This is a genomic window from Mesorhizobium sp. M0018 (assembly GCF_040323955.1).
Taxonomy (GTDB): Bacteria; Pseudomonadota; Alphaproteobacteria; order Rhizobiales; family Rhizobiaceae; genus Mesorhizobium.
The window spans coordinates 1-41,095 of record NZ_JAMYVL010000034.1 but is presented as its reverse complement, the minus strand read 5'-3'; the positions used below and the strand labels follow the sequence as shown (position 1 = coordinate 41,095).

Sequence of the window (41,095 nt, the reverse complement as noted above, 5' to 3'; positions counted from 1 at the left end):
ACCCAACCCGAATACCCTCGTCCCGGCTTGGGGGGGGGCGTGTTTTTTTTTTATATAACACGGCCCAAAAAACCGGCAACGGCCCTGGCGGCGGGGAAAATATCCGGGGGCCGCCGCTAGCCAAGCCAAGGAGACGAACCATGCCCCGCATCGTCAAGCATTCCCGCCGCGTCATGGCGGCACTCGCCCTGGTCCTGGTCCCGGCCGGCGCGCTGGCGACCATGGCCACCGCCGACCAGTCCGTTGGGCCGGTGCGCTGCGAGATCCGCGCCACGCCGGAAGGGGGCATGGTCTTGCTTGAGGCGCTTGCCTATGCCGACAGAAACGTGAGTGGCACCTATTCCTTCCATGTCGAAAGCACCGGTCGCACCGGCGGCACCAGCATCGAGCAGGGCGGCGCCTTCAGCGCTGCGCCCGGCAAGCCAGCTACGCTCGGCGCTGTCACGCTCGACGCAAAGGCCGGCGTTTACGACGCCAAGCTCGAAGTTGCGGTCGATGGCAAGAGCATCGGCTGCGCCGCGCGGGTCGGCGGCGCGACCTGATCGCACCGGCCAGTTCACGAAAAAGGGCGTCGGCGTTCGGCGCCTTTTCTATGTGTGCCGAGCCGGGAAAAATGACTGAACGACAGCTGAACGACGGGTTCCGGGATGGTTCAGCCGCAATTCGGGAAGGTTGGCCATAGGCTGAGGCAGCCGGAAATGAAGACCAAGATGACCCGCAATATGTTCATAACCCTTACTGCCGCTCTCGTTGCCGGCAGCATCGGCCAGGTGGCGCTGTCCGCACCGGCCTACGCAGGAGGCTGGGTGTCGGTGACATTTGCTCCTGCCAACGCCCGCGGCGCCCTGGCGACCGGCCTGCGCGTCTATTCGAAGTATCGCGGCCTGCACGGCGCCAGAATCCGTCAGTCCGGACACGGTAATGCTGCTGGCCTCGGCCGGAACGGCCGCGGCAATCTGGGCATCATCCATCAGGAGGGCAACGGCCATTCCGCCATCCTGAGGCAGAACGGCAACGACAACGCCTACGGTATTTTCCAGTTCGGAAGGAACACCGAGGCCAATGTCGTGCAGAACGGCGACGGTGGTGGCGGCGCCATCTTCAGCTACGGCTGGTAACGGCCGATAATCGGGGCGCGAGCGGGACTCGATCCCCTTGCGCGCGACCCAATCATTCGGGCCGAACATCTCGGCAGAGCCGAAGATGACCCCGCGGCGTCCTCCTTGGGAGGTTTTTCAACGCGGGCCGATGTCGACCCAGCCCGCACCCCTCGCGCTGCGGCCCACATCGAAAAACCTTCACCGATGCGGACCTTCTGCAGCGGCTTTTCCACGCATAGCAGACGTTCGACGGAACGGGTGATCCTGCCCCGGCAAACACCGATGATGTCAGATAAAGTGCGGCAGACAATGTCACGAGGAAGCGAGGCGACATTTCACGCTCCGCGACAGCCGGAAGTGATCGACAACTTTCCAACGTTTTCCTTCGCGATTGACCCATCCTGGTCAAACACCCCAAACCGGCGGCTGCATCACCGTTCCTCCGGCGGCTTGAGGTGCCGAAACTGCATCAGCAGCAGCAGATCGTAAGCGATCTTCAGTGCACCGCAGATGATCAGGGGCCAAGCCCGGAACGAGGCAGCGAACAGAGCGCCCGCCAGGGCGGGACTGGCTGCGGCAGCCAAACTGCGCGGTACCGATGTGAAGCTCGCGGCGGCTGCCCGCTCCGCCTCCGTGACGACCGCCATGACGTAAGATGAGCGCGTCGGGACGTCCATCTGTGAAAGTGCGGCACGGATCAGCAGCAGGGCGAGCGCCAGAGGGAGCGTCGGCGCAAGCGCCGCCAGCATCAGGGCGATGCTGGACGGAATGTGTGTGAACACCATCGTGTTGATGAGTCCGATGTGCCGCGACAGCCAGGCGGCAACGGGGAATGAGAACGCCGAAAGCACGCCGGACCAGAAGAAGAAAAAGCCCGCTTCCGAAAGCGACAGGTCGAATTTTTCGAAAAGCCACAGGGCAAGCAGCGACTGGACGAGGAAGCCGCCGGCAAAGGCATCAAGGCTAAAAAGGGCCGCAAGCCTGAAAACGATATTCCGCGAGGGGCCAAGCGCGGACGTGCTGCCGGAGTCCGACGTTGGACGGCGCCGCGGGATCTGCGCGTAAAGCAGACCGCCGAGCAGGCCCAGCAACGCATAGAGCACGAACATCGCCTTGATGCCGGTGAGTTGGTCGAGGCCGGCTGGAGCCAGAAGGTCAGGGGTTGCCGAAGCGAGCGCGCCAACCGCGGCTGCGAGCGCACCCACAAGGCTGTAGCGCGCGAACATCTTGGTCCGCGCGGCGTCGGTGACTTCGCGTGTGAGGACGGCATGCTCTAAGGGCACGAACACGCTGACGCTGCCGGCCGACGGGTTGATGGTGCCTGCGAAGGCGATCACCAAAAGCAGCGCGTAGTCGTGGACCACAGCAAAGGCCACACCCGTGGCGACCATCAGACTGGCGGCGGCAAGCAGGAGTTGGCGGTGATCGTGTCGGGCACCAAGGAGTCCGACGGCGATGGTCAAGAGCGCTGAACCGAGCAGCGATCCGGTTGCAATGATGCCGACCTGCAGAGGCGCGAAGCCTAATGCGAGGAGATAGACCGGCAACAGAACGGCCACGAAGCCATCGCCCATGTCGCGCAGGGCTCCGGCCGCAAAAAGAAAAGTCGCCGGGCGGATCTGCTGCACTGGTCTAGCCTGCCCTCATCACCTGCGTTGGCGTCAACGGCTTTGGCAGCGTCGCTCGACAGGGCTGGGACATCATGACGGAGTCGCGTTAGACATTCCAGCGAGACGAAGGCCATGAAGTTCGGGACGTGGGTCAGAATTCCCCGTGGTCTTGCTTTGGTAATGTCCAGGAAGGGGCGCATTGCTGCCCGCCAGCCTTGGGGCCGCTGACGACCCGCGACGAGACCTGGCATAAGCAGCGCCTGCCCATGGTCGAGGATCGCATCCGTGGCCGGCTCGGCGAACTTTCCGATCGCCTGGGCAATGCCGACCTGGCTCGATGGTGCGTTCAGCGCCGGTGACCTTCTGATGGTGGCGTGCTGCGCAGGTTGAACGGATCGGGTATACTGGACGAATATCCGAACCTCTCCGCTTATGTAGCCCGCGGCGAAGTGCGGCCAGCCGTCAAGCGTGCTTTCGATGCTTAATTGGCGGTTTTCACGCCGCATCGACCGGCTGATGACATTCTGGTTACTTGACCCTCTAGCTTTGGTTGCGGTCTACTTTCTCTTCATTGGCCAGATACTGGTGGACGAAGGCGATGGCCATGCTGCCCTCGCCGACCGCCGAGGCAACGCGTTTGACCGGGCTCAGGCGTACGTCGCCGCAGGCGAAGATGCCGGGCGCGCTGGTCTCGAGCAGGTAGGGGTCGCGGCCATGCGACCAGAGCCCGGCCTTCTTCACGTCGTCGCCGGTCAGCACATAACCGCGTGCATCGCGCGCTACGTCGGCCGGCAGCCACTCGGTCTCGGCGTTGGCGCCGATGAACACGAACAGCCCGCCGCATTGGTGCCGGCTCACCTCGTTGCCGGTCTTGTCGAGAATGTCGATCGCCGTCAGGTGCGTCTCGCCGTGCACGGCCTGGACTTCGGAGTGAAGCTGGACCTTTACGTTGCATTTCGCCCTGAGCTGCTCGATCAGATAGTGAGACATGCTGTCGGCAAGCGAGGGGCCGCGCACCAGCAGCGTCACGCTGCGCGCATGGCCGGAAAAATGCATCGCCGCCTGGCCGGCCGAATTGCCGGCGCCGATCAGGTAGACATCCTGCCCATGCGTGCTGCTCGCCTCGCTGCGCGCGGCGCCATAATAAACGCCTTTGCCGATCAACCGGTCGAACCCGTCGATGGCAAGACGGCGCCAGGCGACGCCGGTTGCCAGGATGAGGCTGCGGGCGCGCACGACATCGGTGCCGTCGAGCACCACCTCGTGCGTCGTCGGGTCGATGCCGGCGACCGAACGGGTGACCAGGATTTCGGCGCCGAGCCGCTTTGCCTGCTGCAGCGCGCGGCTGGCAAGCTCGTCGCCGGAAATGCCGCTTGGAAAGCCGAGATAGTTCTCGATGCGCGAGGATGTTCCCGCCTGCCCGCCGGGCGCCTCGCGTTCGACGACGATGGTGCGCAGCCCCTCGGAGGCGCCATAGACCGCAGCCGCAAGACCGGCCGGTCCGCCGCCGATGATCGCGACGTCGTACTCGGCGCCGCGCGGGCGCGTCTGCAGCCCGAGGCGGATGGCAAGATCGCGCACGGCGGGTGCTTCGATAATCTCCCCGTCCGCCAGCCGGGCAACGGGACCATCGAGAGCCGGCCTGCTGAGGGCAGACCAGAAAGCCTCGGCATCCGACGTGTCGGGCAACAGCCAGGTGAACGAAATCTGGTTGCGGGCCAGAAACCGGCGCAGTTCGCCGCACGCCGTGTCCCAGCGATGGCCGACCAATGTGACGCGCGGCCTCTGCGGCTCGGCAGTGACGCTTTGCAGCCCGCCCATCCGCTCGCGGGCAAGCGCGCTGACCTTTTGGGCCACGTCCTTTGACACCGCGGCGATGGAATAATACTGCTGAACGTCGATGCGCATGACGCGGGAAAATTCGGCGGCGCGATAGCCACCGGGAAAACCCGAGCCAAGCGCAATCGGCACCTCGCCGAAGATCGTTCCCGGCAGACGCCAACCCAGCGTTCGCTCGATGCCGTCGAAGGTCTTTACGACTTCGATCTTGCCGGCGAGAACCGCAAACAGCGCGGCCTCTCCACCCTCGTGAATCGCGAACTCTCCGGGGCTGAGGTGAAGATCGGCCGCTGTCCGCGCCAGCCGCTCCAGCTCTGCCGCCGGCAAACCCGAAAACAACGGGATTGCTCCCACTTCATCACTTGTCAGCATGGCCCCTCGCGGGAGCCAGTTAGCGTTGTTTTTTTGCCGTGATCAATAAAAAAGCGAGGCGGAGCCGCGTTTTGGGAGAGAGCGCAACTTCCCCGTTGTTGTACCGTTGTTGTGGGGGAGATCGGCAGCCTCGACGCCATGTCACGCATGCTCGTAGCTCGCTCAATCCGGACGGCAGGTGGATGATCGTCGAGCCGTTCGCGCACGATCATCTGGCTGTCAACCCCGTCGGGCGCGCCTATTATGCCGCCTCCGCCTCCCCGGCCATAGCGCCAATGCCAAGCATGCACTAACATTCCAGCTTGCCCCTTTGGGGCTGGCGAGTGATCTGTTCAAAGGGAAGTACCCATGACCAATCATTGCTGTGGACCGGGCTATGCTTCTCCAGCCGAGGCGATGACGGCACCTCGCGAAAAGCTGCTCTATACGATTGCCATCTACACCGGCACGGGCATTCAGAAGCCGGACTATCTGTGCACGATTGATGTCGACCCGGAGAGTTCGACCTACAGCCAGGTGATTTCGCGTTTGCAAATGCCGGGTATTGGCGATGAGCTTCATCACTCGGGCTGGAATGCCTGTTCGTCGTGCCATGGCGATGCGAGCATGGAGCGGAAATATCTGATCGTGCCGGGTGTGCGCTCGTCAAATCTGCATATTGTCGATTGCGGTACCGATCCGCGCAGCCCGACACTGTTCAAGGTGATAGACGGCGCTGAAATCAAAGCCAGGACTAACCTGTCGGCGCCACACACGGTGCATTGCCTGGGCTCGGACATCATCGTTTCCATGCTTGGTGACGCCCAGGGCAATGCCCCCGGCGGCTATTTGCAACTCAGCAAGGAGTTCGAGATTGTCGGCCGCTGGGAAAATTCCATGGGCAGGATCAAGTTTGGTTATGATTTCTGGTACCAGCCGCGACACAACGTAATGGTCAGCTCGGAATGGGCCGCGCCCAATACCTTCATGCCTGGCTTTGACCTGGAAGAGGTTGGTCATCTGAAATATGGCCGAGAGATCCATTTCTGGGATTTTGAAAAGAAGGAGCCAAAGCAAACATTCTATCTCGGTGAAGATGGCTTGATCCCACTGGAAGTGCGATTCCATCATAACCCCGACAGCAGTCACGGCTTTGTTGGCGCGGCCCTTTCTGCAAATATCATCCATTGGTGGAAGAACGCGGCGGGTGACTGGCAATGGGAAAAAATTGTCGATGTCGGCAATGAGCCGCATCCCGCATGGCCGATACCAATACCGGGCGTGATCTCGGTCATTCTGCTCAGCATGGACGATAGATACCTCTATCTGTGCAACTGGTTGCATGGCGACATTCGTCAGTACGACATCTCGGACCCTCACAACGCCAAGCTTACCGGACAAGTGTGGATGGGCGGACTTCTCGGCCGTGCGCCTGAGGTCAATGGCGTGAAAGTGACTGGCGGGCCTCAGATGATACAGCTCAGCCTCGACGGCAAGCGCCTTTATGTGACGACCTCACTCTTCTCGACGTGGGATAATCAGTTCTATCCGGAAATCCGCACCAATGGCGGATGCATGCTGATGGTCAATTGCGATACGGAAAACGGCGGCATGGAAATCGATCCGCTATTCGTTGTTGATTTTGGTAAGGAACCAAATGGACCAAGCCGCTGCCACGAAACCCGTTATCCCGGGGGTGATTGCACGAGTGACATCTGGGTATGACCTGCTTCACCATCATTCTCGCCAATCAAGGCGGTGCGGCCTTTGACGTCGATCACCGCAAGCCCCTCTTGCAAAGCTTGCGCGAGCAGGGCGTGGATCTGCCGTATGGGTGCAAGTATGGCGGCTGCATAACCTGTGCGGCCAAAATAATCAGCGGCAAAGTCGATCAAAAAGCGCAGCGGGCGCTGAACAACCGCCAGATCAACAATGGCTATATAATCCTCTGCGTCGCCCGCCCTTTGAGCGACTGCACGCTGGAGGTCGGCGTTGAGAGCCACGACAAGCTCTATCGCAACCCCTTCCTTGACCCGCTGGCCGCTCATGAATTGAAAGCCGATATTGCGACCCCGTTGGAAGCAAAGAAATGACCCATATGAATCATGATGAGCCCTATTCGGAGGCTTATCTGCAAGACATTCTGAATTCGGTCAAAACCATCGCGATGGTTGGGGCCAGCCCCGATAAAACTAAATTTTCCTATGGGGTACTCAGGGTGCTGCACGAAATCGGCTACGACATGATCCCGGTCAACCCCAGTCCCGGTCTGGATGAGATTCGAGGGCTTAAGGTGTACGCGTCACTAGCGGCCATCGACCGGCCTGTGGATATGGTTGAGGTTTTTCGCCGCTCCGAAGATCTGTTGGAAGTTGCACAGGAGGCCATCGCAATTAATGCCAAGGTTCTGTGGGGTCAGATTGGGGTGCGCGATGACGCTGCCGCCCAGTTGGCGGAGGAAGCGGGCTTGAAAGTGGTGATGAACCGCTGTCCCAAGATTGAGTTGTTCCGCCCCTTCTGGAAGCCAAAGCTGCATTTGGGAATATGACTGCAGGGGCGCAGAATTCGGGGGTGTCGCGGCAACCAACCTGTTCCCTCTGGAGTCTCAGACGTTGATTCTGCTATCAGATTGAATTTTGCCCGAGGTACGATGCCAGATGATCGCTGAGATCCCGCGCGTCGTCGCCAGCGCCGTCGATCAGAGCAGACTTGCGGCGGCGCAGAAACTGCGTCCCCATCAGGTACAGGCCCGGATGTTCCGCTACACCGCCGTCGTGACGGACGTGGCCCTTGCGGTCGAGGACCGGCAGTTCCAGCCAGGAGTAGTCCGGCCGGTAGCCGGTGGCCCAGATGATCGTCCTGATAGCGCCCCCGGCAAGATCGAGGCCGAGCGGCGGGTTGTCCTCGACACGGGTCGGCGGCGGGCGATCCGGCGGCCCGACCGTAGCGTCCAGGCCGTTGGCGCGCGCCCATTCGTCGATGAGGTCGAGCAGCCGGGCCATCTTGAGATCGGAAAGCGCGCACATGTTGCGCAACGACCCCGCAAACTGGGCCTTGCCGTCTTCGGTGATGCCGGCAAGACGACCAATGAGCCGGACGCCGAGGTCGTCGAGCGCATTGAGGTCGAGGGTGATGCGGTCGGGCGTGCCGGCAAGCTGTAGCGAAGGAACCCGTCGCGCCCGCCTGATGTCGTCCACCTCGTCGTAACGCTCGTCGAGCACGCCGGCGGCGTCCATCCACCATTCCAGGTCCTTGCCGCGATAGACGCGGGGCGCCCGGATGTGCTCGCCCACCGACAGGGTCACTTGACGCCCCGAACGCTGCAGCTCCTGTGCGATCTGGGTGCCGCTCGACGACGCGCCCACCACCATCACGCCACCGTCGGCGACCTGACCCGGATTGCGGTAGGACTGTGCCGTCAGCATGGCGACCGACGGCGGCACGCGGCTGGCGACGTCGGGCAGGCGCGCGATGTTGCACGCGCCCGACGCCAGCACGACGGTCCGACACCGCCACTCGCCGCGGTCCGTGCGCACAAGATATCCCGCCCCGTCGCTGCGAACCGAGGTAACGGTCGTGTGGGTTCTGACCGGAGCCGAGATCGCCTTGGCATAGTTCCCGAGGAAGTCGATCACCTCAGGCATCGTCCGGTAGCCGTCGGGATCGTCGCCGTCATAGCGAAAGCCCGGCAGCCGGCTCTGCCAGTTCGGGGTGAGCAGCCGCAGTGAATCCCATCGCTCGGTGCGCCAGGTATGGGCGATCTCGCCGCGCTCCAGCAGCACATGGTCGATAGAGCGCTCCGCGAGGCAGCGGCTCATCGCGAGCCCCGCGTGCCCCGCGCCGACGATCGCTGTGGTGACGGAACTAATCGCACCCTCTCATCAGGAGAGTCTACGGTTCGAAGCGCCTTTCAATTCACCACGACCGTGACGTTCGTCGGATTGGTGACAATGTCATAGACCGCCGACCGCTTCTGCGACTGAGCGACGATAGCCTCGATGTCCTCGCGCTTAGCGTCGGCGTCGATGTTGTATTTCACCGTGATGCCGCTGAAGCCGTTGCGCACGTCGCTGTCGATGCCGAGAATTCCGGCGAGATCCATGTCGCCTTCGATGGTCGCCTTCACCGACTTCAACTGGATGTTCCGGTTCTGGGCAACCGCGGCGATGCCGGCGGTCAGGCAACTCGCCAATCCGACCAGCACGTATTCGACGGGCGTGGCGCCCTTGTCCTGGGAAGCGAAGACCTCCGGATGGTCTGCGTCGAATGTGAAGGTGGTCTTGCGATGCTGATCCTCGCCGAGACCGTAGAAGCTCTCGACCGACGAGTGGCTGTGGGTGCCATCCTTCCATTCGCAGGCCGCGCGCCACTTGAACTGCGCTGCCTCCGGGGCGTTGGTGAGCGCTTCGCGTGCGCCGAGCAGCGCCTCTACGTTAACACCGTTGTTTGCCTGTACTTCGGAAGCCATAATTATTATCCTCCCTACCTTGCACTGGCTCAAAAACCCGACCGATCTCACTGACCTCCCGATCAGATTTCACCATGGCGCGGCATGCTATGGGTCGCGAAGCGTTTCTTCAAGTTGTTTCCGCAGCGGAATGTTCGCCCTCGTGTGCCGAGTTGTGCCTTTGCAGGCTCTGGCGCGATCACGACCTTCAGCGCGGCCAATTGCAGTGTCTGCTTCCGGGCGGAGGCAAAGTTCGCCTCTATGGCCGACATTGCGGCGCAAAGCCGCTGGACCCAACACCCGCGCGACCCACGCGAGGTCGTCCATTTTCAGATTTCAGTTCCCTCGGCCAGCGTCAGTGCATCCTCGACGTCGACGCCGAGATACCGGACGGTGTTCTCAATCTTGGTGTGGCCGAGCAGAATTTGAATTGCTCGGAGATTCCCGGTGGCCTTATAGATAATGGAGGCCTTGGTACGACGAAGCGAGTGGGTGCCATAATCCTCACGGCGAAGGCCAACCGCCGAAACCCATTCATCGACCAGGCGCGCATACTGCCTGGTGCTCAAATGGCCAGCATGATCGACCCGACTGGGAAAGGCAAAATCGTCGACCGCTCCACCTCTACGTTCGAGCCATGCAAGTAGGCTTGCTCGGGCGTCTGCCATCAGTTCGAATTGAACTGGCCTCCCAGTCTTTTGCTGCACAATCATGGCCCGAGTCCGAATCTCAGCGCCACTCACTAGCGCGCCAATCTTGAGCTTCACCAAGTCGCAACCACGCAACTTGCTATCGATCGCAAGGTCGAACAGCGCTCGGTCCCGTGATCGACCTTCGCGGTCGAGAAAGAACCGGATTTCCCAGATTTGACGAACCTTCAGAGGTCGTTTGACGCCTACTCTCTTGCCTGCATTCCAAGCGGGACGGCCTTGTCGGCGAGGTCATACTGCGAATGTCCCATATCGTTTCTCCTCAGACCACTATTGGCCAGAGCACAAACGTTCGGGAGGGGCCGATAGTGTTGAAAAAGTCCGGGTTGCAGCAGTCCTGAAGCACTTCTCTATTCGGCATGTTGAGGTCAAGCGCTTTCGAGCTTGCGGCTTCTCCGGCGTTTGACGTCTTTCGCGGGGCCTCGCTTCTCTACGGGATCGGCTTTAGCCCTCCCAGCATGGGATCAGGAGAATGAAGCGGCACAATCTGATTCGCGGCCTGATCGGCTGCAGTGAGCGACCGGTCCGAGTGCTTCAACGAACTCGCCTCATCCATCGTCCCGCGAAGGACGTGCTTCCGCCGGTGGCGGAACTTGTCTCTCTCCTTACGGCCTCTCGGCTCGCTGCGAGATAGCGGATAATCGCGTTGGACTCCCAGACGATTGTCCCCGCGTCGTCGATCACCGGCACCATCGCGACAGGATTGAGCGCCCGAAACAACGGTTCGCTTATCGGCCGGTGAGATCCACCCCAATCCTCAGGTTCGAATGCGAGGTCGAGCTCGACGCATGCCCAGAGCACCTTGCGGACATTGATCGAGCCCGCATAGCCATAGATTCTCAGCATCGGATGTCCGCCCGACCTTCGAGATAGAAGGCACAGGAACCCTCGAGCTCCACGCGGTCGCCGACGACGCGGCATAGCAGCTCGCCACCGCGAGCCGAGGCCTGGAAGGCGCGCAAGCTCGTCTTGCCGAGCCGGGCCGCCCAGTAGGGCGCAAGTGCGCAGTGCGCGCCGCCAGTGACCGGGTCCTCGGGAATACCCTTGGCGGGTGCGAAATAGCGGCTGACACAGTGATAGCCGTCGTCGCCCGGCGCGGTAAGGATCAGGCCGCCCCGGTCGAGCCGTGCAATCGCGGCGAGATCGGGCGCCAGTTGCCGAACGTGATCCGCAGTCTCCAGCAGCGCCAGATAGTTGAACTGATCTACGAGCACCTCGACCGGAAACCGCCCAAGTGCGGCGGCCATCGTGTCAGGGATCGTCGTCTGTATCATCGGCCGGGCTGGAAAGTTCATCACATAACCCGTTTCCGCGCGGGAGACGGTGAGCGGGCCGCTTGCCGAATGGAAAGTCACCGAGCGGCGCTCGGGCGCGAGTCGCTCCATGACAACCGCAGCGCTCGCGAGCGTGGCATGCCCGCACAGCGGCACCTCCACCGTCGGCGTGAACCAGCGCAAGTGAAAGTCCGGGCCGTCCGGCACGAGAAAGGCCGTCTCGGCGAGGTTATTCTCACCGGCGATCGCCTGCAGATGCTCATCAGCGGCGAAGGCGTCGAGGACCATGACGGCGGCCGGATTACCGGCGAAGCGGCGGCTGGCAAAGGCATCGACTTGGTATAGCGGGACGAACATATCTGCTCCACACATTGAGGTCATAACAATCGTCCGATTGACTAGAGAGTCAATTCTATTAATGTCCCTATGACAATATGAGGCAATCATGATGACCCGCTGGAGCCCGGTACTCGATCGCTCGGATGCAGCGCCGCTCTATCGTCAGCTCGTCGATGCGATGGCGGCGGATATCGCGAACGGTCGCCTCCCTGCCGACGCGAGGCTTCCGCCGCATCGCGAGCTCGCCCATGCGCTCTCGATCAGTGTCGGCGCCGTCACGCGCGCCTATGGCGAAGCGACCGAGCGCGGGCTTATTGCGGGTCATGTTGGACGCGGCACCTTCGTCATCGACCGGTCGCCGGCAACCACCGACACGGGACCTATCGACCTCACCATCAATCTTGCGCCGATCAATGCGAACGACGCCGTGCGCGAGGCTCTGAGCGCGCTGCGCCGGCGGCCAGCGTTGGTCGACCGGTTGTGCTATCAGTCGACTTGCGGGCTTAACCGCGACAGGCAGGCAGCCGCCGCCTGGCTCACCCGGACAGCCAATCTTCAGCGCATGGAATGGCAAACGGTGATCTGCTGCTCGGGCGCGCAGAATGCGATGGCGATCGCGCTAACGGCGCTCTGCGCACCTGGCGATCCGGTCTTGTGCGAAGCCGCGACCTTCCCCGGGGCGAAGGCGCTGGCTAGCCAGTTGGGCCATCCCCTCCGCGGCGTGGAGATGGATGCCGAAGGCGCAACCCCACAAGCGCTGGACAGGGCCGCCGCAGAAACCGGCGCGCGCCTGTTCTACACGTTACCGACGCTGCAGAACCCGACTGCACGGACGATGGGACTGGAACGGCGCGCCGAAATCGTCCGGGTGGCGCGCGCACGCGGGCTCTGGCTCATCGAGGATGATGTCTATGCGCCCTATGCGCGCCATCTCGACGTGCCGCCGCTCGCGGCGCTCGCGCCCGAGCGCACGATTTATGTCAGTTCCTTGTCGAAGATCGTCTCACCGGGGCTTCGTGCCGGGTTCCTCGTCGCGCCAACAGGCGAGGTGTTCGACCGCTGCGCGCGGGCGATGCGGGCGTTGATGCATTCGCCGGCGGGGATCAACAGTGCGGTAACGACGCAGTTGATCGAGAGCGGCCGCGCTGACGAGATTGCAAGCGCAGCCATGGCCGAAACGCGTGTGCGGACGACGCGCGCGCTCGCGGTGCTTGGCGATGTGATCGAAAAACCGCGATCGGACGCCAGCCTGCATGTGTGGCTGCCGATGCCAGAGATCAATGCTGAGCGTGCAGCCGCTCGCGCGTCTTACGCTGGCATCCGGCTCACTTCACCAGCGGCATTCGCCGTTGCGAACGGCGCCGTGGAGAGCGGCCTGCGTCTATGTGTCGGCAGTGTGGCTAGTGGCCTGGTGCTCGAGCGCGCGCTGATCGTGCTCAGGGGCATTTTGATGGATGAGCACGCCGATCACGAGCACGGCGTAATCTGAGCTCGCCGCGTCGCCAATGAGGGGCGCCGACAAGTGGAGGACCTTAAGGTAGAACTTGTGGAGCTGGACATGTTGCTCGGCCTCTTCGAGCCCCAGCAGCAATTGATCCTCGGGAAGCGTCTCAGCTCTTCGACCGAAGCGGTGACGTTGCAATTCCTTGATGATCTGGACCAGGCGGGCGTTCTCGACGTCGCGTGCCAGGATCATCGCCTTCAGCGCGTCCGGATCGTCGGGAAGCTGGTCTGCAGTCATTGCCATCACCGGCCCGCACAGCGGAATCCAGGCTGATTCACTTCGTCGCGGGTCAGCCTGCCTGGGCTGGAACGCGGGTCCGGCGCGCCTCGTGGACCCGCCGCCAGTCCAGCCCTTCCAATAGCGCCGACAGTTGCGCGGCCGTCAGCCGCATCATGCCGTCATGCACTTTCGGCCAGCGGAACTCCCCATCCTCCAGACGCTTGGCAAGACATTCTGCGAATCGAACCCAAGAGCGCAGCTCGGTTCATCCGCGATCATCAGCAGTTCAAGTAACCCCCACCCTGCGGTCACCTCGCTGGCGTCCACAAGCCGGGCAAGGAAAATGGCGTATCGGCGGGTAATCTTGACCCGACCGCCAGGCTTTCTCGGTATCAATGACGACGCAATCTTGGTGCACCCCTGTCCAAGCGACAGGTGTTCATGACGGTGTAAGGTTGAATGTGACTGCCGAGTGGTCGCTAAAGCCATGGCTACGAAATTGATCGTCAACCACCGAATCGATCAGCGATAAAGTCGATGAAGCTTCGCAGCTTCGGCGACATGTAGTGGTCCCGAAGATAGACAATCTGCATGGGCCGGCTCGGGAGTTCATAGTTCGGCAACAACCGGATCAGGCGGCCGGCGGTGACATCCTCGGCTAGCAGAACTTCCGGCTGCATGACGACGCCGAGGCCGTTCAGGGCTGCGACCCGTATCGCCTGACCATTGTTCACCTGGATCATGCCGGAAACGCCAACACGTGAGGTTCCCTCCTCGCCGATCATGCGCCAGGCCGATTCGGCGGAATAACGGAACGCTACACAACGATGGCCCGCAAGGTCCGCGGGGCGGTGCGGCTCACCGTGTTTCGCGATGTAATCCGGCGAGGCGCAGATCATCATCCGATAAGGCATCAGCGGCCGGGCAATCAAACCGGAGTCCGGGAGGGAGCCGATGCGAATCGCTGCCTCGACACCTTCCTCGATCAGATCGACAGTGCGATCGCACAAAGTGATGTCGAGTTCAACTTCAGGATAGCGCGCGGTGTAGTCCCCCAGCACGGGCATCAGGCCCTCCGCGCCAAACGAGACCGGAGCAGTCACGCGCAACCGTCCGCGCGGGACGATATGGTTGGCGAGTGCGTGGGCGTCCACTTCGGCGACCAGCCGGAGGATTTCCAGACAGCGTTCATAATAGACCCGACCAAAATCGGTGAGGCTCTGGCGGCGGGTCGTCCGGTTGACGAGACTCGTGCCCAATCGCTTTTCAAGTGCGTGTAGATGGTTGCCAACCATGGTCGGCGACATGCCGGACGCGGAGGCCGCCGCAGTTAGGTTTCCCTTTTCGACGATCTGCACGAAAACGGACATGCTGCCGTATAGATCCATTAAACAGTCCTGCTTCGTAGTGTTCTCATAATTGGCGATATTATAATGGCTTCATGATTAATCTATTTGTCCATTCAACGGAATGCCTCTCGGCGAGGCCTTCCTGGAGCTGATGAGGCGCATCGCTCTTGAATGGAGACATCGACACATGAGAACGACAGGCGAAAGCGAAACGGCAGGCATGAAGCGGTTCGTGTCCAAGATCGCGATCGTAACGGGCGGCGGAACTGGCATGAGCAAGGCGGCGGCGCTGCGGCTTGGCCGGGAGGGCGCCAATGTTGTCGTTGCGGGGCGCCGGATAGGAGAACTCAATCCCGTCGTTGACGAGGTCGTCTCGCAGGGCGGGAAGGCGCTGGCGACACCGGCCGATGATTCCGTTCCCGAGCAGGCCGAGGCGCTTGTCGATAAGGCGCTCGAACCCTTCGGCAGCCTGGATGTCATCTGGAACAATGCCGGCGTGCTGGGCGCCTTCATGCCGGCGCACAAATTGCCGTTCGATGAATTCGACAGGCTGATGTCGATCAACCTTCGCGGCGTGTTCGCCTGCCTAAAATACGAGATCGCGGCGATGCTGGATCGCGGCGTTCATGGCGCCATCATCAACACGTCGTCGTGGAGCGCGCATGGCTCGATGCACGGCATTGCAGCCTGTGCCGCGAGCAAAGGCGCGCTCGACGCGATGGCACGAACGGTGGCCGTAGAGGTCGGAGACCGGAATATCCGCACTAACAATGTCAGCCCGGCATCATCGCGACGCAATGTGCCGGGCGGCGCTCGGCGACGACGACGCGATGCGGCCGTTCGCGCTACACACACCTGTACGACGTGTTGGTGAATCCAGGGATGTCGCCGATGTCGTCCCCTGGCTGTTGTCCAGCGATGCGCGCTTCGTGACAGGACAAAGCATTCTGGTGGAGGGCGGCTACACGCTTGGAGGCCAGCGTCCTTGGCTGAACAAGGCGATCACTCAGCACGCTTAATCGTTTGTCGCTCGCATCAGGCGCCACGTTGGCGGGTTGCCTGTCAATCAAGAAACAAGACGCAGCCTGTTCTGCGAACACACCTGACGTCGGCATGGAGCCGCACGGCACGCACCCAAGAGAGAGACTCATGAAAGCCATTGAACTCACTGAACCTTCGCTTGATGCATTTCGCCCGGTTGTTCTGCCTGATCCCGTGCCAGGTCCGGGTGAGGTACTGGTTCGGCTGCGCGCCGCCACGCTGAACTACCTGGATATCGCCATCGCCATCGGCAACTTTCCGGTTCCCCGTTTTCCACTGATCCCGGTGGCCGATGGCGCTGGCGAGGTGGCGGTGGTCGGCACAAATGTCTCCGCCTTCAAGGCCGGGGATCGCGTCATTCCGCATTTCATGCCGCGCTGGCAGGGTGGTCCGATCTCGCCCGCCAATGTCGCCGGCATGCGCGGCATTTCTCTCCCCGGCTCGCTGGCCGAATATGTGGTGATGCCCGAGACCGGCATTGTGGCCTTACCGTCTCATCTGGATTTCGCTCAAGGCGCGGCCCTGCCGATTGCCGGCACGACGGCCTGGAACGCGGTCCGCTCGGCGGAGCTTCGACCAGGTTCGACTGTGGTCATTCTTGGCACGGGCGGCGTCAGCATCTTTGCGCTGCAATTCGCCAAGGCGTCGGGCGCGACAGCGATAGTTACCTCATCGTCCGACGAAAAGTGGAGCGGGCGAAGCAGCTTGGCGCTGACCTTCTCGTCAACTACCGTTCGACACCGGAATGGGATGACCAAGTGCTGCGACTCACCGATGGACGCGGCGCGGATCTCGTTGTCGATACGGTAGGCGAAGCGACATTCGCCCGGTCCCTGAAAGCGGCAGCCTTCGGCGGCACAGTGTTCACCGTCGGTTTTCTTACGGGTACTGCCGCATCCATTGATCTGTTCTCGATCATCGGCAAGGCGCTCAAGGTCGTGGGCAACAATACCGGCTCCGTTGCCGATCTTGCCGAGGCCGCACGCGCCATCACCGCGCAGCGCATCGTGCCGGTTCTCGGCCAGATGTTCGACGTCGCCGAAACCAGCGTTGCCTTTTCCAGAGTTGCGGCGGGAGGCCAGCATTTCGGCAAGATCGCAATAGTGCAATAGCCGGATTGTCAGGTCATCGGTGTCCGCATGCCGGTGTCCGGCCTCAACATCCGGATAACAGACATAGGAGATCTGGGTATGCCACGAAATCCGCGATCATTCACAAGGTCGAAAGCGATCGAGGACACCTACGGATTTGCATTTAAAGGGTGCGCGTTGCCCAGGTTCGGGAGCTGCGCATGCCCCTCAGCGACAGGTATCCGCCCCACGCGCTTACTAGCCCGAGGAACACTGAAAGCAGCGCTATAATAGCTTTTGGCGGCTGGGACGCGATTGCCGCCAGTCCTCGAAACATATCCAAGTCCCTTATGTCGCGATCAAAATGCACCCGACAAGGTTTACGGCAATTCCTATGCGGGCGAGCCGGAATACGACAGTTTGGTCTCTCGGCCACGGGCATTTACAACTGTACGTGGCGAAATGCCGAGCGTGCTTGTCGCCAAACTCGGCCAGGATGGGCACGACTGCGGCGCCAAGGTAATCGCATTGGGACATCTGCTTCGACGACGGCATCGGGCCGTTCTTCCAGACGTCGGACGAGGCGGCAACTCTTTCATCTCGCCGACAGAATGCGCTCGAGTGCTCCAGCGAACTTCAGAATATTGTTTTCGCCTTGGTGGCGTCCGACAATCTGAAGGCTCGGAGACAGAGACGCGGCATCGACGTTGATAGGCATCGCAAGCGCAGGATGTCCGGTGTGATCGAAAAGGCATGTCTGTCTGACCAGTGCCATCGTAAAGTCGTAAGACTTGTCCGAGACTATCAGTTCTTTCGCATCGCGTCGCGGACGTGACACCGAGAGCGTCGGCGTCAGTATGACATCGACCTCCTCCAACAGGCGATTGACCTGGCTGGTAAATCGAACCCTCTTCTCAGATGCATTGACATAATCACCCACCGGCGCGCCTGAAGAGCCGCAGCAAACCAGCTTTGGGCAATCGTCGGGTAGCTCCCAATATGTTCCTTGAAATTGGCGTAGTGGTACGCGGCTCCCTCCACAAAAAAGATGCGTCCGTGCATCTCGGAAATCTCGTCGAGATTGGGAAGTTGAACCTCCTGGCATTCTACCCCATTTGTTTTCAGGAGTTCAAGGATTTGAGCAAAAGCATCCTCTTGCGTCAGCTTCGTGCAGCCAAACGGGATCGAACCCGATCTTTCGTACTGGCGCGTCGTCTCTGCCCTCGTCATCGCGAAGCGCGCCCCATGCTGCGGCCCAAGACACGCGGCAAAGCATTTCGCAATTCGGCAGCGGCTAACTACTCGTCCTCCGAACCTTCGAGTAGGCTTGATTCCAAAGATAATCGGCGCCCTGCCCGGCATAGCTGTTGGCCACGAAGATCGCACGGGTGTCCTGCTTCAGCACCTTCAGCCAGTTGTCGATGGATGGCTGACCTGAATCCTGCCTCGATGCCAAGCCAGGTGCGCAGGATGGCGCTGCCCAACTCCGCTATAATATTTTTCAAACGCGTATTGCTCGTCTCCGAAGCGTTTGCCGACCGTCCGGCCGCACAGCTTCTCATGAGCGGTGGCGCGAATAAGCTCGTGCATGAGGTCTGCAAGTAGGGCTCGTCGGCGACAAGCGCCAATGAACTCAGTGTGAAAGTCCCATTTCACACTGTCGGGCTTTTCCATGGATTCTGACGTCAACTTTTGGGGCGATTGCGGACCGGCCGTCTTAGGCGGGGATACAGGAGAGCGGACATTCAGGTCGTCGCGAACATCGTCGTGGCCTGACCCAGTGCTGTAAGATGACCTGCGATACGAAAGTCTCGACAGGTGGAATGTCGCCACTCAGTCATCGGTCCCGCGATTTTTCATTTGGCCAAGGATGGCTGCTGTCCTGTTGGACGAGTAATGCTAAACGCGACTGTAGGTAAGAAGGCCCTCGGGTGGGGGCGACCGTATGAGGAACTCCGTCATGCACAGACTGCGGAACAAAGCTACGCTGATCACCGGCGGCACCAGCGGCATCGGGCTCGCAACAGCACGCCGCTTTCTCGAGGAAGGTGCTCGCGTTGCGATCACCGGCACCAACGAGGGCCGTCTGGAAGAAGCACGCAAGACTCTCGGCGACAATGTGCTCATCATCGCTGCCGATGCGGGCAGCGTTGCCGCCCAGGAAGATATCGCCCGACAGCTGGGAGCGGCATTCGGCAAGCTCGATGCTGTTTTCGTCAACGCTGGCATCGTTGACTTGCGTCCGCTTGCCGACTGGAGCGAGGCGGCCTTTGACCGGAGCGTTGCCATCGATCTGAAAGGACCTTACTTCCTGGTCAAGGCCTTGGTCCCGCTCCTTTCGAATCCGGCTTCCATCATTCTCAGCGGCTCCGTCAACGCACACATGGGAATGGCTGGAACGCACGTCTATTCGTTGGCAAAAGCCGGAATGATTTCATTGGCGCGAACGCTCTCTGGTGAGCTGATCGGGCGCGGCATCCGCGCCAATGTGATCAGCCCGGGCCCGATAGACACGCCGCTCAACGACAAGCTTGGTCTGGGTCCGGCGGAAACGAAGGCTCGGGCGAACGCTGTCGTCGGGATGGTCCCGGCAGGCCGCTTTGGGACGGCCGAGGAAATTGCCAATGCGGTGGTGTTTCTGGCGTCCGACGAATGCCGTTTCATGGTCGGTTCTGAAATGCTAATCGATGGCGGCATGAACATCATGTGAGAACTCGGCCCAGCGATGGGTCTCGAACTGCGGCTCACGCCAACTCGGTAGTGGCGAGAGGGCGCCAAGGCAGATCACTTTGTGGGGCAAGGCTTCTCGAACGCCCAGTCTTTCCGGCCTGCCGATCCATCCTGCTGGGCAAGTTCGAGATTGCGCGCGAAGCTGCCATTCGCGCCAACACTGGCATAGTCCGCAAGTGGCGCCACCACGACCTCCAGCGCCGTCGCCTGCGATGTCAGCTTTCAGGAACGGCAAAGCGGATCTGTACGGCGCAAAGCAGCCATGCCGCCGCCGCGTGTGAGACTCTGCTTCGGGTCACAAGCAGAACAGCAGCCCCCTACGGCTCGTCCCTCACATCGCGCAAATTAGACACAACGCGGCGGTTCTGCGACCTGCAGGCGGTGTCGGGGCACTCGCGGACGAGCCTGTCCTTGCCGTAGCCCTTGGCCCACATGCGGTTGCGGTCTATGCCGCCGGCGGCGAGGTAGTCCATCACCGCATCGGCGCGCTGCTGCGACAGCGCCGTTTCCTTTGCGCCGGGATCGTCGGCGAAACCCTGCAGCTTGAGCAGCCAGCGCGGATGCTTTGCCAACCAAGCGATCTGGGTGTCGAGGGTGGCCTTGGCGACGGAATCGAGCGCGGCCGAACCTTGCGTGAAATAGGTGCGGCGGCCGACATTGAGGATAAAATCCTCCTCGCTGCCCGGCTGCACGTTCTGGAAGCCGGCAACCTCGGTGTTGGTGACGTCGGGTGTGGGAGGGGCCAGCGTGTTGCTGGTCGAGCAGGATGCGGCCAGCAGCAGCAGGCCTGCGGCGAGCAGCCGGCGCGTGTTTTCAATGATGCGGTTCATGAGGCGCCAATCATTCGACAGTGGTGGAAGCGGGCGCCTGGTCGGCGATGTGCGGCAGGACCTGCACCGCGGTGCCGATCGGGCACCGCTGGTAGAGGTCGATGATGTCTTCCGGGAACATGCGGATGCAGCCGCTGGAAGCGTCTGTGCCGATGCTCCATGGCTCCAGCGTGCCATGCAGGCGGTAGCCGGTGTCGGCGCCGTCGCGGTGCAGATAGAGCGCGCGCGGCCCGAGCGGATTGTTGGACGCGCCGCCTGCGATCATGTCCGGTAGCTCCGGCCTGCGCTTGCGCATTTCGGGAGGCGGGACCCAGTCCGGCCACAGCGCGCGACGGTCGATCGTCGCGCGGCCGTACCATTTGAAGCCGTCCTTGCCGACGCCGACGCCGTAGCGGATGGCAGTCTTGTTTTCCATGATGACGTAGAGGAAATGGTGGCGGGTATCGACCACGACGGTGCCGACCGGCTCGCTACTGAAATACTTGACGATCTGGCGATGCCATCTCTTGTCGATCTTGGCGAAGTTGGTCTTGCGATAGACAAAATTGTTGTCGCTGGCGGTACCGGCGAAAAAGGATTTTGCCGCCGCTGCTTGAGCAATATTGCCGGTGGCACCCATCGCGACCAGCGCCAGGCCTCCGAGCACGACACCCCTGCGTGATAAAACCATCGGCAATATTCCCCCTCATGCCAAAAGCCTGGCGGACCATAGTTGAGAATTACTTCGCCTCAAAGTGGAAAATGCTGCGTTGCTTCAGTCCGCCGTGTCCGGACATTCGTCATTGCCGGGTTCGGGTGGGTAGACCGGGTGATCGGCAGATTGCTCGACGAGCGTGGATACAGGTGGGTTGCGGTCGACCTCGACGCCAAAAATGTAGAGCGGTCCCGGAAAGAACGTCTACCGGTCTTTTTCGGCAACGCTTCGCAGGAGGAGATGGTGGCCGCCGCGAAAATTGACTGTGCAAAGGCCCTGGTGATCACTCTGGACGACCCCGAGGCAGCCAAATTGGTTCTTGCGGCGCTTGGACGCAAACTGCCCGACCTCCCGTCAGATGCGATGGCGGAGCGCCTCAACGATCACCGCCATCGCAGGCGAGAGCTGTCGCCTGCTCGGGTAGTAGAGGTGATAGCCCGCAAACGGCGGACTCCAGTCGTCAAGCACGAGCCTAAGGCATCCCTTGGCGATGTGCTGGCTGACGAGGTTTTCCGGGACATAGGCGATCCCGAAACCGCTTATTGCAGCCTCGATCATGGGAATGGACGAATTGAAGGTGAGTTGGCCCTCCACCCGCACACGAAGGTCGCGGCCATCCCTGGCGAATTCCCAGGCATATAATCCGCCGAACGTCGCCTGCCGCATATTAATGCAGTCATGATCGACCAGATCCTGGGGTGCGGTCGGAACCGGATGGCGGGAAAAGTACTCCGGCGAAGCCACGGCCACGAGCCGCCAATCCGGCCCGATGCGCACTGCGATCATATCCCTGTCGATGCTCTCACCAAGCCGCACGCCTGCGTCGAAGCGCTCCTCCACAATGTTCTTCATGCCGTTGTCGCTGTAGAGCTCGACGCACACGTCAGGATAGTCGCCGAGCAAGGGCTGCAGCTTCGGCCAGACGGTCGTCTGGAGCGCATGGTCGGACAGCGTGATACGGACCGTTCCGGAGGGTTTGTCGCGAAAGGCCACCAGGCTTGCGAGGTCGGCTTCGATTTCCTCGAAGCGGGGAACAAGAGATTGGAAAAGTCGCTCGCCGGCCTCGGTCGGTGCGACGCTCCGCGTCGTACGTGTCAGCAGGCGGACGCCAAGATGAGCTTCAAGCTCCTTGATTGTCGAACTCAGGGTCGACTGCGAGGTTCCGAGCTTGGCCGCCGCCTTGGTGAAGCTGCGCTCCCGCGCGACCGCCACGAACCAGAGCAGATCCTTCATGCCATCGCGCTGCATAGGGCACCTCCGATCGGACATTTATATCATGAGCAGATAAGTCCATGCGAATTACTTAGTCTAATAGAATGGGTTCCTCTGCAATATCTTCCGGCATGGCGACGGGACCGGCGGCTGATCCGCCCCAGTCGCCTTGCAAGGATGCCAATCATGGAAACGACCTACGACACAAGGCTTGTCGAAGACCGCGCCGCATGGGGCGCGGTGTTGTCGATGGCGCTGTGTGTTTCCGTGCTCATCGCGTCGGAATTCATGCCGGTCAGCCTGCTGTCGCCGCTAGCGGCCGATCTCGGCATCACCGAGGGCCGCACGGGACAGGCGATCTCGATTTCGGGCGCTTTCGCCGTCGTGACCAGCCTGCTGGTCGCCGGCCTCACGCGCCGGATCGACCGCCGACTGGTCGTGACCGGCTTTACCCTTCTCCTGATCGTGTCCGGGCTCGCTGTCACCTTCGCGCCGAACTACGCGTTCCTCATGGTCGGCCGGGCGCTGCTCGGCATTGCGATCGGCGGGTTCTGGTCGATGTCGACCGCGATCGTCATGCGCCTCGTGCCGCAAGACATGGTTCCGAAGGGTCTCGCCATGCTAAACGCTGGCAATGCCATTGCGGCCACCATCGCCGCGCCGCTGGGCAGTTTTCTTGGCGCCTATGTCGGCTGGCGCGGCGCTTTCTTCCTCGTCGTGCCGCTTGGGCTCCTGGCGCTGGTCTGGCAGTGGACAAGCCTGCCGGCGCTGCCCCCGCGCCGGAGGAAGCGTCCTGGCAATGCGCTGGCGCTCCTCGGCCGTCTTCCTGTCGCCACCGGCATGGCGTCAATCATGATGCTGTTCATGGGTCAGTTCGCGCTCTTCACCTATCTGCGGCCCTTCCTCGCGAGCGTCACCCGGCTCGACATCGCTGCCCTCTCGGCGGTCCTGCTGGCGATGGGGCTGGCGGGGGTGCTCGGCACATGGTGCGTCGGCCGGCTTTTGCGCACGCGCCTGTTCGGCATCCTCGTCGTCATCCCGCTGGTCATGGCCGCGCTGGCCGCTGCGCTCATCGCCCTCGGTGCCTTGCCGGTTCCCACAGCGCTGCTGCTCGTTGCCTGGGGCTTCTTCGGCACGGCCGCGCCCGTTGGCTGGGGCACGTGGCTCAGCAGGACGTTGCCGGACGACGCAGAGGCCGGCGGCGGGCTGCAGGTGGCGGTTATCCAGCTCGCCATTACAGGCGGCGCCGCGATCGGCGGCACGCTCTTCGATACGATCGGCTGGTGGGGTGCATTCACTTTCGGCGCGGTGCTGCTCTGCGGATCGGCGCTCGCCGCCTTTGCCGCATCGCATATGGCCCGGAGGTCTTTGCCATGACCATCGAGCGTGCGCCGCTCAGCCGCCGGACATTGCTCGGCGCCGCGCTCGCGGTGGCGGCCCTGCCTCGCGCAGCCGCCGGCCAAGAAGGCGAAGCCTCAGTCAGCCAGGAGTCCACTGACATGAAGATCAGGATGATTTTCAACGGCCGCACCATGACCGCCACGCTCTACGACAATCCGTCGGCGCGCGACTTCTTCTCCATGCTGCCGCTCGACCTCAAGATCGAGGACTACGCGCATAACGAGAAGATCGCCTATCTGCCGCGCAAGCTGACTGAAGAGGGAAGCGGTCCGTTCGCCAACGAGCAGCCCTATGACCTTTGTTATTTCATGCCCTGGGGCAACCTGGCCATGTTCTACGCCGACTATCGCCATCCCGGGCTGATCAGGCTCGGCCGCTTCGATGAGGGCGAGCAGGCCCTGCACATTCGCGGCGCGTTCCCGCTTCGCATCGAACGCATTTGAGGACACAAGGACATCACCATGGACATTCTTCGCGCAGGCACGAGGCCTTCCGCCAAGGGGTCGCCTGACTGGTTCACTGGCACGGTGCGGATCGATCCGCTCTTCAATCCCTTCGATGCCGGGCGGGTCCAAGGCGCACAGGTGACCTTCGAGCCCGGCGCCCGCACCGCCTGGCATACGCATCCGCTCGGCCAGACGCTGATCGTCGTCTCGGGCCTTGGCCGCGTGCAGCGCGAGGGTGGCCTGGTCGAAGAAATCCGTCCGGGTGACGTCGTCTGGTTCGCGCCCGGAGAAAAGCACTGGCACGGCGCGTCGCCTCAGACCGCCATGACCCACATTGCCCTCCAGGAGGTCAAAGACGGCAAGGTCGTGGACTGGCTGGAACATGTCAGCGACGCCGACTACGGCGCCTGATCTTCTCCACTCGAAAGGAACCAAAATGCTCGCAACTGTTCTTCACAAACCGGGCGACATCCGCTGCGAGGAAATCGCCGATCCGAAAATCATGCAGCCAACGGACGCCATCATCAAGCTCTCGGCAAGCTGCATCTGCGGCTCGGACCTGTGGCCCTATCGCGGGCTGCAGCCGGTCGACGGCCCGATGCATATGGGCCACGAATATTGTGGCATCGTCGTCGAGGTCGGCGCAGAGGTGCGCACGGTCCGTCCCGGCCAGTTCGTCGTCGGCTCGTTCTGTCTCTCCGACAATACCTGCCCGCACTGCCGCTTCGGCTTCCAGTCGTCCTGCGTGCAACGCGAATTCATGTCGGGCGCGCAGGCGCCTTATGCCCGCGTGCCGTTGGCGGATGGCACACTGGTCGCCACCGCCGAGGTGCCGCCGGCCGAACTCATCCCCGACCTGCTGGCCGTGTCCGATGTGCTAGGCACCGGCTGGTATGCGGCCGACGCAGCCGAGGTCCGAGAAGGATCGACGGTGGTGGTGGTCGGCGACGGTGCGGTCGGCCTGATGGGCGTGCTTGCGGCCAAGGAGATGGGCGCCGAGCGCATCATCGCCATGAGCCGGCACGTCAGCCGCCAAAAACTTGCCCGCGAGTTTGGCGCCACCGACATCGTCGCTCAGCGCGGCGAGGAAGGTGTGGCTCGGATCAAAGAGCTCACCAAGGACGTCGGCGCGGACTCGGTGCTGGAATGCGTCGGCACGGCGGAATCCTTCGACCAGGCGCTGGCCTGCTCTCGCCCCGGCGGCACCATCGGCTATGTCGGGGTGCCGCACGGCGTGAGCTTCGACGGCCAAAAACTATTCTTCGGCCAGAAGCGCATGTTGGGCGGCCCGGCGCCAGTGCGCCGCTTCCTGCCCGACCTTATGGACCGTGTGCTGCAAGGTCGGATCAAGCCCGGCAAGGTCTTCGACCTCAAGCTGCCGTTGGCCGAGGTCGCTGAAGGCTACCGCGCCATGGACGAGCGGCGCGCCATCAAGGTCATGCTTTCGGTGTGAGGGAAGATTGGACGGACGGCCTGTCCGCACCCACAACAATCAGAAAAGGAACAACGCATATGACGATGAGATTGAAGATCGCCGCCCTTGCGCTTTCAGTTATCACGCCGGCTTTCTCGCAAGAGTCCCCGATCATTGGCGCATGGCGCATGAGGTCGCTCGAGGCCGGTGCCGATGGAAACCTCAAGCCCGTGCCATATTCCGGCCAGGTCATCTTCACCGAGGCCGGCACCCTCTCGGTGCAGGCCCAGAACCCCGACGCCAAGGCGCCGGACACGCCTTATACAGCCAATGGCTACGAAGCCTATTACGGGCCGGTCGCCATCAACGACCAGGACAAGACCTTCGTCATCACGATCGAGTCCTCCGTGGTCCGCAATCTTGTCGGGAAGAGCATGAAACGCAAATTCGAAGTCTCGGACAACAAACTGGTCCTCACCCCGGACAATCCGGCCGAAGGCTGGCGCGTGACCTACGAACGTTACTGATCGGAACAGCCCGACTGTCAACATGTCATCGATGGCCACAATGGCGCGGACTTCTGACCGAAATGGCGCGATGGCGGAACTGGTGCCAATCATGGCGGCTGTCTTCGCCGGCTTCCTCCTGATCGGCTTGGCGCTACCCGTCCTGCCGCTGCATCTTCACCAGCAGCTCGGCTTCGGCCCCTTCGCAGTCGGGCTGGTGACGGGCAGCCAGTTTGTCGCCTCGATGCTGTCGCGCATTGGAGCCGGAAATTATGCCGATGGGCGCGGCGGCAAGCGGGCCGTCATCGTCGGCCTCATTGCCGCTGCCCTGGCGGGGTTCATTTACCTCGGCTCGCTGGCATTGCTCGACCGGCCGGTAGCGTCCGCATCGGCGCTCTTCGCCGGCCGGGCGGTACTGGGCGCGTCTGAGAGCTTCATCATCACCGGCGGCGTCGCCTGGGGTCTCTCCCTTGCAGGCGGACAGAACTCCGGAAAGGTCATAGCCTGGGTGGGCATGGCGATGTTCGCGGCGCTCGCGCTAGGCGCGCCGATCGGATCTGCGCTTTACGCGGCGAGCGGCTTCGCCGCGATCGCACTCGCGACGGTCGGCCTGCCGCTTGCGACGCTGCTTGCCATACTGCCTATGCGTGGCACCAGCCTCGCCGCGAGCGCCGCGCGACAGTCATGGACGAGCGTGGCGCAAGCGGTCTGGCTTCCCGGCGTCGGAGCTGCTTTCAGCAGCCTTGGCTATGGCGCGATCCTGTCCTTTGGCGCGCTGCTCTTTGCCGAACGCGGCTGGCAGCCGGTCTGGCTTCCCTTCACCGCTTATGCCGCGTCGCTGATCGCGGCAAGGCTGTGCTTTGGCCACCTGCCTGACAGGTTGGGGGGCGCGCGCGTCGCTGTGATCTTCGTGGCGGTCGAGGCGGCAGCGCTGATGCTGATCTGGCTTGCGCCCGGGCCTGTTCTCGCCGCCATCGGAGCGGGCCTGACTGGCCTTGGCTACTCCCTGGTCTATCCCGGTTTCGGTGCCGAAGCCGTAAGCCATCTTCCGCAACGCAGCCGCGGCCTGGCCATGGGACTGTACACCGTCTTCCTCGACGTGGCGCTCGGCTTCGGCAGCCCGGCGCTCGGCTTGGTCGCCGCGTCGGCCGGCCTGCAATTCGTCTTCCTCGTCGTCGCGACGGCGACGCTTCCGGCGTTGGGCATCGCTCTGCTGCTGGGTCGCCGTAACGCTCCACTATAGCTAGTCTGTGCTCGAGATGTCGCGCAACCACGATCGCTCCCGCTCTGGGCGACGTCTGCTTCCGGGCAATGGCAAGACCGACGTCTACGGCCGACATTGGCGCAGAGCAGACGGTCGGGTCTCCAACCCGGAGCGACAAGAGCTGACCTTTGGTCGGCGCAAGTGTCGTCCTGACGTGACCCAATGCGGTCTTCCGTTGCGAGCGTCGCTTGCTGGAGCTGCGTTAAGTCGGTCGGGGGCCAATGGTATTTTCAATGGAAAGCTAATATACATGGAAACCCAACGAGCAGCGCCTGCCAGATACTTGAGGAATGCCATGCGAAGGCTCATCTTCACGGCGATGTGTATCGCCGCCGCAACAGCCGCTAACGCCCATGATTGGTACCAAGATAAGATTGACCCACAGACCAAATTCAAGTGCTGCGGCGGTTCAGATTGCCGCGCCGTACCCCGGTCTTCGGTGCGGTCCAGGGTGGACGGCGGGTACACTTATTTGCCGCATAATTTCACCATCCCACGGGACCGGGTACAGGAATCCCCGGACGGGCAATACCATATCTGCGAAAATAAATATGTTGTAACCAACCAGCTGTATTGGCGTTGCTTCTTCGCACCTCGTGTCGATGTATCTATACTTCTAAAGCATTAACCGCGCGTCGCTTCCGCAACTTACATAAGCAATGTGCTAGTCCAATTAATTCTGTTGGACTTTCTTCAAAATTGCCGAAGCTAAAGCGGTGCGCGACTGCCCCAGCGATTTCATTGGATACGTCGCGGCTATCGAGAGCCTGCGCGCCCTGGGCGTAATTCCATGGAGCGCTGCCGCAGGTGACTTCTGGGCGCGCTCCGCAATTCGGTGACAGTCCAGATTTGATCGTGTCGGCGCGCCGTGGTTGTGTAGATTGGCTGCGTGGCCCGCCTTGCCCGCATTGTCGTTCCAAGTCCACTCGCCACGTGACGCAAACGCGGTAACGGCTGGCGACTTCGACCACGATGGACAGCCAAGCGATAGGGGGTAACTGGCGCGGGATCATCAGCACGGTTCATGCGGGAGCGGCATTCGCCGGATGAGGCAGCTGCGGCTGCAGTCTCGAATTTGACGCATCAGCACTTGCAAATCGTCAGCCGAGGTCTTTTGCTCGCGCGATAGTTGCCCTTGACCGTTGAATGGTTGGCGAACAGATGAACAAAATCGATCGACGGCGGCCAGAATCAGAAACGGACGCCACCGTAAATGCCGCAAGACTTGGAACTCGGCTGCGCCTCGCCCGCCAGACACGCGGCATGACGCTGAAGACGCTGGCCGCGGCTGCGAATTGCTCGGAAAGCCTGCTGTCCAAAATCGAGAACGGCAAGGCTTCGCCGTCCCTGCCCATGCTTCACCGTCTGGTCGAGGTTCTCGACACCAACATCGGCTGGATGTTCGAGCAAGTCGACGACGACGAGGCGATCGTATTCCGGGCGGGCGCAAGGCCTTTGATCGCGCTCGACGCGCTACGGCGTGGCGAAGGAATTTCGCTCGAACGCATCATCCCGTATTCGCCTGGCCACCTCTTACAATGCAACATCCATCACATCGAGGCAGAGGGCTCGAGCGAAGGTCCGATCCAGCATGCCGGCGAGGAAGTCGGCTACGTGCTCGCCGGGCGGATCGAACTGATCGTCGACGGCAAGAGCCATGCTCTCGCCACGGGTGATGCCTTCGTGTTCAGGTCGGAGCTGCCGCATCATTACCGCAACATCGGCGAGGAACGCGCTAGCATTTTCTGGGTCAACACGCCGGCGACTTTCTGAGCAACGCTCTGCGTTCATTTGGATTGACAAATATTCAAGTCTCTTGAATGCTTGCCTCGTGCCTGTAGCACCAACGGGACCAGCCGAGGTCTGGTCCGCAAGCAAGGGGAACCGAAATGCGTCTGTTCAAACTTCTCGCCGGCTGTGCCGCCGCCATCGCCATGGGCTCGGCAGCCATGGGATCGGCGCTTGCCGATACGTTCGCTCTCGTTAACATCAACCAGCAGGCCCTGTTCTTCAACCAGATCAACGAAGGCGCGCAAAAGGCTGCCGACGCCGCTGGCGCCAAGCTGGTCATTTTCAACGCCAACAATGTGCCGAGCGCGCAGAACGACGCGATCGAGAACTACATCACGCAGAAAGTCGACGGCATCATTCTGGTCGCCATCGACGTCAACGGCGTCAAGCCTGCGATTACTGCAGCCAAGGCGGCCGGCATTCCCGTCATAGCCATCGACGCGCAGATCCCCGACGGCGACAATATTTCGTTCATCGGCGTCGACAACACCAAGGCCGGCGAGGACATCGGCAAATTCTACGCCGACTATGTGAAGACCGATATGGCCGGCAAGGCCAAGATCGGCATCGTCGGCGCACTCAATTCATTCATCCAGAACCAGCGGCTCGACGGCTTCAAGAAGGCGGTGACCGAAAGCGGCCAGGGCGTCACCTTCCTCGACACAGTCGACGGCCAGAACGTTCAGGAGACCGCGTTGAGCGCTTCGGAAAACCTGATGACGGCCAATCCCGACATGAACTCGCTCTATGCGACCGGAGAGCCGGCCTTGCTCGGCGCCGTTTCGGCGGTGACCAGCCAGGGCCGCACCGGCGACGTCAAGGTGTTCGGCTGGGACCTGACCAAGCAGGCCGTTCAGGGCATCGATGACGGCTGGGTGGTGGCGGTCGTGCAGCAGGATCCGGCCGGCGAAGGCAAGGCCGCGGTCGAAGCGCTGGGCAAGATCAAGAAGGGCGAGAAAATCGACCCGATCATCAATATCCCGGTGACGATCGTGACCAAGAAGAATGTCGACCAATATCGCGCGATGTTCAAGTAAACTGCGTCGGCGACCGAGCCGCGGCGCCGCCCGAGGCTGCGCCGCGGATCCCTTGCAATCGCGTGGAATTCCAGATGAGCAGTGGCCAGACCTATCGGGTGCGGATGAGCGGCATCTCAAAGCGCTACAACGCCATCCAGACGCTCGATGACGTGTCGCTGACGCTGAAGCCGGGCGAGGTGCTGGGGCTGGTCGGCGACAATGGCGCCGGCAAGTCGACATTGAGCAAGGTGCTGTCGGGGGCAGTGGTTCCCGACGCCGGCACCATCGAGATCGACGGCAAGCCGGTGATCTTCAGCTCGCCGGCGGACGCACGTGCGGCGCGCGTCGAGATGGTCTACCAGGACCTGTCGCTGTGCGACACGGTCGATGTTGCCGGCAATCTGTTTCTTGGCCGCGAGCCGCGCCGCCGCATCGCAGGCATTTCCTTTCTCGACAAGAAGCGCATGCATGACGAGACGCGCCAGATGCTCGATCGGCTCGGTATCGTCATTGCAGACACGCGGCTCAAGGTCGAAAACCTCTCCGGCGGGCAGCGCCAGTCGATCGCCATCGGCCGCGCCGCCTCGTTCGAGCCGGCCGTGCTGATCATGGACGAGCCGACGGCAGCGCTTGCCGTGGCCGAAGTCGAGGCGGTGCTCGAACTGATCCGCGCGGTCAGTGCGCGCGGTGTCAGCGTCATCCTGATCACCCACCGGCTGCAGGATCTGTTCCTCGTCTGCGATCGCATTCAGGTCATGTATGAAGGGCGCAACGTCGCCGAGCGGCTGATCGGCGACACTAATATCGAAGACGTGGTCAATCTGATCGTCGGCCGCAAGTTCAGTGCGCGTTCCGCCACCAATGGCTATCGCGGTGGAGCGCCGGCATGAGCGACGCGATCCACACCGCCCAGCCCTCACGAGTACGCAGGGGCACCTGGCGCGATGCGCTGCTCGCCAATGGCAGCGTCGTCTCGATCGCGCTGTTCTTTCTGGTCGTCTGCATCATCTTCTCGGTTGCGACCGACGCGTTTCTGACATCGCCCAATCTGTTGAACATCCTGCGGCAGTCGGCGCCGCTGCTGATCGTCGCCGCGGCAATGACTTTCGTCATCACCACTGGCGGCATCGATCTTTCGGTCGGCTCCGTGCTGGCGCTGGTGGCGACGCTGTCGGCGACGCTTTTGCAGTTTGGCCTGCCGTGGCCAGTCGTTATCCTCGCAATGTTGGCGCTCGGTGCCCTGCTTGGGGCGGTGCAGGGCTATTTCATTGCCTATGAGGGCATCCCGTCCTTCATCGTCACGCTTGCCGGGCTTTCGGTGATCCGTGGCGTGGCGCTGCTGATCACCGGCGGCTATTCCATCCCGATCGAGCCCGGAAGCGCTTTCACCGTGCTGGGCCGCGCCTGGTTTCTTGGCGTGCCGGTGCCGGCGCTGATCGCGCTGGCGATCCTGGCCATCGCCTATCTCGCCTTCAACGAGACGCCATTCGGCCGCTATGTCACCGGCATCGGCGCCAATGCCGAGGCGGTGCGGCGCGCCGGCGTCAACACGCGGCAGACGACGCTCTTCGTCTATGTGATTTCCGCCACCGCGGCGGCCCTTGCCGGGATCATTATTGCTGCCCGGCTTGGATCGGGATCTTCGAATGCCGGCCAGGGTTTCGAGCTGGAAGTCATTGCCGCCGTCGTGCTCGGCGGCACCAGCCTGTTCGGCGGCCGCGGAACGATCATCGGCACGGTGCTCGGCGCGCTGACCGTGGCCGTCATCGGCAACGGCCTGATCCTGGCGCATCTTTCGCCTTTCCTGACGCCGATCGTCACTGGAACGATTATCCTGATCGCCATCTGGCTGAACTTCCGCTTGTTTCGCGGCGCCGTGCGGAGCCGTTGAGCCGATGAGCGGTCTGTTCGATAACGCAGAGCCCGGCCAGCGGCTGGCGATCGGGGTCTATACTGGCCATGTGATGACCGTGCTCGGCCCGGTTCCGGTCGACGACATGGGCATCACGCTGATGCACGAGCACATCTTGCTCGACGGGGCGCGCAGCTGGAAATGCCCCTGCCATCCCGACGACATGGCGATCGCCGAGCAGCCGGTGAACATCGAGATCATTGGCGAGTTGCGCATGAACCCTTACGTCAACCGCGACAACGTTTCGCTCGACGACGCCGACCTGGCGCTGTCGGAGCTGCAGCGCTATCGCGCGCTGGGCGGCCACACCGTCGTCGATGCCACCAATATCGGCATCGGCCGCGCCCCCGAAAAGCTCGCCCGCATCAGCCGCATGTCCGGCCTGAAGATCGTCATGGGCACCGGCTTCTATCTCGAGCACACCCATCCCGAATGGCTGAAGGCGATGGATGTGGACGCCGTGACCGAGTTCATCGTCAACGATGTCGGCGGCGGCGAGACGCAGCCGCCGATCATGGCCGGGCTGATCGGCGAGGTCGGCGTCAGCAAGGATTTCACCGCCGAGGAACGCAAGTCGCTGCGGGCTTCGGCGCGCGCCTCGCGCATCACCGGCGTGCCGCTGTCGATCCATCTGCCTGGCTGGGAGCGGCTGGCGCACGAGGTGCTCGATATCGTCGAGGCCGAGGGCGCCGATCTTCGCCACACCGTGCTCTGCCACATGAACCCGAGCCACGACGATCCCGACTACCAGAAAAGCCTCGCTCGGCGCGGCGCGTTCCTCGAATACGACATGATCGGCATGGACTATTATTACGCCGACCAGGACGCGCAATCGCCCTCCGACGAGGAGAATGCACGCGCCATCGCCGCCCTTGTCGAGGCGGGCTTCGGCGACCGCCTGCTGTTGTCGCAGGATGTGTTCCTCAAGATCATGCTGACGCGCTTCGGCGGCTTCGGCTATGGCTATATCCTGAAGCATTTCATACCGCGCCTAAAACGCCACGGCGTCGAGCAGCCGGCCATCGACCGCATGCTGATCGCCAATCCGAAAAGCGTATTCGCGCGGCTCTAAGCGGCCTGGAATTACACTGGAGTTCAAATGTCCAAGAAGAAGATCCTGCTTGCCGGCGAATCCTGGGTGTCGACCGCGACCCATATCAAGGGTTTCGACCAGTTTCCGACCGTTACCTACCACACCGGCGCAGACGAGTTGCTGGGCGCGCTGAAGGCGACCGACTTCGACGTCACGTTCATGCCGGCGCATGAGGCGCAGCGCGGCTTTCCACAGACCATGGAGGCGCTGTCGGCCTATGACGCGGTCGTGCTCTCCGACATCGGCGCCAACACGCTGCTGCTGCATCCCGACACCTGGGTCCACTCCAAGCCGACGCCGAACCGCCTGCGCCTGCTCCGCGATTACGTCAGCGGCGGCGGCGGTCTATTGATGTTCGGCGGTTACTACAGCTTCCAGGGCATCAATGGCGGCGCGCGCTACCACAAGACCCCGGTCGAGGACGTGCTGCCGGTGAATTGCCTGGCCTACGACGACCGCGTCGAGGTTCCCGAAGGTTTTGCGCCCGTGCCGAAACCAGGGTCGAGCCATCCCATCCTCAGGGGCCTCGGCTCGGACTGGCCGATCCTGCTCGGTTTTAACGAGGTGACGCTGAAGGACGGGGCCGAGGTCCTGGCCAGCGTGTCGTCGGACTATGGCTCGCTGCCGCTGCTTGTCGCCGGCCATTACGGCAAGGGCCGCACCGTGGCCTGGACATCCGATGTCGGGCCACATTGGCTGCCGCCGCAATTCATCGCCTGGCCAGGCTACAAGACCCTGTTCGAACAGATGCTGGGCTGGGCGACCGGTGAGAGCTGAGCCATGCATGTCCACGTCGTCGGCAATGCCTGCGTCGATACCGTGTTTCGCGTCGGCCGCTTCCCTGCCGCGGGCGAGACTTTGAATGCCGTGAGCTATGCCGACGGGCTCGGCGGCAAGGGCGCCAACCAGGCAGTCGCAGCAGCACGGACTGGTGCAGAGGTGACGTTCTGGACGGCGCTCGGCAAGGACCCCGCTGGCGCGTGGATGAGGAGCCGCCTCGACAGCGAGCTGTCAGACCTTGAGGTGAGCGAATTCGAGCTGCCGAGCGACCGCTCGACCATCGTCGTCGATAAAGGCGGAGAGAATTTCATCGTCAGCGGCGTCGCCTGCAGCGAAGCCTTCGACCCAGTTGCGCAGACGGCACTTGTGCGCTGGATCGCTCCCGGCGACATCCTCGTCTGCCAGGGAAATTTGCGGACTGCCGTGACCAATGCCTGCCTCAGAGCAGCAAAGAAAAACGGTGCGCGCACAGTTCTCAACGCCAGCCCGATCGACACGGCCTCGCTGCCCGATCTCGGCCTGGCGGAGGTTCTGGTGGTCAACCAATCCGAGGCGAAAACCCTGACCGGCCGGGATGACATCGCGGCGGCGGCGGATGCGCTGGTACCCGAAGTCGCCGGCACCGTCGTCATCACGCTCGGCGCCGCAGGCTGTCTCGTGTTTGGCCCGGGCCATGAAGAGCCGCTTCGTTTGCCGGCGCCGCAGGTCGAGGCGCTCGACACCAGCGGCGCGGGCGATGTGTTCTGCGGCTGTCTGGCCGGTGGGCTTGCCCGGGGCATGCCGGTCATCTCGGCGCTGAAGCTGGCGCTCGCCGCCGCCGCAATCGCCGTGACACGGCCGGGCACGCTGGCATCCTGTCCTTCCGCCTCCGAGATGGCGGCGCTCATCGATCAAATGGAGCTCTCATGACCCAGCTCGGCCAATCTGGCGGCGACGCGCTCGTAGACCTTTTCGGCCGCACAAAGGTGGTGATCGGCGTCGTTCATCTGGCGCCGCTGCCCGGCGCGCCGCGCTATGACGGCGAGGCTATCGAGGCGATCTACCAGCGCGGGCTCGACGACGCCAAGGCCTATCTCGACGGCGGCTGCGACGGCGTCATCGTCGAGAACCATGGCGACATCCCGTTCGCCAAGCCTGATGATATCGGCCCGGAGACGGCGGCCTATATGGCGGTCGTTTCCGACCGCATCCGCCGCGAACTCGGCAGGCCGATCGGCATCAATGTGCTGGCCAATGCCGCGATCCCGGCCCTGGCGATCGCCAGCGCAGCCGGCGCCGGCTTCGTGCGAGTCAATCAATGGGCGAATGCCTACGTCGCCAATGAGGGCTTTGTCGAAGGCGAATCGGGCCGCGCGGCACGCTACCGCGCCAGGCTGCGTGCCAACGGCATCCGCATTTTCGCCGATGCGCATGTCAAGCACGGCGCACACGCCATCGTCGCCGACCGCCCGGTGGAGGAACTGGTCAAGGACCTGGTCTTCTTCGACGCCGACGCCATCATCGCCACTGGCCAGCGCACCGGCCACGCCGCGGATTTGGGCTACATAAGCATGATCAAGCAGGCCGCCGGCCTGCCGACGCTGGTCGGCAGCGGTGTCACGCCGGACAATGCCAAGGATATCCTTGCCATCGTCGACGGGGTCATCATCGCCAGCGCGCTGAAGCACGACGGCGTCTGGTGGAACCAAGTCGACTCTGCTCGAGTAAAGGCTTTCATGGGTGGTCTGAAGCGATAACTGGACTACCCTACCGAGGGGCTTGGGGTCCGCTTGATCAGAGACGACGGACGGGCCCAGGATACTGCGCGACCAGATCGTCGACGGTCAGCAAAGTAATGCCTTCCACAATCGATTGAGCAATCAGGATCCGATCGAAGGGGTCCTTGTGGATGGTGGAAGCCCATCCACCGCGATGGCATGCTCGCCGATGATTGGCAGCTCATGATAGACATTGTCCATCAGGCCCGACACAAAAGACGCGCACCGACCCTGACGTCAGGGCGCCCCAGACCGCGTTTAAAGGCAATCTCCCAGAGACTTGCGGCGCTGAACGTCAAGTGGTTGTCGGCATTCTCGATCTCAGCGAGGGCGGCACGCGGAGGCTTTTCGGGCTCGCCCGCCGCCCAGAGCAGAAGATGGGTATCGAGAAGAAGTGGCCGCCAAACAGCTTCTCGATTTCGTCATCGGCCATGCGATCAAAATCGTGCGGAACTGAAAACCGCCCGGCCATAAACCCCACCCGACGCATTTCGCCGGCCGCAGGTGCGGCTATGGCAACGACCTTGACCATCGGCTTGCCGGATTTCGCGATAATGAAGGATTCGCCTTTGGCCGCCCTGTCGACAAGACGAGACAGATGTCTTGGCCTCGTGGATATTGACGGTGCGCATTGCGGGCCTCTGACTTAGTCCATGGAACTTAGTCTACTCGGGCCCGATTTTTTTAAGCGTGTTTCAGTCAGTGAAGGTGAAGGATGCCGGATGTGGCCGATCCTTTCGGATCGGCCACATGGCACGACTTCAACAAAGACGCGTAATCGATTGTCTGAACTGCATGTTTGTTGGGACTGCGTCACACCTGATGTTGGCCGAACCTGTTGGTCCGGCATGCGACGTCGGAGTTCACAGGAGCGATTTTTGCCGAGCAAATGCTCTGCGTTGCGGTAGGGGCCGAAAGCGAAACGTCCGCTTTTAGGGCGCTGCGCCACGGCGGCGACGAGCCCGACACTGTACCGAAGACGATCGACGCGACGGGCGCAAAGGGCCTTACCTGACTCTATGTTCCCTTCACGATTCTCGGTTTAGTCGGTCGGCGGGATTGAGCCGCGCTGTCGAGGGCCAGGGCCAACCGCTTCTCGTCTTCGATGGCGCGATCGACTGCCTCAATTTGCTCTTGGAGCACCTTCAGCTCGGCTCCGTAGCTGGAGCCGTCGCTGTCCCCGATCTGAAAGCCACTTGCCCGCATTGCGTCGCGAGTATGGTGCACGTTACGGACTCCTTCGCGCCGCGTCGCGACCAAGATTTCCCTAAACTCTCCAAGACGTTCAACGTGATTGCGAGCCATTGCGTTCTCCTATTTCGTCGTCATCGTCGCCGACGGCGATTCAGAACGGCTAAAACTTACGGAGATACTCTCGACAAAGCATGAGTGCGGAAGCTCAAATTTGAATGTCTTCCAATAGCGTGAAGCGCAGCAGGCGTAAATTGGCTTCGACCCGATCGATCTCAGACCACATGCCAGACACTTTCGGCCGAGGGCGTCTGCGGCTCCCCCAACGGGGCCATCCGCTCATGTAATCAGTAAAAAGTCGAGTGCGAGAATGACCCGGGCCATGGACGTCCCGCCATTCCTGGTCGAGTTTGACCTGCGGCGGAAGCAAGGCAGGCTTCGGCGCGTTGGTTGTGTAAAGCATCTCAAGCAACTGCTCTCCGTCGATCAGCTCCAGGTGCAGCTTTGACTTCGTCTCTCGGGCCTTCCTCGGTACTTTCGAGAACGAGAGGCGGTGGTGACAAATATCCCCTGCCCGGCACTCGCGAAGACCTTGCTCCTACGAAGTTTCGCACCGCTTTGACGGATTCCGCATCGGTCGTGATGTGGCGCTTTACTTGCACTGCCCGCTGGATGACGCAGTTGTCACGCAAAGGCAGGAAGCGGCGTAACATGTGGCCGAAGCGGCAATCGGAACAGGGAATGCCGCGGCGCCAAGCCCCTGCCGCGGTCGTCCTTGCGGCCCTTTCGTCGCTAGGGTTTTTGGTTCCCTCGAGGGCGCATGATGCCCCGTCAGGGTGGAGCTATCCGCTGGCCTGCTGTCACGGCGACGCCGAACATGGCGAGTGTCAGCGAATCCCAAACGGCGCGGTTCATGTTCGTCCCGGTGGCTGGGTTGTGATCCTGAGGCCCGGGGATCATCGGAAGATCACGCGGCAACAGCGATATTTCATCCCATATGGTGATGAGATTCCGTCGCAGGACGGCGACTATCATATTTGCCTCCATCCGACCCAAGAGCATGAGACCTGTTTTCTTGTCCCGCCGGACTCGATATGATCCGGGAGCCACGCGCGAGCTGCGGCTGAGATGCGGATGGCGCCGCGCCCAGTGCCGCCCGACGGCTTCGATGATGCGTGTAAGCGAAAATCCAAATTTCCCGAATCTTGCGGATCTTCGCTGGGGTGCCGCCTCAGTTCGTACCAAACATGCGCGCCACCCTGCGAAACGTCGCCTCAGTCGAGGCTGGCCGGCGACGAGAACGGCCGATTGGCGTCCACCACGAAGATGGCCAGCTCATCAACAGCGGTTGTGCCGGCGCTGAACACCTCCATCGGCATGTCGACCCCGTGTCCGACCATGGTCGTACCGGCTTCGGCATAGCTCACGCCGTGGGGCGTTCTTTGGCCGAGCTTGCCGCCCAGCACATAGAAGGCCTCCGGTCTCGGATTTGTATGGATCGGCGTCTTGGCACCGGGCGCTCCACCGGCACGGTTGACGCGCAGCAAATACTCGCTCGCGCTGATCGGCGGAACGGGCCCGATCTCGACGATCTTGGTCCCGGCAGGAGTGGTGCCATCCTTCGGTCCGAGCGTGAACAGCCAGGCCTTGCAAAATCATGGTTCTGATGCGTTGTCGCAGTAATGGAAGGTGGCGAGATAGCCGGGGAGTACGCGCATGAACTCCTGTTGATGGGTCCAAGCTCTGCACTCCGCCATGGAGGTCATGGGTTTCACGTCGGGGAGCCTGATTAGCTCCCCCTGGTTGGTCAGAAGGATTGTGACAGCGATGGCGGTGAACATGGCCTGGTTATCCATCGACTTAAGGCTGGCGATACAATAACCGCCGGAGTTGGGACGGACGTCGTCTGAGGCAACCTCGTTGACATGGTCAGGACCACAGAATCTCGCGATGCGGGAATCCGGTTTTGCAGCCGTTTGCGTTGCCAAAAGAAGAGCGAGAGCGATGATGAGCTTGGTGCGATTCATGTCGTCCTCCGTTTCATCCGGTGCTGCTGGGATCGCTTGGAGGCGAAGGCCGAATGGGCTAAACTAGGAAGCGCGCCAGGAAGGTGAAATGTCCCGAACGGCCCCTGAAATTGACCTGAAATCTGCTGAAACGATCACGTTCCGCGGTTTTGCCTTCCTGACGAAAAGCAAAGAACTCCGAACCGTCGAAGGCAAAGCGGTCAATCTTCGCAGCCAGTCCGCCGAGGTGCTCTCGGTGCTCGCGGCGCGACCGGGCGAGATCGTGTCCAAGGATGCGCTGATGCGGGCGGTTTGGCCCGATACCTTCGTGACCGACGACAGCCTCACTCAATGCATTGCCGACATGCGCCGCGCGTTGGGGGACGATGCGCACGTGATCGTGGAAACCTTCCCCAAGCGAGGCTACCGGCTGAATGCCGATCCATCGAACGCGGCGGACCCAAACGCCGCAGCCGGCACGGAACCTTCGCAGGCGCGATCCCCGCGACGCAGTTTCGTTCTTGCTGTCGTTCTCGTCGCGGCAGCGATCGGCGCATACTACGGCGCGGAAATATGGCGAGCCGCTCCAGTTCCTTCGAGCGACATGCCGAGGATTGCGATCCTTCCCTTCGACGACTTCAGTATCGGTGAGGACAAGGGATATCTCAGCGATGCCGTCGCCGAGGGGATCATCACCGAGCTATCGTGGAGCAAGACTTATGCCGTCATCGCCCGGAACTCGAGCTTCAGGTACCGGGACCAGCCGGTCGAGACCAGGCAGATCGGAGATGAACTCGGCGTCGACTACCTGCTCGAAGGCAGCCAGCAGAAGATCGGAGGCCGGCTGAAAGTGACCGCCCAGTTGCTGAATGCGCATGACGGATCGAATCTCTGGGCCAACAGCTACGACCGGGAGATTGGCGATCTTTTCGTCGTCCAGGAGGTGATCATCCGCACGCTTGCGGATCGGGTCGGGCATAGGATCGAACGCCCCCTGCCAACGAGCGACGCCGCCCGGGTCAGCGCGCTCCACTATCACCTGATGGCAATTGCCGAGATCCAAGAGGATTTCTCTGCCGCGAGGAACCAGCTGTTTCGGCAGCTGAACCTTAAGGCGATCGAAGCGGATCCGAACTCCCAGTTCGGCTATATCGGGCTGGCCTGGTCCTATCGCAATGACGCGGTATTCGGGTGGCACGAGCAGGAACATAACCATGACGAGGCGTTAAAGCGCGCCGCCGAATACGCGGACAAGGGCATCTTGCTCGCTCCGGACGACGCCGAGGCGCATAATGTCCGCGCCCAAATCCATACCGAAGCCGGCGAGATCGAGCAGGCCCTTGCCCGGTTCGATCAGGCGATAGCCCTGAATCCCAGCAATTCGGATATCCTCGTCCACAGTACGGATCTGCTGCTCTATGTGGGCCGTACGGACGAAGCGATCGATCGGATCGAGCAGGCCAAAGGCATCGATCCCTTCTACCCCGACTGGTTCCACTGGCAGATGGGCTGGGCGCTCTGGGAAAAGAGCGATTGCAGGGCTGCGCTGGCGGAGATGCGGAAAATGTCCAGAATCCCAAGCGGCGCACACCGAATGCTTGCGGGAATCCACGCCTGTCTGGGAAACGAGCGGGAGGCAAAGGAAGCGCTCGCGGTTGTCCTCAAAGACTCGCCCGGCGAATCTATCCGCAAAGAACGCAGGGAATGGGAGAAGCTATGGACCGCCCCCGGAAGCCTCGACCGCTGGATCGAACACATGCGGTTCGCGGGCTTGCCGGAGTGACGGCCGACCCTATGCGGCCCGGCAGAAGCCAATTGGTCCGCAAAAAAACCGTTGAAGCCTTTGTGTTGTGTGTTGTGGGCGCTGGTTGCCCTCAAAGCGGGATCATCCTTCGCAAGGAATATTAGGTGCGGGAAAGTCGGCAATGGGGCCGACTTGCGCCATAGTGCGCTCGCACCCCAACTTCTGGGACGGGCCCGATGGCTGCCGTTCATCGGCGATGCCTCGAACTTCCGCAGATGGCGCATTTGGTCCTTATCGGCTGCCGTAGAGCCAATCGCTCTCGAGTGCAGAGCCAGACGTTGGATTGGACGATACCCTCCGGCGAAGGCCGCCTTGCGAGAGGACGGCACGGTAGCGAGGCTGCGCTCTTAAGGTCGCCCTTACGAGCGAAGTTAGCAGCACAGCATGAGCCA

At 62.0% G+C, this 41,095-nt stretch carries 41 protein-coding genes and 7 pseudogenes; 28 read left to right on the top strand and 20 right to left on the bottom strand.

Going from position 1 to position 41,095, the window contains the following annotated elements; all coding sequences use genetic code 11:
* The first annotated feature begins 140 nt into the window (after window positions 1-140).
* Entirely contained in the window at window positions 141-542 is a 402-nt protein-coding gene (csgH, locus tag NKJ81_RS29815) for a curli-like amyloid fiber formation chaperone CsgH (RefSeq protein ID WP_352542636.1), read from the top strand.
* A 168-nt stretch (window positions 543-710) separates the two neighbouring features.
* Window positions 711-1,118, top strand: coding sequence for a curlin (locus NKJ81_RS29810; RefSeq protein WP_352542639.1), 408 nt, complete (start codon window positions 711-713; stop codon window positions 1,116-1,118).
* 413 nt (window positions 1,119-1,531) lie between these two features.
* On the opposite strand, the gene NKJ81_RS29805 is transcribed toward NKJ81_RS29810, so the two are convergent.
* Window positions 1,532-2,674, bottom strand: coding sequence for an MFS transporter (locus NKJ81_RS29805; protein WP_352542638.1), 1,143 nt, complete (start codon window positions 2,672-2,674; stop codon window positions 1,532-1,534).
* Between the two features lie 272 nt (window positions 2,675-2,946).
* Here NKJ81_RS29805 and NKJ81_RS29800 point away from each other — a divergent pair.
* Window positions 2,947-3,195: pseudogene (locus tag NKJ81_RS29800) on the top strand (glutathione S-transferase family protein); the annotation flags it as partial.
* A 55-nt stretch (window positions 3,196-3,250) separates the two neighbouring features.
* Here NKJ81_RS29800 and NKJ81_RS29795 read toward each other — a convergent pair.
* Window positions 3,251-4,921: an FAD-dependent oxidoreductase gene (locus NKJ81_RS29795; protein WP_352542635.1), complete on the bottom strand. Its 1,671-nt coding sequence runs from the start codon at window positions 4,919-4,921 to the stop codon at window positions 3,251-3,253.
* 348 nt (window positions 4,922-5,269) lie between these two features.
* Here NKJ81_RS29795 and NKJ81_RS29785 point away from each other — a divergent pair, with 348 nt between their 5' ends.
* The 3 genes from NKJ81_RS29785 to NKJ81_RS29775 are packed head-to-tail and all read left to right on the top strand — an operon-like array spanning window position 5,270 to window position 7,448.
* Window positions 5,270-6,625 (top strand): selenium-binding family protein, encoded by a 1,356-nt coding sequence (locus NKJ81_RS29785; protein ID WP_352542634.1) that lies wholly within the window; start codon window positions 5,270-5,272, stop codon window positions 6,623-6,625.
* Window positions 6,622-6,993 carry a 2Fe-2S iron-sulfur cluster-binding protein gene (locus tag NKJ81_RS29780; protein ID WP_352474288.1) on the top strand — a complete coding sequence of 124 codons (372 nt, stop codon included), beginning with the start codon at window positions 6,622-6,624 and terminating at the stop codon, window positions 6,991-6,993. The genes NKJ81_RS29785 and NKJ81_RS29780 overlap by 4 nt, the downstream gene beginning before the upstream one ends.
* Window positions 6,994-6,998: 5 nt before the next feature.
* Window positions 6,999-7,448, top strand: a complete 450-nt coding sequence (locus NKJ81_RS29775; protein WP_352542637.1) for a CoA-binding protein — start codon at window positions 6,999-7,001, stop codon at window positions 7,446-7,448.
* A 76-nt stretch (window positions 7,449-7,524) separates the two neighbouring features.
* On the opposite strand, the gene NKJ81_RS29770 is transcribed toward NKJ81_RS29775, so the two are convergent.
* From NKJ81_RS29770 to NKJ81_RS29750, 5 genes and pseudogenes are all read right to left on the bottom strand, one after another.
* Window positions 7,525-8,748, bottom strand: a complete 1,224-nt coding sequence (locus NKJ81_RS29770; protein ID WP_352503449.1) for an NAD(P)-binding domain-containing protein — start codon at window positions 8,746-8,748, stop codon at window positions 7,525-7,527.
* Window positions 8,749-8,810: 62 nt separating this feature from the next.
* Window positions 8,811-9,368, bottom strand: a complete 558-nt coding sequence (locus NKJ81_RS29765; RefSeq protein WP_023679231.1) for an OsmC family protein — start codon at window positions 9,366-9,368, stop codon at window positions 8,811-8,813.
* Window positions 9,369-9,676: 308 nt separating this feature from the next.
* A pseudogene (locus NKJ81_RS29760) lies at window positions 9,677-10,308 on the bottom strand (tyrosine-type recombinase/integrase).
* A 283-nt stretch (window positions 10,309-10,591) separates the two neighbouring features.
* On the bottom strand, window positions 10,592-10,903 hold the full coding sequence (locus NKJ81_RS29755) for a glutathione S-transferase N-terminal domain-containing protein (RefSeq protein ID WP_352503443.1): 312 nt from the start codon (window positions 10,901-10,903) through the stop codon (window positions 10,592-10,594).
* Window positions 10,897-11,688, bottom strand: a complete 792-nt coding sequence (locus NKJ81_RS29750; RefSeq protein ID WP_352542633.1) for a PhzF family phenazine biosynthesis protein — start codon at window positions 11,686-11,688, stop codon at window positions 10,897-10,899. The genes NKJ81_RS29755 and NKJ81_RS29750 overlap by 7 nt, the downstream gene beginning before the upstream one ends.
* 88 nt (window positions 11,689-11,776) lie before the next feature.
* Here NKJ81_RS29750 and NKJ81_RS29745 point away from each other — a divergent pair, with 88 nt between their 5' ends.
* Complete coding sequence (locus NKJ81_RS29745) at window positions 11,777-13,159, top strand: aminotransferase-like domain-containing protein (RefSeq protein ID WP_352542632.1); 1,383 nt, start codon at window positions 11,777-11,779, stop codon at window positions 13,157-13,159.
* A gap of 72 nt (window positions 13,160-13,231) precedes the next feature.
* Here the strand turns inward: NKJ81_RS29745 and NKJ81_RS29740 are convergent.
* The 3 genes and pseudogenes from NKJ81_RS29740 to NKJ81_RS29730 form a co-directional block, all read right to left on the bottom strand.
* Window positions 13,232-13,417: pseudogene (locus NKJ81_RS29740) on the bottom strand (transposase domain-containing protein); the annotation flags it as partial.
* A 46-nt stretch (window positions 13,418-13,463) separates the two neighbouring features.
* Window positions 13,464-13,610, bottom strand: a complete 147-nt coding sequence (tnpB, locus tag NKJ81_RS29735) for an IS66 family insertion sequence element accessory protein TnpB (protein WP_023703244.1) — start codon at window positions 13,608-13,610, stop codon at window positions 13,464-13,466.
* Between the two features lie 289 nt (window positions 13,611-13,899).
* The gene (locus tag NKJ81_RS29730; RefSeq protein ID WP_352542631.1) at window positions 13,900-14,781 is read right to left on the bottom strand and encodes a LysR family transcriptional regulator; all 882 of its coding nucleotides are present in this window, start codon (window positions 14,779-14,781) and stop codon (window positions 13,900-13,902) included.
* Window positions 14,782-14,929: 148 nt separating this feature from the next.
* Here NKJ81_RS29730 and NKJ81_RS29725 point away from each other — a divergent pair, with 148 nt between their 5' ends.
* From NKJ81_RS29725 to NKJ81_RS29710, 4 genes and pseudogenes are all read left to right on the top strand, one after another.
* Entirely contained in the window at window positions 14,930-15,616 is a 687-nt protein-coding gene (locus NKJ81_RS29725) for an SDR family NAD(P)-dependent oxidoreductase (protein ID WP_352542630.1), read from the top strand.
* Window positions 15,513-15,761 (top strand): SDR family oxidoreductase, encoded by a 249-nt coding sequence (locus tag NKJ81_RS29720; RefSeq protein ID WP_352503438.1) that lies wholly within the window; start codon window positions 15,513-15,515, stop codon window positions 15,759-15,761. The genes NKJ81_RS29725 and NKJ81_RS29720 overlap by 104 nt, the downstream gene beginning before the upstream one ends.
* Before the next feature lie 94 nt (window positions 15,762-15,855).
* Window positions 15,856-16,215, top strand: a pseudogene (locus NKJ81_RS29715) (alcohol dehydrogenase catalytic domain-containing protein); the annotation flags it as partial.
* A gap of 254 nt (window positions 16,216-16,469) precedes the next feature.
* Window positions 16,470-16,895, top strand: coding sequence for a zinc-binding dehydrogenase (locus tag NKJ81_RS29710; RefSeq protein WP_352542629.1), 426 nt, complete (start codon window positions 16,470-16,472; stop codon window positions 16,893-16,895).
* A gap of 553 nt (window positions 16,896-17,448) precedes the next feature.
* Here the strand turns inward: NKJ81_RS29710 and NKJ81_RS29705 are convergent.
* Window positions 17,449-17,793, bottom strand: a complete 345-nt coding sequence (locus tag NKJ81_RS29705; protein WP_352503436.1) for an amidase family protein — start codon at window positions 17,791-17,793, stop codon at window positions 17,449-17,451.
* Window positions 17,794-18,813: 1,020 nt separating this feature from the next.
* On the opposite strand from NKJ81_RS29705, the gene NKJ81_RS29700 reads away from it, so the two are divergent.
* Window positions 18,814-19,563: an SDR family oxidoreductase gene (locus tag NKJ81_RS29700; protein ID WP_352503435.1), complete on the top strand. Its 750-nt coding sequence runs from the start codon at window positions 18,814-18,816 to the stop codon at window positions 19,561-19,563.
* A gap of 337 nt (window positions 19,564-19,900) precedes the next feature.
* Here the strand turns inward: NKJ81_RS29700 and NKJ81_RS29695 are convergent, their stop codons facing one another.
* On the bottom strand, window positions 19,901-20,413 hold the full coding sequence (locus NKJ81_RS29695; RefSeq protein ID WP_352474289.1) for an OmpA family protein: 513 nt from the start codon (window positions 20,411-20,413) through the stop codon (window positions 19,901-19,903).
* Window positions 20,414-20,423: 10 nt separating this feature from the next.
* On the bottom strand, window positions 20,424-21,083 hold the full coding sequence (locus NKJ81_RS29690) for a L,D-transpeptidase (protein WP_352474291.1): 660 nt from the start codon (window positions 21,081-21,083) through the stop codon (window positions 20,424-20,426).
* A gap of 42 nt (window positions 21,084-21,125) precedes the next feature.
* On the opposite strand from NKJ81_RS29690, the pseudogene NKJ81_RS29685 reads away from it, so the two are divergent.
* Window positions 21,126-21,443: pseudogene (locus NKJ81_RS29685) on the top strand (NAD-binding protein); the annotation flags it as partial.
* A gap of 18 nt (window positions 21,444-21,461) precedes the next feature.
* Here NKJ81_RS29685 and NKJ81_RS29680 read toward each other — a convergent pair.
* On the bottom strand, window positions 21,462-22,355 hold the full coding sequence (locus NKJ81_RS29680; RefSeq protein ID WP_352542628.1) for a LysR family transcriptional regulator: 894 nt from the start codon (window positions 22,353-22,355) through the stop codon (window positions 21,462-21,464).
* 150 nt (window positions 22,356-22,505) lie between these two features.
* Here NKJ81_RS29680 and NKJ81_RS29675 point away from each other — a divergent pair, with 150 nt between their 5' ends.
* From NKJ81_RS29675 to NKJ81_RS29610, 14 genes are all read left to right on the top strand, one after another.
* Complete coding sequence (locus NKJ81_RS29675) at window positions 22,506-23,696, top strand: MFS transporter (protein WP_352542627.1); 1,191 nt, start codon at window positions 22,506-22,508, stop codon at window positions 23,694-23,696.
* A complete protein-coding gene (locus NKJ81_RS29670) occupies window positions 23,693-24,163 on the top strand; it encodes a cyclophilin-like fold protein (RefSeq protein WP_352542626.1) in 471 nt (156 codons plus the stop codon). The genes NKJ81_RS29675 and NKJ81_RS29670 overlap by 4 nt, the downstream gene beginning before the upstream one ends.
* An 18-nt stretch (window positions 24,164-24,181) precedes the next feature.
* Window positions 24,182-24,577, top strand: a complete 396-nt coding sequence (locus NKJ81_RS29665) for a (R)-mandelonitrile lyase (RefSeq protein WP_352542625.1) — start codon at window positions 24,182-24,184, stop codon at window positions 24,575-24,577.
* A gap of 25 nt (window positions 24,578-24,602) precedes the next feature.
* A complete protein-coding gene (locus NKJ81_RS29660; RefSeq protein WP_352503430.1) occupies window positions 24,603-25,619 on the top strand; it encodes a zinc-dependent alcohol dehydrogenase family protein in 1,017 nt (338 codons plus the stop codon).
* Window positions 25,620-25,678: 59 nt separating this feature from the next.
* A complete protein-coding gene (locus NKJ81_RS29655; RefSeq protein WP_352542624.1) occupies window positions 25,679-26,107 on the top strand; it encodes a lipocalin-like domain-containing protein in 429 nt (142 codons plus the stop codon).
* A 22-nt stretch (window positions 26,108-26,129) separates the two neighbouring features.
* On the top strand, window positions 26,130-27,329 hold the full coding sequence (locus tag NKJ81_RS29650; protein ID WP_352542623.1) for an arabinose transporter: 1,200 nt from the start codon (window positions 26,130-26,132) through the stop codon (window positions 27,327-27,329).
* Between the two features lie 1,182 nt (window positions 27,330-28,511).
* Complete coding sequence (locus NKJ81_RS29645; RefSeq protein WP_023679230.1) at window positions 28,512-29,123, top strand: cupin domain-containing protein; 612 nt, start codon at window positions 28,512-28,514, stop codon at window positions 29,121-29,123.
* A 116-nt stretch (window positions 29,124-29,239) separates the two neighbouring features.
* A complete protein-coding gene (locus tag NKJ81_RS29640) occupies window positions 29,240-30,178 on the top strand; it encodes an ABC transporter substrate-binding protein (protein ID WP_352542622.1) in 939 nt (312 codons plus the stop codon).
* 74 nt (window positions 30,179-30,252) lie between these two features.
* Complete coding sequence (locus NKJ81_RS29635) at window positions 30,253-31,050, top strand: ATP-binding cassette domain-containing protein (RefSeq protein ID WP_352542621.1); 798 nt, start codon at window positions 30,253-30,255, stop codon at window positions 31,048-31,050.
* On the top strand, window positions 31,047-32,051 hold the full coding sequence (locus NKJ81_RS29630; protein WP_352474303.1) for an ABC transporter permease: 1,005 nt from the start codon (window positions 31,047-31,049) through the stop codon (window positions 32,049-32,051). The genes NKJ81_RS29635 and NKJ81_RS29630 overlap by 4 nt, the downstream gene beginning before the upstream one ends.
* Before the next feature lie 4 nt (window positions 32,052-32,055).
* The gene (locus tag NKJ81_RS29625) at window positions 32,056-33,144 is read left to right on the top strand and encodes a phosphotriesterase family protein (protein WP_352474304.1); all 1,089 of its coding nucleotides are present in this window, start codon (window positions 32,056-32,058) and stop codon (window positions 33,142-33,144) included.
* Between the two features lie 27 nt (window positions 33,145-33,171).
* Entirely contained in the window at window positions 33,172-33,942 is a 771-nt protein-coding gene (locus NKJ81_RS29620; RefSeq protein ID WP_352474305.1) for a glutamine amidotransferase, read from the top strand.
* 3 nt (window positions 33,943-33,945) lie between these two features.
* A complete protein-coding gene (locus NKJ81_RS29615) occupies window positions 33,946-34,854 on the top strand; it encodes a ribokinase (RefSeq protein WP_352474306.1) in 909 nt (302 codons plus the stop codon).
* The gene (locus NKJ81_RS29610; protein WP_352474307.1) at window positions 34,851-35,681 is read left to right on the top strand and encodes a BtpA/SgcQ family protein; all 831 of its coding nucleotides are present in this window, start codon (window positions 34,851-34,853) and stop codon (window positions 35,679-35,681) included. The genes NKJ81_RS29615 and NKJ81_RS29610 overlap by 4 nt, the downstream gene beginning before the upstream one ends.
* A gap of 37 nt (window positions 35,682-35,718) precedes the next feature.
* Here NKJ81_RS29610 and NKJ81_RS29605 read toward each other — a convergent pair.
* The 6 genes and pseudogenes from NKJ81_RS29605 to NKJ81_RS29580 form a co-directional block, all read right to left on the bottom strand.
* Window positions 35,719-36,076 (bottom strand): annotated as a pseudogene (locus tag NKJ81_RS29605) (type II toxin-antitoxin system VapC family toxin).
* Window positions 36,077-36,102: 26 nt separating this feature from the next.
* Window positions 36,103-36,334, bottom strand: a pseudogene (locus tag NKJ81_RS29600) (type II toxin-antitoxin system Phd/YefM family antitoxin); the annotation flags it as partial.
* Window positions 36,335-36,719: 385 nt separating this feature from the next.
* Window positions 36,720-37,007, bottom strand: a complete 288-nt coding sequence (locus tag NKJ81_RS29595) for a hypothetical protein (protein WP_352474308.1) — start codon at window positions 37,005-37,007, stop codon at window positions 36,720-36,722.
* 717 nt (window positions 37,008-37,724) lie between these two features.
* Window positions 37,725-37,928, bottom strand: a complete 204-nt coding sequence (locus tag NKJ81_RS29590; protein ID WP_352474310.1) for a hypothetical protein — start codon at window positions 37,926-37,928, stop codon at window positions 37,725-37,727.
* Between the two features lie 239 nt (window positions 37,929-38,167).
* Window positions 38,168-38,440 carry a cupin domain-containing protein gene (locus tag NKJ81_RS29585; RefSeq protein ID WP_352474311.1) on the bottom strand — a complete coding sequence of 91 codons (273 nt, stop codon included), beginning with the start codon at window positions 38,438-38,440 and terminating at the stop codon, window positions 38,168-38,170.
* 108 nt (window positions 38,441-38,548) lie between these two features.
* Complete coding sequence (locus tag NKJ81_RS29580) at window positions 38,549-38,920, bottom strand: hypothetical protein (RefSeq protein ID WP_352474312.1); 372 nt, start codon at window positions 38,918-38,920, stop codon at window positions 38,549-38,551.
* Between the two features lie 88 nt (window positions 38,921-39,008).
* On the opposite strand from NKJ81_RS29580, the gene NKJ81_RS29575 reads away from it, so the two are divergent.
* Window positions 39,009-40,682, top strand: coding sequence for a winged helix-turn-helix domain-containing tetratricopeptide repeat protein (locus tag NKJ81_RS29575; protein WP_352542620.1), 1,674 nt, complete (start codon window positions 39,009-39,011; stop codon window positions 40,680-40,682).
* Window positions 40,683-41,095 lie beyond the last annotated feature (413 nt).

What these genes read in the sequence shown, in the direction of transcription:
- csgH (WP_352542636.1), top strand. Translation starts at nt 141, where the DNA reads ATGCCCCGCATCGTCAAGCATTCCCGCCGCGTCATGGCGGCACTCGCC.
- NKJ81_RS29810 (WP_352542639.1), top strand. Translation starts at nt 711, where the DNA reads ATGACCCGCAATATGTTCATAACCCTTACTGCCGCTCTCGTTGCCGGC.
- NKJ81_RS29805 (WP_352542638.1), bottom strand. Translation starts at nt 2,674, where the DNA reads ATGGGCGATGGCTTCGTGGCCGTTCTGTTGCCGGTCTATCTCCTCGCA.
- NKJ81_RS29795 (WP_352542635.1), bottom strand. Translation starts at nt 4,921, where the DNA reads ATGCTGACAAGTGATGAAGTGGGAGCAATCCCGTTGTTTTCGGGTTTG.
- NKJ81_RS29785 (WP_352542634.1), top strand. Translation starts at nt 5,270, where the DNA reads ATGACCAATCATTGCTGTGGACCGGGCTATGCTTCTCCAGCCGAGGCG.
- NKJ81_RS29780 (WP_352474288.1), top strand. Translation starts at nt 6,622, where the DNA reads ATGACCTGCTTCACCATCATTCTCGCCAATCAAGGCGGTGCGGCCTTT.
- NKJ81_RS29775 (WP_352542637.1), top strand. Translation starts at nt 6,999, where the DNA reads ATGAATCATGATGAGCCCTATTCGGAGGCTTATCTGCAAGACATTCTG.
- NKJ81_RS29765 (WP_023679231.1), bottom strand. Translation starts at nt 9,368, where the DNA reads ATGGCTTCCGAAGTACAGGCAAACAACGGTGTTAACGTAGAGGCGCTG.
- NKJ81_RS29755 (WP_352503443.1), bottom strand. Translation starts at nt 10,903, where the DNA reads ATGCTGAGAATCTATGGCTATGCGGGCTCGATCAATGTCCGCAAGGTG.
- NKJ81_RS29750 (WP_352542633.1), bottom strand. Translation starts at nt 11,688, where the DNA reads ATGTTCGTCCCGCTATACCAAGTCGATGCCTTTGCCAGCCGCCGCTTC.
- NKJ81_RS29745 (WP_352542632.1), top strand. Translation starts at nt 11,777, where the DNA reads ATGATGACCCGCTGGAGCCCGGTACTCGATCGCTCGGATGCAGCGCCG.
- NKJ81_RS29730 (WP_352542631.1), bottom strand. Translation starts at nt 14,781, where the DNA reads ATGGATCTATACGGCAGCATGTCCGTTTTCGTGCAGATCGTCGAAAAG.
- NKJ81_RS29725 (WP_352542630.1), top strand. Translation starts at nt 14,930, where the DNA reads ATGAGAACGACAGGCGAAAGCGAAACGGCAGGCATGAAGCGGTTCGTG.
- NKJ81_RS29720 (WP_352503438.1), top strand. Translation starts at nt 15,513, where the DNA reads ATGTCAGCCCGGCATCATCGCGACGCAATGTGCCGGGCGGCGCTCGGC.
- NKJ81_RS29700 (WP_352503435.1), top strand. Translation starts at nt 18,814, where the DNA reads ATGCACAGACTGCGGAACAAAGCTACGCTGATCACCGGCGGCACCAGC.
- NKJ81_RS29695 (WP_352474289.1), bottom strand. Translation starts at nt 20,413, where the DNA reads ATGAACCGCATCATTGAAAACACGCGCCGGCTGCTCGCCGCAGGCCTG.
- NKJ81_RS29690 (WP_352474291.1), bottom strand. Translation starts at nt 21,083, where the DNA reads ATGGTTTTATCACGCAGGGGTGTCGTGCTCGGAGGCCTGGCGCTGGTC.
- NKJ81_RS29680 (WP_352542628.1), bottom strand. Translation starts at nt 22,355, where the DNA reads ATGCAGCGCGATGGCATGAAGGATCTGCTCTGGTTCGTGGCGGTCGCG.
- NKJ81_RS29675 (WP_352542627.1), top strand. Translation starts at nt 22,506, where the DNA reads ATGGAAACGACCTACGACACAAGGCTTGTCGAAGACCGCGCCGCATGG.
- NKJ81_RS29670 (WP_352542626.1), top strand. Translation starts at nt 23,693, where the DNA reads ATGACCATCGAGCGTGCGCCGCTCAGCCGCCGGACATTGCTCGGCGCC.
- NKJ81_RS29665 (WP_352542625.1), top strand. Translation starts at nt 24,182, where the DNA reads ATGGACATTCTTCGCGCAGGCACGAGGCCTTCCGCCAAGGGGTCGCCT.
- NKJ81_RS29660 (WP_352503430.1), top strand. Translation starts at nt 24,603, where the DNA reads ATGCTCGCAACTGTTCTTCACAAACCGGGCGACATCCGCTGCGAGGAA.
- NKJ81_RS29655 (WP_352542624.1), top strand. Translation starts at nt 25,679, where the DNA reads ATGACGATGAGATTGAAGATCGCCGCCCTTGCGCTTTCAGTTATCACG.
- NKJ81_RS29650 (WP_352542623.1), top strand. Translation starts at nt 26,130, where the DNA reads ATGTCATCGATGGCCACAATGGCGCGGACTTCTGACCGAAATGGCGCG.
- NKJ81_RS29645 (WP_023679230.1), top strand. Translation starts at nt 28,512, where the DNA reads ATGAACAAAATCGATCGACGGCGGCCAGAATCAGAAACGGACGCCACC.
- NKJ81_RS29640 (WP_352542622.1), top strand. Translation starts at nt 29,240, where the DNA reads ATGCGTCTGTTCAAACTTCTCGCCGGCTGTGCCGCCGCCATCGCCATG.
- NKJ81_RS29635 (WP_352542621.1), top strand. Translation starts at nt 30,253, where the DNA reads ATGAGCAGTGGCCAGACCTATCGGGTGCGGATGAGCGGCATCTCAAAG.
- NKJ81_RS29630 (WP_352474303.1), top strand. Translation starts at nt 31,047, where the DNA reads ATGAGCGACGCGATCCACACCGCCCAGCCCTCACGAGTACGCAGGGGC.
- NKJ81_RS29625 (WP_352474304.1), top strand. Translation starts at nt 32,056, where the DNA reads ATGAGCGGTCTGTTCGATAACGCAGAGCCCGGCCAGCGGCTGGCGATC.
- NKJ81_RS29620 (WP_352474305.1), top strand. Translation starts at nt 33,172, where the DNA reads ATGTCCAAGAAGAAGATCCTGCTTGCCGGCGAATCCTGGGTGTCGACC.
- NKJ81_RS29615 (WP_352474306.1), top strand. Translation starts at nt 33,946, where the DNA reads ATGCATGTCCACGTCGTCGGCAATGCCTGCGTCGATACCGTGTTTCGC.
- NKJ81_RS29610 (WP_352474307.1), top strand. Translation starts at nt 34,851, where the DNA reads ATGACCCAGCTCGGCCAATCTGGCGGCGACGCGCTCGTAGACCTTTTC.
- NKJ81_RS29595 (WP_352474308.1), bottom strand. Translation starts at nt 37,007, where the DNA reads ATGGCTCGCAATCACGTTGAACGTCTTGGAGAGTTTAGGGAAATCTTG.
- NKJ81_RS29590 (WP_352474310.1), bottom strand. Translation starts at nt 37,928, where the DNA reads ATGATAGTCGCCGTCCTGCGACGGAATCTCATCACCATATGGGATGAA.
- NKJ81_RS29580 (WP_352474312.1), bottom strand. Translation starts at nt 38,920, where the DNA reads ATGAATCGCACCAAGCTCATCATCGCTCTCGCTCTTCTTTTGGCAACG.
- NKJ81_RS29575 (WP_352542620.1), top strand. Translation starts at nt 39,009, where the DNA reads ATGTCCCGAACGGCCCCTGAAATTGACCTGAAATCTGCTGAAACGATC.